Origin of the sequence: Streptomyces sp. NPDC006512 (assembly GCF_040611935.1) — a bacterium.
Lineage (GTDB): Bacteria > Actinomycetota > Actinomycetes > Streptomycetales > Streptomycetaceae > Streptomyces.
Genome location: NZ_JBEXPG010000060.1, coordinates 1 through 54,221, shown reverse-complemented (window position 1 = coordinate 54,221; position 54,221 = coordinate 1). Strand labels below are relative to the sequence as shown.

Below are 54,221 nucleotides of genomic sequence, written 5' to 3'. Positions count from 1 at the left end.
GCCACCCGCTATGACAAAACCGCCCAGTCCTACGAAGCGGCCGTCACCCTCGCATCACTCCTGATGTGGGCGTGACATTTGACGACAGAACCTAGCCGTGCTTGGGCCAGCTGGGCCCCTGGTCGGTCCAGGTGACACCCTTGTTGCGGCAGAGGCAGAAGGGGTGGCCGATGGGGTCGGTGTAGACGCGGAAGCCGTAACCGTCGGGGTCGACGCAGTCGCGCTGCAAGGTCGCGCCGAGGATCAGGATGCGGCGCTGTTCGGCCTCGATGTCGTCGACTTCGAAGTCGAGGTGAAACTGCTTGGGGTGCTCGCTGTCGGGCCACTGCGGGGCCCGGTAGTCCTCCACCTGGATGAAGGCCAGTTCGATCTCGCCGAACTGGATACCGGCCCAGTGCGCGTTGCTGCCCTCCTTGATCGGGAGCCCCGTCACCTCGGAGTAGAAGGCCGCCAGCTTCATCGTGTCCGGGCAATCGACAATGAAATCGGTGAGTCGTAGCATCCCGTGATCTTGCCACAAGATCAAATGAGTGGGACTGCGAGACGAGCCCTGGTGCTGCCACCCGTTGGGCCCACCGGATGGCCGCCCGCTTCCGGCTGCGTGGCGCGCTTCGCTGCTTGGGCGCGTTCGAGACCGACATGGGCGCGGGCCGGAGCGGTGACCCCGGCCCGCGCCCACGTCCGCGCGTCAGGCCACCGCGCCGGCGACTCCGGTGCGGCCGTCGGGGACGCCGATGATCGTCACGATGACCTCCTCGCGGACGGACTCGCCGAGCACGCCGGCCAGCGCGTCGGTGGTGGTGGCGACGAGGCGGGCGGGAGCGTCCGGGACCTCGGGCAGGTGGTATGCGGCCTCGCGCATGCTGAGGGTGACGAGGGGCGCGTCGTTGCCGGTCGGGTTGCCCCCGATGCCCCGGCGGTGCTGCGGGATGCCGATCAGGTCCACCCCGACGAGGCGCCGGAACTCCTTGCCGTAGACGGCTCCGACCGCGTCGGCCAGGGCGCTGATCAGCTTCGGTTCCACCGTCCCGTCGAGGGTCTCTTCGCGGATGTGCACGCTGAAGTGCGGCATGGGGCAACTCCGTTCACGTCGGTACGTATCATGGAGAGCAGCTTGCTTTGAAAGCAAAGCCAAATAGCTTTGAAGCCAAAGGTAACTGTGGAGGGGTGTGCGATGTCAAGGCCCAAGGCGTGCGACGCCGCGGACGGCGGCGAGAACGAGGTCGATGACGCCGTCCGGGCCCTGTTGCTGCTCATGCCGCGGATGGTGGGCCGGGTCAAGAAGATCCCCGTGCCCGAGGCGCTGCACTCCTTCGCGCTGGCGCCGCGCCACCTCTCGCTGCTCTCCTACCTGCTCTTCGACGGTCCGATGACCGTGAACGAGCTGGCGGCCCGACTGCAGGTCGCGCCGACGACGGTGAGCCTGCTGGTCGGCGACCTGAGCCGCAAGGGGATCCTGGAACGGCGCGAGGACGAGGCGGACCGGCGTCGTCGGATCATCGCCATCGCGGCCGACCAGCAACCCGCGATCACTGCCTGGCTCGCCCCGGGTGCGGCCGCATGGCGCAAGGCGTTGGCCCCCCTGACCCCGGACCAGCGGCGGCTGTTCGTCGACACTTTGCTCGCGTACGAAGCCGCGGTCAGCGGCGAGGAACAAGGCTGAGCCGAGCCCCCGACAGCGCCGCCCCCGGACAGCGCCGCCCCCGGACAGCGCCGCCCCCGGACAGCGCCGCCCGCGGGCAGCGGAGGTCCCATGCGGGGACGGGCCGCATGCACCGGGTGTCATGCCGCCGCGCTGTCCGGGCGTTCGCCGGCGGATGGCGGTAGCCGCTGGTCGGCAGGTGCGCGAGGGCGGGAACCGCGGCCGATATCCTGGCTTCTTTTGCTGGGAGGCATGGGCCAGATGGAGTTCCGGTTGCTCGGAGCGGTGGCAGTCGTCACCGAGGCCGGCGGTCTGCCGATGGGTCCCGTCAAACGGCGCAGCCTGCTGGCCGCCTTGCTGTTGCGCGCCAATTGCCCAGTGCCGGTCGGCCACCTGACGGCTGCTCTGTGGGAAGAGGAACCGCCGGCGCGCGCCCGCGGTGTCATCCAGGGTCACGTGTCGCAGCTGCGGGCCTCGCTGAAGGGTGCCGGCGGCGCGGCGCGCGGCGTCGAGTTGGTCACCCAGGGCGGGGCGTACGTGCTGCGGATGCCGAAGGACCTGCTGGACGTGCACCGCTTCGAGGACCTGCTGGCTGGGGCCCGTGAGCAGCGCGGCCCGGCTGAGGCGGTGACGATGTACCGGCAGGCGTTGTCACTGTGGCAGGGGCCCGCACTGGCCGACGTCTGCCCGAGCCAGCCGCTGCTGGCCGCTGCGCGGGCGTTGGAGGAGCGGCGGCTGGCCGCGGTGGAGCAACTGGCGGTCGGATACGCACGGTTGGGCGAGCATGCCGGGGCCGTCACGGTCCTGTGCGCCGAGGCGAGCGCCCATCCACTGCGCGAATCGCTGGTTGCCGCGCTCATGGAGGCGCTTCAGAGGGCGGGCCGCCGCTCGGAGGCGCTCGACTGGTTCCACCGCACCCGGCGGTTGCTCGCCGACGAACTGGGCGTGGACCCGGGCCAGGAACTCGCGGACGCCTACGCCGCGGCCTTGCGCGGGGCTGAAGGCGACGCGACGCGGAACGCCGCACGGGACATGACGAGGGCTGCCGCCGCGGTTCCGGTTCCGTGCCCGGCCACCCCGACAGACGTTCCGCTCCCCGCCGACGTACCGGCTGCCGTGCCGCAGCCTGAGGTGCCCGATCTGCTGCCCCGCGCGCCGCGCGGCTTCCACGGGCGGGCGGCGGAGCTCGCCGCCCTGTCCCGGGCCGCCGTGGGTGAGGCGCCGGTCTGTCTGGTCACCGGGCCCGCCGGGGTCGGCAAGACGGCCCTGGCGCTGCACTGGGCACATCAGGGCCGTGCCGGATTCCCCGACGGGTGGCTCTACGCCGACCTGCGCGGCTTCGGCGACACGGGCGAGCCGTCTCTCGTGGAGGTGTTGCGCGAGTTCCTGCTGGCGCTCGGTGTCGCGCGCCACCGCATTCCGGAGTCGGCGAACGGCGCGGCCGCGTTGTTCCGGTCGCTGGCCGCCGACCGCCGGCTGCTCGTGGTGCTGGACAACGCGCGCGACTCGGAGCAGGTCAGACCGCTGCTGCCGGGCGGTCGCCGGTGCGTCACCGTGGTCACCAGCAGGCACCGGCTGGCGGGGCTGATCGTCACCGACACCGCCCGGCCCGTGGCCGTGGACGTGCTCGGGCCGAAGGACGGCACGATGCTCCTGGCCAAGGTCCTCGGCACGGAACGGGTGCGCGCGGAGCCGGTGGCCGCGCGCGTGCTGGCGGAGCTGTGCGGCGGGCTGCCGCTCGCGCTGCGGGTGGCAGCGGCCAGGCTGGCGCAACGGCCCGCCTGGTCGCTGGAGGCGATGGCCGCCGAGCTGTCCGACGAGACGCGCCGGCTGAGCCTGCTGGACGTCGAGGACACCGGCGTGCGGGCGGCGCTGCACCTGACGCTGCAACAGCTGCCCCGGAACGTCTCGCACCAGTTCGCCCATCTCGGCCGCCATCCCGGGACGCACGTCGACCGGTATGCGGCGGCGGCCCTGGCGGGCACGGATCCGGCAGCCGCCGAGCGCTGCCTGGAGCGGCTGGCCGTCGCGCACCTCGTCACGGAGACGGCGTCCGGCCGCTGGACGCTGCACGATCTCGTGCGGCTCTACGCGCGGAGCCTGGACGCCGGGCCCTCTGCGCTCAAACGCGTGCTCGACCACTACATCGCCACCGCCCTCGCGGCCATGGCGGCGGCCGAGCCCGGCAACGAGCACGACTTCCCGCTGCCGGCGGACTACCTTCCGCCCGCCGCCGTGCGGGAGTTCCGCGACCGGTCCGCCGCCGTGGCCTGGTACGCGGCCGAGAGGGACGACCTCACGCTGGCGGTGGCCGCCGCACACGCCGCCGGACTGCACGCCAGGACCTGGCGGATCGTCCTGCTGCTGTGGCCGCTGATCGTGTGGCGCGTGCGGGACGGCTGGGTCCCCCTCCTGGAGACCGCGCTCGCCGCGGCCAGGGACGACGCCGATGCGCACGGCGAGTCACGGGTACTGAACGTACTCGGCTGGGTGCTGATCGAGGAAGGGCGCACCGCGGAGGCCCTCACCCGGCTGGGAGCCGCCTCCGCGCTCGCCTCCCGGGCGGGCGACCTGGTCGCCGAGGCGAACGCGTTGATCGTCCTGGCCGTCGCGCAATCGGCGCTGGGCAGCCCGGACGAGGCGGCGCGGGGATGCGAGCGGGCGGTGGATCTGGCCCGCACGGCCGGCAACCGGACCACCGAGCGACTGGCCATGCAGCACCTCGCCCGGCACCGGGTCGACGCCGGTCACTGGCGCCAGGCCCTCGACACGGCGAACGAGGCCCTCGCCTTCGACGACCGTTCGGGCACGGCCGACGTGCCCCGGATCCTGCTGCTCATGGCGAGGGGAGAAGCACTGCTGGGGCTCGCGGAGGAGACCGAGGGAATCCGGCAGCTCGAACTGGCGGCCCGGGAGGCGGAGTCGTCCGGCTACGAGGACGGCGCGGTACGGGCGCTCGGAGCACTGCTGCGGGTATCGGCGGATCCGGAACTCCGGACACGCTACGACGCGGCGGTCGCGCGACTCACGACGCGGATCTGAACCGTCGCCCGCGACCCGCATCACCGTTCGAGGGGCCCGGCACTGCCCTGCGTACCGGCGGCGTGGGCGGCGCGTCAGGAATGCGTGAGCGAAGCGTGAGCGGGGAGGGGGAGTCTGGCTCCTCTGCGTCGAATCGCCGGCTCGCACCGGTATCCACCGGCCTCATGCGCGCCGCAAGGGAACGTGGCGACGTCGGCGCTCTAGCGAGGAGTTGTGTTCGGAGTGAAGAGGTTGAGGGCCGCGGTCGTCGCGGCCGCTGTTGCGGCGGGTCTTCTGGTGTCCGCTGCACCGGCTGAAGCCGCACCGTGCAAGAGAGGCGGTGGGGCTCTCTACATCTGTGAGTACGGGGTGACCGAGCACACGCTGTCCCTCGGGGAAGAAGAAGAGTTTCTGATAGGCCTCGACCATGCGGTGTGGACCCGTATGACCAGGGACGGGGAATGGGGGGCGTGGAAGTCGTTGGGCGGAGTCGCCCGGAGCGGGGTGACGTTCACGGGGACCGGCTGGGGCGTGATCTCTGTGACGGGTACGGACGGTGCGACCTGGAGCAGGCAGCGGACCCACGTATTCGGGGGCTGGACCGGCTGGTCGAAGCCTCCGTGGTCGGCCCGCGCAGCGTTGGGGGCCGCTCGGGCGGGCAACGCCGAGTGCGGTGCCACACCCGTGGGCCCCGGCAGGTGGCGCCGGGACTCGCGGGCGCGGGGTGTCAGCGGTGCATCAGGACGAACACGCCCCACCCGAGGTATGCGCGCTGGTACCTGGCGTGCTGGAGAGGTCAGGGCACTGAACTGTTCGAGCGGGTCCGGCAGCGAGAGCAGGTCGTCCTTGCGGGCCAGGTGACAGCCCTCGACGACGGCCCGGCGACGGGCTGATGGCCTGCCCCAGGACGCGTGTCCACCGCGTTTCCCCGGAGCGCATCCGCCGCCCCCGTAGACCCGGCCGACGGGGGCAGGAGGTCACTCGTCCCCGGCGGGCTCGGCCACCCGGGCGGCCTTCCGCTTGCGGCGGACCAGCAGGCCGGCGGCGGACAGGAGCGCGAGAGCTCCCGCGAGGAGCCACGGCACTGTGAGGAAACCGTCGGATCCGGAGGCACGGGTGCTGTCCGCGGTCGCCGTGACGGTGACCTCGCCCCAGCCCGCGAACGGTGCGGCGGACCAGGATTCGGAGAGCCGCACTCGTTGCCCCGGGAGCAGCTCGGCCGGTACGTCCGCCAGCCGGCGCTCTGTGGGCCCTCCCAGGAACACGCCCCCGACACGGAGGGATACCTGGGGGTCGAGCTTCACGTTGCCCGTGTTGCGCAGGGTGTACGAGACGGTCGACGTGCTGTTTCCGGTCCCCGGCAGGTGCGGGGTCCGTGCCGTGAACCGTACGTCCTCGACGGCGAGACCGGGCCTCTGCGGTCCGTCGACGCGTAGGTAGATCCGGGCTCCGACACCGCGCTGGACGCCGAGGTGGGAACCGGCCCCGGCCTGGACGCGGTTGTCGACGGCCACGAGGGCCCCCACGTGGTCGCCGGGGGAGGCGTCACGGGGAATCCGCAGGGTGAGGCCGACCGTCACCGCAGAACGGGCCGGGACCGTGATGACGTCCCGCTCGGGCTTGCCCCAGGAGCCCACGTCCTGCTGGGCTTCGTCGATGCCGCGCACCGCCAGTCCGCCGTCGCGTTCCGTGTTGTGCGCGTCGGCGACGTAGAGGCGGAACGTCAGGTCTCCGTCCGTGGTGTTGGTGACGACCGCGCGGTCGGACAGCGTCGTGCCGGGGTGCGCCGGGAGCTGGAACGCCGTCCGCGGCGTGATCGCGGAGTCCGCGGGTTTGACCGACCATTCGCCGTTGTCCGCTGCTCCCGCCGGTGCGGGGGAGAGGGTCATGAGGGCGAGGAGCAGGAGGGCGGCGAACGCTGTGCGCATGGCTCGTCAGCTTTCTGGGCGTCGCGTGCCGGACACTCGGTGTCCGGCACGCGGGCGCGGTCAGAGGAGGGTGAGGGTGAGGGTCGCGGTGTAGTTCCCGACAGGGGTGTACTTCGGGACGTCGAGGGAGACTGAGGCGTTGGCGGTGAACTCACCGCCGGTCAGGTCACCGTCGGCACCGGATGCCAGGGTCGCGCCGTTCTTTCCGATGGTTCCGGCCGTTCCTGCGGTGCAGGTGGTGGGGCTGTTGGGTGCGGTGGTGCAGGTGGGTGTCCAGGTGAGGTGGTCGGCGTCGATCTTGCCGCGGGGTGTGGTGAAGTCGGTGATTCTGCCGGTGAGTGACCAGCCCGCTGTGCCGCCGCGGAAGTCCTTGACGGTGATGGGGTTGAGGTTGCCGGTGGAGGTGCCGCCGGTGCCGAAGTCGACCGGGGGGAGCTGGACGGGATCCGAGGTGGTGGCCATGGTGAGGACGCCGGGGTTGACGGAGGTGGTGAGCTGCTGCTCGGCCGTCCCGGGGGTCGGCGGGTTGGTGGGATCGGTCGGGTCGGTGGGGGTGGTGGGGGCGCCGATCTTCCAGGCCTGGCCGGCCGATCCGTCGCATTCCGACTGGACGATTCTGGCGCCGGTGGCGGTGGATCCGTTCTGGGTGTCGAGGCACTTGCTGCTGTGTTTGGCGACGATGCGTACGTGGCCGTCGGGGAGGTTCTCGAAGCGCCAGCGCTGGTTGTCTCCCCAGCCGCAGTCGTACTGTTTGACTTCGGCTCCGTCGGCGGTGGAGTTGTCGGCGACGTCGAGGCATTTGCCGCTGTGCTGGGCGAGGACGCGGACGTAGCCGTTGTTGTTGTCGGTGAACCGCCATTGGCTGTTGAGGCCGCCGGTGCAGGTTTCCCGGGTGACGGGCGTCTGGTTGTCGGAGAGGCTGCCGGGGACGGTGACGCAGGCGCCGTTCTTGCCGGTGATCGTGTTGAGGGGGTCACCGGAGCCGGATATCCGGCCGGTCTCCGTGTCGATCGAGACCTGCGAGTACCACGGGAGCACCATGGTCGTGGAGTTGGGGAACTCCAGCGGAAGCCACACGTACGTGGAGTCGTTGACGTGCTTCGGGTCGGACCACACGCCCGCCCAGCGGTCTCCCATGTAGAGGAAGGAAGTGGTGTCGCTGCCTTCCACCGGCAGGACGAACGTCGTCTGCGAATGGTGCCCGATGTGGTCGCCGACGTCCTTCATCGGCGTCCACGGACCGGCCAGGTTGCTCGCGGTGGCGTACTTCTGCTGGTTCGGGTTCCAGTAGCTGGTCCCGGAGGTGAGCATGAAGTACACGTCCCCGCGCTTGAACAGAGCGGGCGACTCCCGGTGCTGACCCGGCCAGGGGTTCGCCACCAGTTCCTTCACCTGCGTGTAGTCGTCGGTGAGTTCGTAGATGTGGAGGTCGGCGTTGTGGTTGGCGGCGGAGATCATGTAGGCCTTGCCGGCGGCCTTGTCCTCGTACACGGTGATGTCGCGGGACATGTGCTCGGTACCGGAGGCGTCCTTCGGACGGAAGGATCCCTTCCAGGTGTAGGGCCCGTCGATCGTGGAGGACACGGCCACGGCGGCGCGGGCCTCCGCGTAGGAGTCGTCGGCCTCCTTGTGCATCCACATGACGAACTGCTTGGTCTTGTCGTTGTAGAGGACCTTGGGCCGCTCGATCACCGCGGAACGGACCTCGGGGTCGGCCTCCTGGGTCAGGACGTGGCCGCGGGGTTCCCAGTTCTTCAGGTCCTTGGACCGGTAGGCGGACACGTAGCGGAACTTGTTGTCGTCGCCCCGGTCCTCGCCGAACCAGTAGTAGTGGTCGCCGACCTTGATCACCCCACCACCATGGGCCTGCACCCTTTCCCCCGTGGTGTCCGGGAACTGGGTGCCCGGTTCGGTGGTGACGGGTGCGGCCAGCGCCGCCGTCGGCGCCCCGCCGAGAACAGGCAGGAGCAGGCTCAGGCCTACCAGGACGGATCTCACTCTTCGCATGCAGATCCCTGACGTCATCGCGCACGCGATGGCACTCGTCGCAAACGTGGCGCGTCCCGCCCCCCGCTTTGCACAGTAACCAACATTTCTGCGCGTGAACCAACATTTGTGCCCAGAGATTGGCCCACGAAGCGCCGCAATGTCAACAGCTCGTAAACACTTATGACATGTCGTGCATGTGGCCCTGGCGGAGCGTTACGAACGGGCGCGTTTCGAGCTTCCGGGCCCGCGCCTGCCGCCCGGCCGACGCGGGCCGGAGCCCGGCGTTCCCTCCCCGTGGGGTGGGTCAGATCCTGGTGGCCAGGGGGACGGAGATCTGCTTCAGCCATTGCCCTGCCGCGAAGTCCCGTGCCTTGATGACGACGCGGTCCCGGTGCACCTCCACCTGGAGACCCTGGTTGAAGACGCCGGGGACCGTGGTCTCGCCGCCCTGCCCGTTGTCGGTGAAACCGGTCTGCACGGCCCCGGTGTTGATCACCGAGAACCCGTCCAGGTTCGCCGTGCCGGGCACGACCCGCCGTACGTACCAGTCCGACAGGGCCAGGTTCCAGTGCGTGTGCCCGCTGAAGAAGAACACGTCGCGGTGGCGCCCCAGCAGGGCGAGGAGCGAGTCGGCCTGGAGGTAGTCACTCATGTAGAGCTTGTTGCGCGTACCCGAGACCGTGTCCGGCAGTGGGTGGTGGGCGATCACCATGACCGGCCTGCGCCGCCGGGACCAGTACCGCAGCCGGTCGTCGAGCCACCGCAACTGGGCCTCGCTCAGCCACACTTCGTCCCACAGCTTGGGGTCGTGGTAGTGCATGTAGCGCTCGGTGCCGATGGTCAGGACGGGTATGCCGCCGAACGTCGTCTCCGCGTACACCGCGTTGCGCCCCGCGAACCGGTGGAAGCTGCGGAACAGCGAGTCCTCCGCGGTGCCGTTCGGCCAGGTGGACAGCGCGAGCGTCTGCGGATCGGAGTACTTGGGGACGTAGAACTCGTGATTGCCGATGGCCCAGGCGACCTGGCGCGGCCGCGGGCCGCGCTCCAGCACCTGCCGCACCGCCGCGTACTCGAAGTCGTAGCCGCGCGGCGTGATGTCGCCGGCGACCGCGACGCCCGAGCCGTGCGGGGCGGTCGCCGCGATGTCCTTCAGGGCGACGGCGAAGTCGCCCAGGTCTCCCTGGATGTCGCTGATGACGTTGAACGTACACAGGGGCGCGGCGCCGAGGCCCGGCTCGCGGGCCTCGGCAGCAGCCGGGAACGCGGCGCCGAGGGCGACGGAACCGGCCGTCGCCGTGATCAGGGACCTGCGCTTCATGGAGGGTCCTCCCGTAGGGCCGGGACTCGGGTGCACGAGACCCGGATCTGGACTAGACCCGTTATGTTTACGCAATCAAAACGGCCCCCGGGTAAATGCACGGCAACGCTTCGCCCCCGGCGGAGGCAGGCGGAGCACGGCGTCCACGGAGCACCCGCGGCCGGTGACGGACCGCACGGGCCCGTCACCGGCCGCGCGCATCACCCGGTCCGGAACTCCTGGTTCACGCCCCCGTTGCAGGTGTACTGGACGGCGGATGCGCCGTCGGCGGCCGATGCACCGCTGACGTCGAGACACCTGCCGCTGTGCCGGGCGACCAGGCGGAAGTACCCTCCGCCCGTCGGACGCACCGACCACTGCTGGTTCGGCCCGTTGCCACAGGTGTACTGGGTGACCGGAGCGCCGTCGGCCGTGGAGCCGCCGGTCACGTCGAGGCACATGCCGCTGTGCCGGACCACGACGCTGACATGGCCGTCCGTGGTCGTGCGCAGCGACCACTGCTGGTGGGTTCCCCCGTTGCAGGTGTACTGGGTGACGGGAGCGCCCTCCGCCGTGGAAGCGCCGGTCACGTCGAGGCACTTGCCGCTGTGCCGCGCGCGCAGCGCCTGCCAGTCGGCCGGGCCCCTGCGGAAGTCCCAGGTCTGGTTGCTCCCCGTGGTGGGCCGGTGGACGCCGACCGGAGCGCCGTCCGCGGTGGACGCGCCCGTGACGTCGAGGAGGGTGCCCGTCGCACTGTTGACCAGCGTGTACTGCCCGTCGCCGGTGGTGGACAGCATCCACCGCAGGGCTATCGACGGCCCGGGAGGGACCAGGGCGAGCGTGCCACCGACGACGCCGAGGACTTTGCCGCTCCCGACGTTCGTCACACGGTACGCAGCGGTGCTGCTCCAGTCCCCGGGCACCGTCCTGGCCAGGACCCACTGCTGCGCGGCGTCACCATGATTCGGCACGTGCTGGACCACGGCCCCTCCGGCCGCGGCGCCGGAGAGCGCCATGCCGCTGTGGGAGTTGACGAGCAGACGGGGAGCGGCGGACGAGACGGCGGCCGCCTCGGCGTTCACACCGGATGCGCCCGGCACGACGAGGGTCGTGACCGAGTTCGGGCCGACGGTCACGGTGAGCCGTTGGCCCGTGGTGGCGAGGTCGGCCTCGCGGTGGACGTTCTTGGTCGCGTCCGTCGTGTACCGCTTGACCGGCTGGGGGGACACCTTCCGGAAGCCGCCGAGATCCAGCGTCACCGTCCGGCCCGCACCGGTGGGGTTGGTGTGGACCACCACCGCGCCCTGACCGCCGGGTCGCACCGCGGCCAGGGTGGTGTCGTCGTCCGTGGAGATGACGCGGGCACCCGGCCGGATGAACCTGCTGTACTGGGCCATCGCCCAGTACTTCTTGTTCTTGCGCAGCGGCTCCTTCGCGGCGTCGGCCGGGGTGAAGTCGGCCTGGATCAGCCCCCAGTTGCTGTTCTCGTGGGCCGGAGTCATGTTCTCGTAGTCCTCGACGGCCTGCCACAGCACCCAGGCCCGGGGTTCCAGCTCCTTGAGGTCGTCGGTGATCCGGCCGGCCAGGTCGAGGGCGGGGCTCATGTCGGTGAAGCTCTGCGGGGCCCGGCCGCCGAGGTCCACCTCCGACATCCGCAGGGGGATGCCCGAGCCCTTGGCGATGTCGCGCGGCCCCGTCCGCCCGTTCGTCCCGTAGGTGTGGGTGTTGAGCGTGCCGACGGCGGAGCGGGCCGAGACGCCGTAGGCATCCCAGTTGGTGCGGAACAGGTCCGGGTTCGTCTCGTCCATCGCCGCGATCGGAGTACGCAGCCCCTTCGCGTCGAGCTCCGCCCGGAGGGCCGTGATCATGCGGGTCTGCGAGTCGATCGCCCAGTGGGATCCTTCCTGGCGTCCGCCGGCGCGCCAGTAGTCGGTGCTCGGCTCGTTGACGGGCGACACGGAACCGAAGGTGACACCGGTGGAGTCCTGGACGCGTCGCAGGGCGCCGGAAAGATAGGCGGCGAAGCGTTCGTACTGGTCGGAGCGGAGGTTGTCGTCGTCGGGGTTGGCCGCGCCGGACACGAGGCCGCTGTTGGTCATGAAGTACGGCGGGGAGTTCGAGAACGCCTCGAAGGTGTCCGCGCCCCGGGCCTTCGCCGCCCTGAGCCACCAGCGCTGGTTGGGGTCGGCGTCGGGGTTCCAGTGGCTCGGGTCCTCGGGGTTCCACCAGTTGGGCGTCTCGGGTCCCGGCCGGTTCCAGTGGCCGGGTACCGCGGCGCCGACGCGCATGTACGGCTCGGTCTCCGGGCTGTCACCGCCGCCGATGTTGTACCGGGCGATGGTGAAGCCCAGCCCGCCCGCGCCGTAGAGGGCGTCGGCCAGCCGGTTGCGCTGGGCTTCGGGCCAGCCGCCGGTCACGTGGCCGAACCAGGCGAGGGAGGTGCCCCAGCCCTCGAACGGCTGCTGCTGGTACCCGGGGTCGAGGCGGACGGTCACACCCGCCGGCTGGTCCGCGTCGGCCGCGGCGGGAGGTGACACCGCCCCGCCGACGAGCAGCGCCGCTGCGGTGAAGGCCGACGTACCGAGGCCGGTGCGCCTTCGGCGGGGCGAGCCGACGGAGGTTCTTCTGATGACGGGCACAGCTGCTCTCCAGTCGTGTGGGGCGGATGGGAGGGGGCGTGGATGGGGGGAGGGTGCTGCCAGGCCGGGGCGTGATCGCGTGCGCCGGGGGAGGGGGAACGAAGGCGATCGGGCATCCCGCCGGTCGCGGGGGAGATGGGCGGAGCCGGGCACCGTTGAGTTACGGCAGCATGTCCTCCCCGTATGTTTGCGTTAACATTGCGAGGTGGGGAGAGTCTTGAAGCGGCGTCGGGCGGTGTCAAGGGAACTGACGGGTAAGGTCGGGGGCGGCCCCTCTGGTCTGGGCCATCCTCGCCGGATTCCTCCCCTGCATCCCCATCTGTCCGATGGTCGCTCGGTGCCCGGCGCTACCATCGGCGAGGAGAACTGCCAGTCTGCTTTGAGAGCCCGGTCGGAGGTCCGGTTCACATGCCGCGCGAAGTCGGAACAAGATCACCAAGGTCCCGTCCGCAACGGCAGTCGCCCTCCATGGCCGATGTCGCCGCGATGGCGGGGGTCTCGTCGCAGACCGTCTCGCGAGTGGCCAACAACCGGGACAACGTGGACGCGTCCACCCGCGAGCGGGTGCTGGCCGCGATGAAGATGCTCGGCTACCGGCCCAATACGGCGGCGCGGGCCCTGGTCACCGGAAGGTTCGGCACGCTGGGCGTCATCAGCTTCGACATCAGCGCCTACGGCAACGCCCGGACCTTCGCCGCCATCTCGGACGCCGCCCGTGAAGCCGACCTGTTCGTGAACTTCATGGGAGCCCACGCGCAGACCGGGGCCGCGGTGCGCCAGGCGTTCCAGCAGCTGATGGTCCAGTCGGTGGACGGCATCATCCTGATCGAGTCGCAGATCCTCGACACCCCCGAGCTGCGGCTGCCGTCCGCCGTCCCCGTGGTGTTCGCCGACGGGGACACCGGCCACCGCTACGCGAACGTCGACATCGACCAGGCCGAGGGGACCCGCAGCGCGGTCGCGCACCTGCTCGGGCTCGGGCACCGCACGGTCTGGCACGTCGCGGGACCCCGCGATTCCTACGCGGCGCGGCGGCGGGCCGAAGCCTGGCACCGCTCGCTCAAGGACGCCGGCGCCGTCGTCCCGCCCCTCCTGTACGGGGATTGGTCCGCGGCCTCGGGGTACGAGGCCGGACGTGCGCTGGCCGCCCGCCCGGAAGTGACGGCGGTGTTCGCCGCCAACGACCAGATGTCCCTCGGCGTGATGCGCGCACTGCACGAGGCGGGGCGGCGCGTTCCCGCCGACGTCAGCGTCATCGGATTCGACGACATCCCCGAGGCCGCGTTCTTCCCCGCCCCCCTCACGACGGTCCGTCAGGACTTCGACGCGGTGGGGAGGCAGTGCGTCGCGCTGCTCCTCGAACAGATCGGCGGGTCCGAGACCACGCGGCAGGCTTTCGTGGAGCCCGTTCTGGTGGTGCGCGAGAGCACGGCGCCACCGGCCGGCTGAACCCGGCCGCACGGCCCGTGGTGCGTCGTGCGGGCACCCGGCTCCCGCCCCGCACCGACGGGCGGCACGGCGGCGCCGCGCCTCAGGACGTCCGCGCCCGGGCCGCCCGCGCCGCGCGGCGCCCCGCCGCCACGGGACCGAAGGTCTCGCGGTCGTCGAGGAAGCCTTCGAGGGCGAACGTGGCGGCGCCGAGGGTCACGGGGTTGTCCGGCACCGTGCTCAGCCGCAGGGTGAGCGCCTCCAGCGTCGCCGGCAGCGCGTGCGCCGCGATGACGTCGCGGGTCTGTCGCAGCAGTGGCTCGCCGAGGCGGTCCGCCACCCATCCGCCCAGGACCAGGGTCTGCGGATTGAAGAGGTTGAGCAGGTCGGCCGCGGCCATGCCCAGGTAGCGGGCGGTCCGTGCCACGGCCTCGCAGGCCACGGCGTCGCCTTCCGCCGCGGCCCGGGCGACCGACGTGACGACGCCCGCCTCGTCGGCGTCCAGGAGTGGGCTGTCCTCGTCCAGTTCCCGTACGGTCCGGACGATGCCGCTCGTGCTGACGTAGGCCTCCACGCAGCCCTGCCTGCCGCACCGGCACTCCCGGCCGTCGCGGATCAGGCAGGTGTGGCCCCACTCTCCGGCGCTGTTGGTGGCGCCCCGGTACAGCGCGCCGTCGACCGCGATGCCCGCGCCGACGCCCGCCCGGAGGGTGACCACGACGAGGTCGTCCACCTCGCGTCCGGCGCCGAACCACATCTCCGCGACGGTGCCGGCCTTGAGGGGGTTGTCCAGGTACAGCGGCATGTCGAGGCGCTCGGCGAGGAGGGCGCGCAGCGGTACGTCACGCCAGGACCAGTACGGCGAGAAGACCGACACGCCGCCTTCGCGCTCGACGAGGCCGGGAACGCTGACACCGGCTCCGAGGACGTGCGGGGGACGTCCTTCCGCGGTGTCCCACAGGCCCTCGACCGCGGCCACGATGGTTTCGACCACCTCGTCCGGCCGTACGTCGGCCCGCGGCAGGGGAAGTCGCACGCTCCGCAGCACCGTCAGCGCCAGGTCGAACAGCTCGACCTGGACGGACGTCTCCGCGACGTCGATCCCGATCAGGGCCCCGCGGTCGGCGTTGACCGCCAGCCGCGCCCGCGGGCGGCCGCCCTTCGAGTCCTCGTGGCCGGCCTCCAGGAGGACTCCGGCCTCCAGCAGCTCCGCGACGAGGTTGGCCACGGTCGCGAAGGACAGTCCCGTGGCCGCCGCGATCTCCTGCCGGCTCACCGGGCCGGGGGCGGCGAAGACGCACCGCAACGCGTCGAATCGGTTGCGGCGGCGGATGTCCTGGGCGGTGCGTTTCGGCATGGGTGCGTCCATTCGCTCGGTCGTGGCAGAGACCGGTGCTTCCGTGTGATCACCCTCGGTGTGATCGCGGCCAGCTTATTCCAGGCGTTGGACGATGCATATTTACATGGGTTAGAAGAAGTCCTAGAGTTTCGCCCCGGACGTAGAGGAGCGACATCATGCAAGTGACCGCAGTGCCGTGCGCACCCGAGCCGGGGCGCCTGTCGGAAGGGCCCCTCTGGCACGCCGAGCGGGGTGAACTGCTGTGGGTGGACATCCCGGCCGGCCTGGTCCACCGGGCTCCGCTGGTGGCCCGCGACGACGGGAGCGGCCTGCCGGATCTCGGGCCCAGGACCACCCTGAGCCTGGACCGGCCCGTCGGAGCGGTCGCGCTCTGCGCGTCCGGCGGGCTCCTCGCCGCCGCAGGTACGACGTTCCTGCGTGTCGACGACACCGGTGCGTGCGGGGAGTTCGCCGCTCCCGCCCTCCCCGAGGGCGGGCCGCCCCGGCGGATGAACGACGCCAAGTGCGACCCCGCCGGGCGGCTGCTCGCCGGAACCATGGCCGAGGACGCAACTCCGGGCGCGGGCGCCCTCTACCGTCTCGACCCCAGCGGCGCCGTGACGGTGCTGCTCGACTCGGTCACCATCTCCAACGGCCTCGGCTGGAGCCCCGACGGCCGGCTGCTGTACTACGCGGACAGCCCGACGCGCCGCGTCGACGTCTTCGACCACGACCCCGTCACCGGTGAGCTCTCCGCCCGCCGCCCCTTCGCCGACACGGGCGACGCCGGAGTGCCCGACGGCCTGGCCGTCGACACCGAGGGCCGCGTCTGGGTCGCGGTGTGGGGCGCCGGCCAGGTCAGGGCGTACACCCCCGGCGGCGCACTCCACGCCGTCGTGACGGTCCCCGCCTCACACGTGTCCAGCTGCGCCTTCGCCGGGCCGGACCTGGACGTCCTGGTGATCACCACCGCGGCCGAGGAACTGTCCCCCGAGCAGCTCGCGAACGAGCCGCTCGCGGGCCGGGTCTTCGTCTGCCGGCCCGGCGCCACCGGTCTGCCGGTTGCGCCCTTCGCCGACGGCCCGGCGCACCCTCCCACCACCGCTCCTCACGACCCCCGAGGTTCCTCGTCATGACGGATCTGACCACCGCCCTCGCCGCCGCGCCGACGATAGCCATCCTGCGCTCGGGAACGCCCCGGCACTTCGCCGCCACCGCCGACGCCCTCCACGAAGCGGGCGTCCGGGCCGTCGAGTTCACGCTCACCACACCGGGCGTCCTGCCCGCGCTGCGCGAGTACGCCCAGTCCAAGCCGGCCGGACTCGCCCTCGGAGCGGGCACCGTCATGACCCCGTTCGACGCGCAGCGCGCCGTGGAGGCCGGTGCCACCTACCTCATCACCCCGGCCACGTGCCCGGACGTCATCAGGGAGGCACGCCGCCTCGGCGTCCCCGTCCTCCCCGGCGCACTGACGCCGAGCGAGATCGCGGCCGCCTGGCGGGACGGCGCCACCATGGTCAAGCTCTTCCCCGCCTCGATCGGCGGCCCGGACTACGTACGGGCCGTACGGGCGCCCCTGCCGGACATCCCGCTGGTCCCGACCGGGGGGATCGGACTCGACCAGGCCCCGGCCTACCTGGCGGCCGGTGCCACGGCCCTGGGCATGGGAAGCCCCCTGGTCGGAGACGCCTGCGAGGGCGGAGACCTGGACGCGCTGCGTGAACGGGCCGCGACCCTGCTGGACGGTCTGCGCTCATGACGGCACTCGTCACCCTCGGAGAGGTCATGGGAGTCCTGGCCGCCACACAGCCCGGCCCGCTGGCCCCCGGCGCACCGCTGCGCCTGGCGTTCGCGGGAGCGGAGGCCACCGTCGCCATCGGCGTCAGCCGCCTCGGACACCGGGCGTCCTGGACCGGACGGGTCGGCGCCGACAGCGCCGGCACGATGATCCTCGACGGACTCCGGGGCGAGGCCGTGGACGTCACCCGCGCACGCGTCGACGACACCGCGCCGACCGGCCTCATGCTGCGCGAACGCCGCACACCGGACCACACCCGCGTCACCTACTACCGACGCGGTCTCGCCGGCTCCCGCCTCGACCCCGAAGACATCGACCCGGAACTCATCGCCCGCGCAAAGGTGTTGCACGTCACCGGCGTCACCCCGGCCCTCGGCGAAGCCCCGCGCGCCGCGGTCCGCAAGGCAGTCGAACTCGCCCGCGCCGCGGGCGTCACCGTCTCCCTGGACCTCAACTACCGGGCGCTGCTGTGGTCCCGGCCGGAGGCCACGGCCGAACTCGCCCACCTCGTCAGCTACGCCGACATCGTCTTCGCCGGCCCCGACGAGGCCACACTCCTCGTCCCCGAGGCCGGACCCGCGACCATGGCGCGCGCCCTGCTCGGGCTCGGTCCGCGCGAGGCGGTCCTCAAACTCGGCGCCCGAGGAGCACTCGCGGTCACGGACGGCGAGGAGGAGGCCGCCCAGGACGTCGTGCCGGTCACGCTCGTGGATCCGATCGGGGCCGGGGACGCCTTCGTCGCCGGATACCTCGCCGGCCTCCTCGACGGCGCCCCCCTCACCGGCCGGCTCCGGCTCGCCGCCACCTGCGGGGCCTTCGCGGTGTCCTCACCCGGCGACTGGGAGGGCCTGCCGCGGCGCCCCGAGCTGGACCTCCTCCAGGGCCAGGACGTCACCCGCTGACCGGCACCCCACCCCACGACAGCACACGAAGGACCGAGCATGAACCGATTCACAGGACGAACCGCCGTCGTCACCGGCGCCTCGTCCGGCATCGGCGCGGCCAGCGCCGTACGCCTGGCCGCCGAAGGAGCCGCGGTCGTCCTCGCCGACATCGCGGAAGAAGCCGGCACCGCACTCGCACACACGATCCGCGGCAACGGCGGACGGGCCGCGTTCGTGCGGTGCGACGTCTCCTCCGAACAGGAGTGGAGCCGTCTGAAGGACCGCACCCACACGCTGTTCGGCCCCGTGGGCATCGTGCACAGCAACGCCTTCGTCCATACCCACGCCGCGGCACACGAGTTGCCGGGCAGCGGCTGGGACCAGCAGATGGCCGTCAACCTCAAGGCGCCCTACCTCGCCGTACGCACGTTCCTCGACGACCTGCGCACCCACCGCGGTTCCTTCGTCGCCACATCCAGCGTGCACGCGCTGTGCAGCCTGCCCGGCTACCCCGCGTACGCGGCGGCCAAGGGCGGCATGTGCGCGCTGATCCGTCAGCTCGCGGTCGAATACGGACCGGAGGTGCGCTTCAACTCCGTGCTGCCCGGCCCCATCCTCACCGAGAACTGGGAGGACGTGGACGAGGAGGGCCGACTGCTCTCCGCGCGGGCCACGGCCCTCGGGCGGCTCGGCCACCCCGACGAAGTGGCGGCCGCCGTCGCCTTCCTCGCGTCCGACGACGCCTCGTACATCACCGGCACCCATCTGACCGTCGACGGCGGCTGGGCCGTGAAGAAGGAGTCCAAGTGAAGATCACCTCCCTGCGGACCTACCTGGTCGCCCCCCGCTGGTGCTTCCTGCGCGTCGACACCGACGAGGGCATCACGGGCTGGGGCGAACCGGTCGTCGAGGGCCGCGCGCACACCGTCGCGGCCGCCGTCGAGGAGCTCTCCGACTACCTCGTCGGCCAGGACCCGATGCGCATCGAGGACCACTGGCAGGTCCTCACGAAGGGCGGCTTCTACCGCGGTGGCCCCGTCCTGTCCAGCGCGGTCGCCGGCATCGACCAGGCGCTGTGGGACATCGCGGGCAAGGCACTGGGCGTGCCGGTGTGGCAGCTGCTCGGCGGAAACGTCCGCGACCGGGCACGGGTGTACAGCTGGATCGGCGGCGACCGCCCGACCGACGTCGCGGAACAGGCCGCCGCCCGCAAGGCCGAGGGTTTCACGGCGATCAAGATGAACGCCTCCCCCCAGCTGGAACTCATCGACACGCCCCGGGCCGTCCACGACATCGTCGACCGGGTGGCGGGCGTCCGTTCCGCGGTCGGCGACGACTTCGACATCGCCGTGGACTTCCACGGCAGGCTCACCCTCCCCATGGCGCGGCGGGTGCTGCCGCTGCTGGAGCCGTACCTGCCGTTCTTCGTCGAGGAACCCGTGGTGCCCGAGATGAGCGCCCACATCGGTGAGGTCGTGCGCTCCACCAGCATCCCCATCGCCACCGGGGAACGGCTCTACTCCCGCTGGGACTTCGAACCGGTGCTCCAGCAGGGGATCGCCGTGGCCCAGCCCGACCTGTCGCACGCCGGCGGGATCTCCGAGGTACGGCGGATAGCGGCGATGGCGGAGACCCACGACGTCTCCCTGGCCCCGCACTGCCCGCTCGGGCCGATCGCGCTCGCCGCCTGCCTCCAGGTGGGCTTCGCCACCCCCAACCTCCTGATCCAGGAGCAGAGTCTGGGCATCCACTACAACGCCGGGTCCGACCTGCTGGACTACCTCACCGACCGTTCCGTCTTCCGGTACGAGGACGGGCACGTCGCCCTGCTCACCGCACCCGGGCTGGGCATCGACGTCGACGAGAAGGCCGTCGAGCGCGCCGCCGAGACCGGTCACCGCTGGCGCAATCCGGTATGGCGGCGGGCAGACGGCTCCCTGGCCGAATGGTGAGAGGGGGGCGGACGGGTGGGTCCCGCCGTCCGCCCCCACCCCGTACCACCGTTCAGCCTCGCAGGGGGCGCCTTCAGGACGTCATGGACTCCAACAGCCGTCGGGTGGCCGGGCCGTAGACCCCCGGCGGGTCGCCCTGGACGCGGTGCGCCGCCTGGAAGTCCTCGACCGCGTTCTGGAGGTGCCTGTCGTAGCGTCCTCGCTGGGGGAGGCTCCACGCCCCGATCTGCGCGAGCCGGTTCTGTAGTTCGGCCACCTCGGGCCCCGCGTCGTGCCGGCGCAACGTCGGGCCCGCGGCGGTGGGCACCGGCCCGGGAGCCGATGGCGTGCTGCTCTGACCGTCAGGAAGCCGCCCGTCCGCCGACGCGGAGCCCACCCCCGGGATCGCCGGCGCGGAAGGCGGCGCGGGCCGGCCGGCCGGTGCCGACGTACCCGCCGGGCCCTGTCCGCCTGCCGGAGCGGTCCGTTGCGCGCCGCCCGGGAGCGGGCCGCGGGGCTGGGACGGCTCGGCGGCCGCGCCCGAGCCGTCGTCCACGTCGAGCACGTCCAGCCGGCTCGCCGGCGGCGGCGACGTCATCTCCCGGGTGTCCCGCTCCCGGGAGAACGCGTACGTGCCCGCGATCGCGGCGCAGCCGATCAGGGTGGCGACGGCCGCGGTGAGGGGGAGGTGCCTCCGCTCCTTCGCGGACCTGCGGGCCCGGCGGCCCGCCCCGGTCACGGCCACGGGCGGGCCGAGCACCTCGGTGTCGGGCGGCAGGTCGCTCGCCCGTACCACCCGGGGTACCACCCATGCCGCAGTGGCGGCCGGCGGCGCTTCTCCGGGTACGGCCTCGTGGAGGGCGAGGTACGGCCGGACCCACTCCTGCTCGAACTGCGCCGGAGCCGCGGGGCGGCCCGCGGCCGAGGTGTGCTGCGTCGCGGCGCAGTCACACCGGAAGTGGTCACCGCATCGGGGGCAGATAGGGCTGCTCACTGGTCTCCAGTCGGCTGTTCCGGGGCATGCCGCAGGGACCGTCGGCGCGCGGCGTCGTACAACGAGGAAAGTGTTGAGCCTGCGTCTGAACGAGCAGCCTCACGGGGTGTTCGCCGCGGGACGACCGCGCGGCGAGCGGGGAGTGACTGAACTTACTGTGTGTGGAGTGTGGAGATCCAGCCCGGCCGGGACGGAATTCGTAACGATCGGCTAAACGCGGCGCTGTACCGTGTGATGACGGCCCGTTGGCCGAGGGCGGACGCGCCACCTTCGGAAAGTACCCTCAGGGGAGTGATAACCCGCCGGGGAAATTACTTCCCATCGGGAAGTAATGGGGTGGAAAGACTGGAAGGCAGGAGAGGACCGATGGTCAAGGGCTGCACGACCCGGCGGCACGATCGGCACGACGTGTACGCGGCGCAATGCCCGTGTCGCGAAGTGCTCGATCTGCTGGCGAACAAGTGGTCCGCACTCGCGATCGGGGCCATGGAGGACGGGCCGCAGCGGTTCGGGGCTCTGGCACGCCGTCTGGAGGGAGTCAGCCCGAAGGTCCTGACCCGTACGCTGCGCCGGCTGGAGGAGAAGGGGCTCGTGGACAGGACCGTCTATCCGGCGGTTCCGCTGCACGTCGAGTACGAGCTCACCCCGCTGGGACGCGGCGTCGCGGAGCCGCTGGCGCGGCTGCGCGACTGGGTGGAGGAGCATGCCGACGAGATGCGCGACGCCCCGCCCGAGTAGGGCTGCCGCGCGTCCTCGGGGCGGACAGGTGCGTCCTGCGGCGTGGCTCCTGGAGCAAGATCGCCAGTGTTGACTTTCTTGCGTGTGTGTCTGATTCTGTTCGGCGTGGGCTGCCGCCTGGAGGCCTTCCGGCGCCCTGACGGGTCACACGGCGAGTCCGGATTCGGCAATGCGCAGTTCCTGCGTGGAAACGTGCGGGCAGACCGATATGCCGTGCTGAATTCCTGGTCGGGAGATCCATCGGCCGCTCTGTTCGGTGCATCTGGTTTGCCGTCAGTAATTGGCGCTCCTCCGCTGGAAACCCATCCGAATTGGCCGCGGAAAGAACTTCCGATGGAGATGTCGTGTCCTGAACAATGGGGGAACTTCATTCCCCCATCCAGAATGTTCCTCACGTGTCGACGAATCATCACTCCGCTGCGAGTCGGATGACCGACCAGCAGCTGTGCGAAGCAATCCGCGTCGGAAATCCCGCCGCACCCGTGGCCGAGACCGAGCTGCGCGGGCGTCACCGCCCGCGCGTCGCCGCCTTCGCGCTGACGGTCGCCAACGACCCCGTACAGGCCCAGCACGCCGCGGACCGCGCCATCGACCAGTTCGTCCTGGGCATGCGCGGCCCCGCGGCGGAAGCCCTCGACCGGCCACCCCGCCCCGCGCTCCTTGCCCTGGTGGCTCCACCCGCACCCCCCGCCCCGCCCGGGTTCGACCCGGCCCTCCATTCGCTCGTCGCCCGGGGCTTCGCCGCCCTCTCCTTCCGCAAGCAGGCGCTCCTGTGGCACTCGGTGGTGGAGCGCGAGCCGGACGACCTCGTCGCGACCGTGACCGGTGACCGACCCGAGGCCGTACCGGTGCTGACCGAACGGGCGCTGGCCGCGTGCCGGGACGCCTGCCTGCGTGCCCATCTGAGTGCCCAGCCCACGCCGGGCTGCCGCGGGTACGCTCGCCTGCTCGACGCCGCCGCCAGTCGCTCGGACGTGCGGAGCAACCCGGATCTGACACGGCACGTCGGCGCATGCCCCGGCTGCGCGGTGGCACTGCGCGGCCTGGTCGCCCTGTGCGACAACCCCCGCCCCGTGCTGGCCGGTTCCCTGCTCGGCCCCTCCGGCGCCGCCTACCTCTCCGCGGTCGTCCCCGCGGCCACGGACAGCGGCGGACGGGCGGGGCCGACGGCCGGTGCCCGGAGTGCCGTCGCACTCCTGAGGAGGCCGGCAGGACGGATCGCCCTCGCAGTGGCCGGCGTCCTCGTCGCCGCGACGCTGGTCGTGGTGGCCGTGCGCCCGGCGGCGGGACCCCCGGTGGCCGGCCGGGCGCCGACAGCGCTGCCGCCGCGCGCCGACGGGGGCTCCCCGGCTCCGGGGCCGGGCCGGACGGGAGCCCGCTCCTCGGCATCCGCCTCACCCTCCGGGACGCGTTCCCCGGGCTCTCCCTCCCCGCAGGGGTCACCCGGCACGTCGCCGTCCCCCGAGGGGTCGGCCAGTGGCCCGACCGCGTCCAGCGGCGCCACGCCGGCGGAACAGGCTTCCGCTGCCGTTCCCGTACGGCCCTTCCGGGCCTCCGACTACGGTCCGGCCGTCAACTCGGCCACCGGCCTGTGCCTGGACGTACACGGCGGTGTCTTCGCGAACGGCGTGGACGTGGTCACCGCGCGTTGCCGGGACGGGGCCTCCGTACAGCAGTGGCGTCTGGACGAGAGGGGGCTCCTGCGCAACGCCGCCAACCCGGGCTACTGCATGGACGCGCGCGGCACCACCGGGGACGGCGTGGGCATCTGGTCCTGTTCGGCGATCGGCACCAAGACGGGGCAGAACCTGGTCTTCTCCACCGATGCCGCGGGACGCATCAAACCGCACATCGCCCCCGGCTTCGCCGTGACCTCCGGCAGCGGTGAACCTGGAGCACCCGTCGCCTTCGGACGCGCGGGCGGGGCTGCCGAGCAGCGCTGGAACGAGTCCGCCGCTCAGCGCTAGGCGACCGGCCGGTCAATCAACACAAACCAACATTGGTTGGGGAGTCAACAGTCCCCGGGCCGCGGTGACGCGTGGGTCCGCCCGGCCGCGGAAGCGGTGCGTCCTGGGGGTCCGGCGATGCCGTCTCGCAGGCAAAGGGCCCCTACGGGCAGGTCCTCCTGCCGGTCGTAGCGGGAAGTCCCTCGCGGCAGGGCGGCCGTTGGGCTGAGCCCGGGGCAGAAGGTCACGGGGGCGCATCGATCGGAAACCTCAGCTTCACCCTGTTGACTTATGGCGGAAACAGCGCTTTTCTCTGTTGCATCAAGTGCGAAAGAGAACGACTGTGGCGGATTCCTCAGGCAGGGGTAATCGGTCGATCGTCCGGTCCGCCGTTGGGTCAGGTCCGAACGCGACGAGGGCCGGCCCACAGCCCCATCACCTCGCGCACCTCACTGCTCGGTCCTGTGTGACCCGTCCAAGCAAAGGGAATGACATGCTCACTCACCACAACCGCCGACCGGTGGCGGCCGCGGCCCTGGGTCTGGCCGCGATGCTCGTCCTGTCCGCGTGCTCCAGCGGCCAGGAGACGACGGCCGGGGGCGCCGAGATCGCGAAGGTCGAAGGGAAGATTTCCCTGACCTACCTTCAGAAGCAGGGCGACCAGGAGTACTTCATCGGCGAAGCCGCGGGCGCCAAGGCGAAGGCGGCCGAACTCGGCGTCGATCTGAAGGTTGTGAACCTGGGCAACGACGCCAACAAGACCGTGAGCGAGGCCCAGGCGGCCATCTCGCAGAAGAGCAACGGGTTGATCGTCGTCGTCCCCGACCCGGCCGTGGGCCCGCAGGTGGTCAAGCTGGCACAGGACGGCAAGGTGGCGCTCCTGACGTCGGACGACCAGATCTGCAGCACCGGACCGGACCCGGCCTCCTGCGGCGCCGACGCCCTCGTGCCGCGCATCGGCTTCAGCGGTGAGCAGATGGGCGGTGAGGTCGGCAAGCGAGCCGCCGAGGAGTTCAAGAAGGCCGGCTGGAACCCCGCCGAGACCCGCACGATCTCGGCCTGGAAGCAGGACGTGACGGTGTGTACCGACCGGGTGAACGCCTCGAAGAAGGCGTTCACCGAGTCCGCCGGCACCCCGGTGCAGAACATCGACGTGCCGACGGACAACTCCCCGACGGGCGCACAGGACAAGATCGCCGCGACGATCACCGGGAACCCCTCGGTGAAGCACTGGGTGGTGTGGGGCTGCAACGACGAGAACGTCCAGGGCGGGGTTACCGCGCTGGAGAACGCCGGCTTCAAGGCCGACGACGTGATCGGCGTGGGCCTCGGCGCCTACCTCGCCTGCAAGAACTGGGGCTCGGGCAAGCCGTCGGGCATGAAGGCCGCGCTCTTCATCAACGGCAAGGACGTCGGTGCGCTCGCCGTGCAGACGATGTTCGACAAGCTGAAGAACGGCAAGGACTTCCCCCAGGAAGCCTTCGCCCCCACCAAGATGGTCGACGCCTCCAACTGGAAGGACGCGGGAGTCACCTGCGGCTGAGCTCCGACCCGCCTCCAGGACGGGTACGGCCGCCGCAGCGGCTCGTACCCGTCCCGACCACCGCCGACCGGCAGCGCTGCCGGGTCGGCACACGCACCCCAGCCTGTGAGGCCCGCATGACCACAGCCGGCACAGAACCACCAGCTGCCGCCGCCCCCGCCGCCCCCGCCCAGGATCCCCGCGAAGAGATCTCCGTGGAGAACGTCACCAAGCGCTTCGGCGCGGTGCAAGCGCTCAGCGGCGTCACGCTCACCTTCCCCCGCGGCCAGGTGACCGCCCTCATGGGCGAGAACGGCGCGGGCAAGTCAACACTCCTGAAGATCCTCACCGGTGACCACCAGCCCACCGAGGGAAGCATCCTGTGGGGCGGACGACCGCACCCGCTGTCGTCGCCCCAGGACGCCCACAAGGCCGGGATCCGGATCATCCCCCAGGAACCCGAGATCATCCCGCACGTCTCGGTCGCCGAGAACGTCTACGCGGGCGCCCTGCCGCGCGGCGCGGGACGCCGCCTCGACCGGGCCGCGCTGCGCCGCCGCATCACCGAGGACCTGACCCGGCTGGGTTTCGAGAAGGTCATCGACCCCGACCAGCTGGGATCGGAACTCACTCCGGCGCAACGCCAGTTGGTGGAGATCCTGCGCGCACTGACCGGTGACGCCAAGGTCATAGCCTTCGACGAGCCCACCTCCTCGCTCTCGGAGAACGAGGTGGAAGCGCTCTTCGCGCTGATCGACCGGCTCCGGGACCAGGGCATCGCCCTCATCTACGTGTCCCACCGCATGAAGGAGATCTTCCGCCTCGCCGACCGCATAGCCGTCCTGCGCGACGGCACGGTCGCCGGTGTCCTCGAAGCCGGCGACACCAACGAGGGGGAAGTGGTCCGCCTGATGGTCGGACGCGACCTGTCCACCCTGTTCGTACGGCAGGACGTCGCCCGCGACGACGTGGTCCTGGAGCTGGAGGACGTCACCACGGACGACGTCTCCGGCATCAACCTCCGCGTCCGCGCCGGAGAGGTGGTCGCCCTCGCCGGGCTCATGGGTGCCGGACGGTCCGAGCTGGCGCTCGCCCTCGCCGGCGACCGGCCGATCCGGTCGGGTCGCGTATCCGTGAACGGCCGTCCCCTGCGCCTGCGCAGCCCCAAGGACGCGATCCGGGCGAGCATCGGACTTGCTCCCGAGGAGCGCAAGGCCCAGGCCCTGTTCCTCCACCGTTCCATCCGGGACAACACCTCACTGGTGAGCCTGGACCGGCTGCGCCGCTGGCGGTTCGTCCAGCGACGTCAGGAGAAGGCGGTGGCGCAGGACTTCTCCGACAGGCTGAGGGTGCGCACGCCCTCCATCGAGCAGGAGGTGCGCAACCTGTCGGGCGGCAACCAGCAGAAGGTCGTGCTCGCCCGATGGCTGCTGCGCAAGCCCAAGGTCCTCATCCTCGACGAACCCACGCGCGGCATCGACATCGGTGCCAAGGCGGAGATCTACCGCATCATCGCCGACCTCGCCCGGGAAGGGGTCGCCCTGCTGGTGATCTCCTCCGAACTGCCCGAGGTCCTGGGCCTCGCCGACCGGATCGTCGTGATGCAGAACGGTCACGTCACCGGCGAACTCAGCCGTTCGGACGCCACCGAGGAAGCCATCCTCAACCTCGCCATGGCCGACGACCTCGCTCCCGTCACCTCCGACCGACCGCACACAGACTCCGCCGATGGAGACGTTCGATGACCACCACGCAGACACCGACGACCACCGAGACGACCCCCGCTCCGGTGCGCACATCCACAGGGGCCCTGCTCGCCTCGCTCGGGGGGCAGAACCTGAGCCTGATCGGTGCCCTGGTGGTGGTCCTGGGCTTGTTCGGGGTGTTGAACGACAACTACCTGAGTTTTTCGAACCTTCAGGTGATCGCGGAGGCGGCGACGATCACGGGTCTGCTGGCGGTGGTCCAGACGGTGGTGATCATCTGCGGGGGGCTGGACATCTCGGTCGGTTCGCAGGCGGGTCTGGCGTCGGTGGTGAGTGCCATGGCGTTCACGTCGGCGGGTTCGAATCCCTACGTGGGGATCGTCGCGGCGGTGGGCGTCGGGGTGCTGGTGGGTGTGGTCAATGGTGTGGCCATCGTCTACGGGCGGGTGAATCCGACGATCGCGACGCTGGCGGGTCTGGCGGCGTACAAGGGTGTGGCGCAGCTGGTGTCGGACGGGCGGGCGCAGGGCTACGTGCTCAATGATCCGTTGTTCGTGTTCCTGGGCCGGGGCAAGATCGCGGGGGTTCCGGTGATGATCTGGATCCTGGTCGTGGTGGCGGTGGGTGTACACGTGCTGTTGAAGTACACGGACATCGGCCGGAACGTGTACGCGATCGGCGGGAACGACACGGCCGCGCGGCTGGCGGGTATCGGTATCAACAAGTATCTCGTGGCCGTGTACGCGTTGATCGGTGTGGTGGCGGCGGTGGCGGGGATCCTGCTGACGGCGCGTACGGGTTCGGGCCAGCCGGTGTCGGGCAGCGAGGGGCTGGAGCTGAAGGCGATCACGGCCGCGGCGTTGGGCGGGTGTGCGCTCAAGGGCGGCAAGGGCGGTATCGGCGGCACCCTGCTGGCGGTCGCGTTGCTCGGGGCGTTGGAGAACGGACTGACCGTCGAAGGCATCAACACGTTCTGGCAGAACGTGGCCCAGGGCGCCCTCCTCGTCGCGGCCGTCGTCATCCAGCAGCGCCGCAGCGGCGAACGCGCCGTCGGACTACCGCACTGACGCATCGAAACGGGGCATCGGACTGAGGCATCGGACCGAGGCATCGGACTGACGCACCGCACGCGACCACACCGGTGGTCCGCCCGACGAGGTCCGTCCCGGGAGGGGACGGGCCTCGTCGGGCCGTGCCCATGAACGCCCGTGGTGGGAAACGACGGTAGGGCGAGGAGTTTTCCGGACTTCAACACAATCAATCGCATTGCGCCGTCTCATGAAGCCGGCAGGTCGCCTACCGTCGCAGCTGCTCAAGCAGGTGCAAATGCAGGAAAAGCGCATTCGCACGCAGGTTTGCCTGTGACTTACTGCGCGACTCTCTTGTCCGATCGTGATGGATGCAGTGTACAATTGATCCTCGTCTGGAATTCGCTGAAGATCACCGGGTGGGATTGTGACGGAGCCGACGCCGCTAGCGGCGCAGCGGAGGGAACTGATCCTCGACATCGTGCGCCGCAAGGGGGCGGTGCGCGTAGCCGCCCTCGTGGAGCAGCTCGGGGTTTCGGACATGACGATCCGCCGTGATCTGGACGTGCTGGCCAGGGCCGGGTCCGTCGAGAAGGTGCACGGCGGGGCGGTGAGCACTTCCGCCACCACGTCCGACGAGCCCGGGTTCGAAACCAAGTTCACCCTCAAGTCGGCAGCCAAGGCGGCGGTCGCCGAAGCGGCCGCCGGCCTGGTGAAGCCCGGCAGTGTCGTGGCGATCTCCGGCGGAACGACGACGTACGCCGTCGCGCACCGGCTGCGGGACATCGCGGGGCTGACCGTGGTGACCAACTCCCTGCCCGTGGCGGAGCTGCTGAGGCCGTCCGGGGCCGAGGGGGCCCCCGCCGGCCCGACGCTGCTGGTCACGGGCGGTGCCCCCACCAAGTCGGCTTCCCTGGTCGGGCCCCTGGCGGATCAGGCGATCCGCTCCCTGCAGGTCGACTTGCTGATCGTCGGCGCCCACGGGGTGTCCGAGCGCGCCGGGGTGACCACCCCGAACCTCGCGGAGGCGGAGACCAACCGCGCGCTCATCGCCGCCGCGACTCAGGTGGCCGTGGTGGCCGACCACAGCAAGTGGGGCATCGTCGGCCTGAGCCGCTTCGCCGGCCTGTCCGAGATCGACTACTTCGTGTCCGACGACGGACTCGGCGTGCAGGCGCGCACCCTCCTCGGCGAGCAGGTGGGTCAACTGATCATCGCGAGCACGCAGGACCACTGAACCTAGCAGGACCACTGAACCAGCCCGGTGCGAGGTCCAGGACCGTCCGGGCGTTCCCGGCGGGGCGGTTGCCGCACCTGACTTCGGCGCCGCGTACCCGCGCCTGCCCGACGGGCCACGGCCAGTGCCGGCCCGATACCGGCGCCACGCAGGCGGGGCATGGTCGACGAGGTCGACCATGCCCCCGCTCTTGCCAATCCCTCGTCCGCGCCGAACGCGCCGTCATCCCACCGTCGTTCCAGGACGGCAAGGGGGACAGACCCTCGCTCAGCGGCTGGAGTGCGGCCCATCTGACCCTGCCTCAGGGTGCGTATCCAGCAAGGTCGCACATCCGATCCGCTCGGCCCACACCCTGACGTTGACTTTAGTTGGTTCCTGTTTACTCTTGTTGGCGTGTGGCTCGATAGCCGCCTACTTCGAGAGACGGGCACGTTCCGTGAAGAGAACCACGACCAAGCTCGCGGACGGCCGCGAGCTGATCTACTACGACCTCGACGACAGCGCCCAGCGCGACACGGTCGACCAGCGCCCGCTGGAGCCCGTCGAGAGCCGGCCGGAGCTGCGGCTGGACCTGGCGACCGGCGACTGGGTCACGATCGCCTCGCACCGGCAGGGGCGCATCCACCATCCGCCCACCGACGCGTGCCCCCTGTGCCCCTCCTGGGACGGACACCAAAGCGAGATCCCGGCGGCGGACTACGACGTGGCCGTGTTCGAGAACCGCTTCCCCTCCCTCGCGGGCCGCGCCGGCCGGTGCGAGGTCGTGTGCTTCACGCCCGAGCACGGAGCGAGCTTCGCCGATCTGACCGAGGACCGGGCCCGCCTCGTACTCGACGCCTGGACGGACCGTACCGAACGGCTGTCGGCCCTGCCCGGTGTCGAGCAGGTGTACTGCTTCGAGAACCGGGGCGCGGAGATCGGCGTCACCCTCGCCCATCCCCACGGGCAGGTCTACGCCTTCCCCTTCGTGCCGCCGCGCACCGCCAAGATGATCGCCGTCGCGGAGACCCACAGGGCCGTCACCGGAGGGAACCTCTTCGAGGACCTGCTGGCCGAGGCGCGTGCCGCCACCTCGCGGGTGGTCCTCGCCGGCGAGCACTGGACCGCCTTCGTCCCGTACGCCGCCCGCTGGCCCTACGAGGTCCACCTCTATCCCCATCGCCGCGTCCCCGACCTCACCCGCCTCACGGAGGCGGAACGCGCCGAGTTCCCCGGCATCTACCTGGAACTGCTGCGCCGGTTCGACCGGCTCTTCCTCCGGGAAGGTCAGGCGGCGCCGACACCCCCCACCCCGTACATCGCCGCCTGGCACCAGGCCCCCAAGTCAGGCGGTCGGGAACTGGCCCTGCACCTGGAGCTGTTCACGGTCCGGCGGTCGGCCGACAAGCTCAAGTTCCTCGCCGGCGTCGAATCGGGCATGGACTCCTTCGTCAACGACGTGGCTCCGGAAACGGCGGCCCTGCGGCTGCGGGAGGTCGCCTCATGAGCAGGTACCTGGTGACCGGCGGCGCCGGATACATCGGCAGCGTGGTGGCGGCCCGCCTTCTGGAAGCCGGCCACCGCGTGACGGTGCTCGACGACTTGACGACGGGAGTGTCCGAAGGCGTCCCGGACGGCGCCGATTTCGTCCGCGGCGGGGTCGCCCAGGCCGCCGCCCTCCTGGACTCCGACTACGCCGGCGTGCTGCACTTCGCCGCTTCCTCACAGGTCGCCGAGTCCGTGCGCGACCCGGAGAAGTACTGGCGCAACAACGTGACCGGTTCGCTGGAGCTGATCACCTCCATGCGCCGGGCCGGCGTACGCACCCTGGTGTTCTCCTCCACCGCGGCCGTGTACGGAGAGCCGGAGCAGGTTCCGATCGCGGAAACCGCGCGGACCGCGCCCACCAGCCCCTACGGCGCCACCAAACTCGCCGTCGACCACCTGATCAGCGGCGAGGCCGCGGCCCACGGACTGGCCGCCGTCTCCCTCCGGTACTTCAACGTCGCCGGCGCCCACGAGCGCCACGGCGAGCGCCACGATCCCGAGTCCCACCTCATCCCGCTCGTCCTCCAAGTGGCCCTGGGGCACCGCCCGCACATCGAGGTCTACGGCGACGACTACCCCACGCGCGACGGCACCTGCGTCCGCGACTACATCCACGTCACCGACCTCGCCGAGGCCCACCTCCGGGCCCTGGACGCGGCCCGTCCCGGCGAGCACCTGATCTGCAACCTGGGCAACGGCGAGGGCTTCACGGTACGGGAGGTCATCGACTCCGTCCGCCGGGTGACCGGCCGCACCATTGCGGCCGTCGTCCGCCCGCGCCGCCCCGGCGATCCGGCGGTGCTCGTCGCTTCCGCCGCCCGCGCCCACGACGTGCTCGGCTGGCGCCCCCGGCACACCGGCCTGGACTCCATCGTGGCCGACGCCTGGGCCTTCGCACGGGGGGAGAGCGCGTGAAGGAGGCCTTCCGGCGCATCTTCGGCGCGGATCCGGACGGGGTCTGGGCGGCGCCCGGCCGGGTCAACCTGATCGGCGAACACACCGACTACAACGACGGCTTCGCCCTGCCCATCGCCATCCCCCACACCACCCTGCTCGCCGTGCGGCGCCGCCGGGACGGACGGCTGAGGCTGCACAGCGCCCAGGGCGACGGCCCCCTCATCGACCTCGACGTCGCCTCCCTCGTACCCGGAGTCGTCACCACCTGGGGCGCCTACCCGGCCGGCGTCGTCTGGGCGCTCCGCGAAGCCGGCCACCGGATCGGGGGCGCCGATCTCCACGTCGACAGCACGGTGCCCACCGGTGCGGGCCTGTCGTCCTCCGCGGCGCTCGAGTGCGCGGTCGCCTTCGCGTACAACGACCTCTTCGAACTGGGCCTGAGCGCACCCGCGCTCGCCCTCGTCGCCCAGCGGGCGGAGAACGGCTTCGCGGGCGTCCCCTGCGGGGTCATGGACCAGATGGCTTCCGCCTGCTGCACCGCCGGCACGGCCCTGCACCTGGACATCCGCGCGGCGGCCCACGAGCACGTTCCCTTCGCCCCGGAGGCACAGGGACTGCGCCTGCTGGTCATCGACACCCGCGTCAAGCACGACCTCGGGGACGGCGCGTACGCCGCCCTGCGGGCCGGGTGCGAGCGGGCGGCCCGCCGGCTCGGCCTCGCGGCGCTGCGGGACCTCGCGCCGGCGGAACTGCCCCGGGCCGGGCGGATGCTCCCCGCGGACCTCGTGCCCCTCGTCCGGCACATCGTGACCGAGAACGCACGCGTCGCCGAGGCCGTCTCCCACCTGCGGGCGGGGCGTATCGCGGCGCTGGGACCCATCCTCACCGCAGGTCACGCGTCACTGCGCGACGACTACCGGATCTCGTGTGCCGAGAGCGACCTCGTGGTGGACACGGCCCTGGACGCGGGAGCGCTGGGGGCTCGCATGACGGGCGGCGGCTTCGGGGGCTCCGTCATCGTGCTGGTGGAGGAGGACCGCGCCGACGCGCTGGCCGCCGCCGTCACCGGCGCCTTCCGTTCGGCCGGGTACCGGGCGCCGCACCTGTTCGCGGTCTCCCCGGCCCCCGGCGCCCGGCGGATCGAATGAGAGGGCGGCGACGCCGGGACCCGCGGACGTAGCGGGCCGGTCCGTACGGGGTTGCCGTGGGCGTCAGATCCCGGCAACCCCGCGGCCGTCCGCTGCCAAGGGCTTGCCATGTCCGGGATGTTTACGTGAACATTCAGGCGAGAGCCCAGCCGCGCATCCCGCGCATCCCGTTCAGCTGAGGAGCACGAGCGCATGCCCCTTCTCCAGATCGACGACGACGGATTCCGGCTCGACGGCGAGCCGTTCCGCATCCTTTCCGGCGGACTCCACTACTTCCGCGTCCACCCCGCCCAGTGGCGGGACCGCCTCCGCAAGGCCCGCCTGATGGGGCTCAACACGGTGGAGACGTACGTACCGTGGAACCTCCACGAACCGCGGCCGGGCGAGTTCCGCATGGACGGTGACCTCGACCTGCCTGCCTTCCTCGACCTCGCCGCGGCCGAGGGCCTGTACGTACTCCTGCGTCCGGGCCCCTACATCTGCGCCGAGTGGGAGGGCGGCGGTCTGCCGTCGTGGCTCCTGGCCGAACCCGGCATGCGGCTGCGCAGCCGGGACCCCCGGTTCCTCGCGGCGGTCGACGACTACTTCGACCGGCTCCTGGCCCCGCTGACGACCCGGCTCGCCACCCGGGGCGGCCCGGTACTCGCGGTACAGGTGGAGAACGAGTACGGCGCGTACGGAGACGACACCGCCTACCTGGAACACCTCGCCGGCACCATCCGCCGCTGCGGCGTCGACGTGCCGCTCTTCACCTGCGACCAGCCCGCCGACCTGGAGCGGGGGGCCCTGCCGGGAGTCCTCGCGACGGCCAACTTCGGCAGCCGGCCCGCACAGAACCTCGCCACCCTGCGGGCCCTGCGGCCGTCCGGCCCACTGCTCTGCACCGAGTTCTGGATCGGCTGGTTCGACCGCTGGGGCGGCCACCACGTCGTCCGCGGCGCGGAGCAAGCCTCCCAGGAACTGGACGAGCTACTGGCCACCGGGGCCTCGGTCAACTTCTACATGTTCCACGGCGGCACGAACTTCGGCTTCACGAACGGCGCCAACGACAAGCACACCTACCGGCCGACCCTCACCTCCTACGACTACGACGCCCCCCTCGACGAGGCCGGTGACCCGACCGAGAAGTTCGGTGCCTTCCGCGCGGTCATCGCCAAATACGCCCCGGTCCCGGCGGAACTCCCGCCCGCACGGGGGGAGAAGTTCAGCCGGGAAGCGGTGGAACTGGCCGAGAGCGCCGGCCTGCTGGACTGCGCGCCGCTCCTCGGCGACGCCGTCGCGTCCCGGCAGCCCCTGACGATGGAACAGCTCGGACAGGACTTCGGCTTCGTGCTGTACGAGACGGACCTGCCGGAGGCCGGTCCGGCACTGCTCGTACTGGAGCGGGTGCGCGACCGAGCCCAGGTCTTCCTCGACGGCCAGCCCGTGGGAGTACTGGAGCGGGAGGCCCACGAGCAGGCCATCACCTTCTCGGTCCCCCACGCGGGCAGTGTCCTGAGCGTCCTCGTGGAGAACCAGGGCCGCGTGAACTACGGCCCCGGCATCCACGACCGCAAGGGGCTGCCGGGCGACGTCCTGCTCAACGGGGCCCGGCTCGGCGGGTGGACCAGCAGGCCGCTGCCGCTGACCTCGCTCGCCGACCTGCCCTTCGCCGCCGCGGCCGCCCCGCCCACCGGGCCCGCCTTCTACCGCGGCACCTTCGACGCGGCCCGGACGGCCGACACCTTCCTCCACCTCGACGGCTGGACGAAGGGCTGCGCGTGGATCAACGGGTTCGCCCTGGGCCGCTTCTGGTCACGCGGCCCGCAGCGGTCTCTGTACGTGCCGGGTCCGGTGCTGCGCCCGGGCGCCAACGAGATCGTCGTACTCGAACTGCACGCTCCCGGCCGCGCCCGGACGGTGGACTTCCGGGACGCACCCGACCTCGGCCCCGTCGAGGAGTGACGGCCCCGGAGCCCGGGGTGGCCGTGGCCCGCGCTCTCGCGGGGCCACGGCCACCCGGCTGTGGGCGGGGGAGTGCGGGGGAGGTCAGGCCGCCGAGCGCCGCCACTTCTGGTTGTCGCCGGCGTTGCACGTCCACTGGATGAGCGGCGCGCCGTCCGTGCGGGACTGGTTGGTGACGTCGAGGCACTTCCCGCTGTGGTGGGCGACCAGCCGCATGCCGTCCGGGCCGGCCTGGGCCGTCCTCCACCGCTGGCCGGACGCGTCGCCGCAGGCGGTCTGGACGACCGCGGCGCCGTCGTCGGCGGAAGCGTCGCGCACCGCGAGGCACTTCCCGCTGTGCCGGAGCACGATCCGTACCGTGCCCGCCCCGGCACCCTGGAACCACACCTGCTGGTTGACGCTTCCGGCCGCGCAGGCCCACTGGACCAGGACGGCACCCTCCGCCACCGACCAGTCGGCCGCGTCGGCGCACTTGCCGCTGTGCGCGGCGGTCAGCGTGACCCAGTCGCCGGTGCCCCGGACGGTGCCCGCCTCCGCCGCGATGGTGATCCGGGGGAAGTAGTCCATGGACAGCGTGGTCCGGGTCGGGAACTTCAGCGGCAGCCAGATGTACTGGGAGTCGTTGACCGTGCCGCCCATCGAGTTGCCCCAGCGGTCGCCCATGTACATGTAGGTCGTGACTCCGGAGGTTCCCTCGACCGGCAGCACGTAGGCCGTCTGGGAGCCGTACGTCCTGCCGTCACCCAGGTCCCGCAGCGAGCTCCAGGTCCCGGTGACGCTGTCGGCCGTGCCGTACTTCTGCTGGTTGGGCGACCATCCGGTGGCGCCCGACGTCACGAGGAAGTAGACGCCGTCGCGCTTGAACAGGGCCGGAGCCTCCCGCCACTGGCCGGCCCACAGCTTCTGCACCTGCGCCTCGACGCCGGTGTAGGCCTCGTCGAGCCGGTAGACGTGGAGGTCGGCGTTCTCGTTGGCGGCCGAGATCATGTATCCGGTGCCGTCGGTGTCGACGAACGTGGTGATGTCCCGGGACATGTGGCCCAGGGGCCGGAAGCTGCCGCGCCAGGAGTAGTCACCGTCCACCGTGGAGGAGACGGCGACGGCGGCCCGGGCCTCGCTGTAGTCGGTGGCGCTGCCTTCCTTGTGCATCCACATGACGAACTGGCCGGTGGCGCGGTTGTACACGACCTTGGGGCGCTCGATGTTGGCGGTCACCAGTTCCGGGTGGGTGGCCTGGGACAGGACGTGGTTGCGGAACTCCCACGTCTTCAAGTCGGTGGAACGGTAGGCGGACACGTACCGGAAGCTGTTGTCCGGGTTGCGGTCCTCGCCGAACCAGTAGTAGTAGCGGTCCACCTTGACGACCCCTCCGCCGTGGGCGTGGACGGGCCTGCCGGCGGGATCGGTGAACTGGGTCGCGTTGACGACGGTGACGGGAGCGGGTGAGGCAGCGGCCGTGCCGTGGCCGCCGAGGAAGCTCATGAGCAGGGCGGCCACGAGGGTGAACAGGGCCGCTGTGCGTGGGGGTTGACGTCGCATGGGTACCTCTCGTCGGCTGACGGAGCGGGTGGGGAGGTGCGTACGCGGGGCGCCGCGGTCCCGTGGCGGCAGCGGAGCCTGATGAATGCGGTGTGGCGCCCTTGTTATGTTTGCGTAAACACGCCTCGCTGGCTGTGAGTGTGGAAGCCGCCCCGGAGCCTGTCAAGCGTGAGGGCGGTAATCGTCGCCCCTCGGTTGGCCGCGGGCGGCTGGGGCTCGGGCTCCCGTCCCCGAATTCCCTTCCGTCGCCCGCACGATGCTTGACGCCCCTCAGTGGGAATGCCACCATCACGTCACGGATGATTACGTAAACATTTCTCATCAGGTCCAGCCCCACGCGGTCGTTTTCCGACCCGGAGGCGTCTCTTCCCTCCTGTGCGGACCTGTCGGTCACCGACACAAGGACCCACCATGACGCTCCTGCCGTCACCGGCAAAAGCAGTGTCCCCGCCCCGAACCCGCCCCCGAACCCGCCCCCGTGCGCGCGCACGCAGGAACGCCCTCGTCGGGTGGGGCTTCGCCGGGCCGTTCGCAGCGGTATTCGGACTCGTCTTCCTGGCGCCCATCGGGTACGCGTTCTACCTCAGCCTGATGCGGGACCGGCTCATCGGCGGGACGTCCCTGGTCGGCGCGGACAATTACGTACAGGCACTGACCGATCCGCAGTTCTGGGAAGGCTCGGCCCGGGTCGGGCTGTTCCTGCTCGTCCAAGTGCCGGTCATGCTGGGCATCGCCCTGCTGGTCGCACTCGCCATCGACAGCGGCCGGCTGTACGGCAAGGCCTTCTTCCGCGTGGCGGTCTTCCTCCCCTACGCCGTCCCCGCCGTGGTGGCGAGCCTGATGTGGGGGTTCATCTACGGCACCAGGTTCGGCCTGGTGGGCAACATCAACGAGGCGCTCGGCGTCTCCCTCCCGGACCCCCTCTCACCGTCACTGGTGCTCGCCTCCATCGGCAACATCGTGACCTGGGAGTTCGTCGGCTACAACACGCTGATCTTCTACTCCGCGCTGAAAGTGGTCCCGCGCTCCCTCTACGAAGCGGCCGCGATCGACGGCGCCGGAGAGTGGCGGATCGTCACGGCGATCAAGCTGCCGGCCATCCGCAGCGCGGTCGTCATCGCGACGATCTTCTCCGTCATCGGCAGCTTCCAGCTCTTCAACGAACCGAACATCCTGCAGAACCTCGCCCCCAACGCCATCACGACCGGCTACACCCCGAACCTCTACACCTACTCGCTGGCCTTCTCCGGGCAGCAGCATAACTACGCGGCGACCGTGGCCATCGTGATGGGCGCCATCACCGCGATCATCGCCTACGCGGTCCAGCTCCGCGGCATGCGGAAGGGCTGAGCACATGATCACGAACCCCACCGGTACCTCCTCGGACACGGTGGAGCGCTCCACCCGCTCCCGCCCGGACCCGGACCCCGCCGCCGCGGTCGCGAGGACGCCGGCCCCCGCACCCCCCGCGCCGCCACGCCGTCGCAAGCGCCCCCACACCCCGCTCGACCCCCGGCCCAGCATCCCGCTGACCCTGGTCACCGGGCTGGTCCTCGTCTACACCCTGCTTCCCCTGGTGTGGCTGCTCATCAACGCGACCAAGGACCAGGGGGACCTCCTCGACTCCTTCGGGCTCTGGTTCGGCCGGGACTTCAACCTCTGGGACAACATCTCCCGCACCCTCACCTACGACGACGGCGCCTTCGTCCGCTGGACGCTGAACACCTTCCTGTACGTGGCCGCCGGAGCGGGCGGCGCGACCCTGCTCGCCGTCCTCGGCGGTTACGCGCTGGCCGTGTACGAGTTCCCCGGGCGCCGCGCCGTGTTCGCCGTCGTCATCGGAGCCGTGGCCGTACCCGGCACCGCCCTCGCCGTGCCCACGTTCCTCATGTTCAGCGGTATGGGCCTGGCCAACACCCCCTGGGCCGTGATCATCCCGTCCCTCGTCTCACCCTTCGGGCTCTACCTGATGTGGGTGTTCACCGCCGAAGCCGTACCCACCGAACTGCTGGAAGCCGCCCGTATCGACGGCGCCGGTGAGCTGCGCATCTTCTTCCGCGTCGCCCTGCCGCTGCTGATGCCGGGAACCGTGACGGTACTGCTCTTCGCGATGGTCGCGACCTGGAACAACTACTTCCTTCCGCTGATCATGATCAAGGACCCGGACTGGTACCCGCTCACCCTGGGACTCAACGCGTGGAGCGCCCAGGCGCGGACCGCGGGCGGCGAGCCCGTCTTCGACCTCATCATCACCGGCTCCGTGCTCACCATCGCGCCGGTCGTCTTGATCTTCCTGCTGCTCCAGCGGTACTGGCAGTCAGGCCTGGCCGCGGGCAGCGTCAAGGAGTGACGCCACCGGCCCCCTCCCTCCCGACCCTCCTCATCCGCACACCGAATCAGGAGCTCCACCGATGAGAACGAACAGCAGCCGCCGGATCGTCGCCGCCGTCGCCGCGATGTGTGCCATGGCGCTCGGCGCCACCGCCTGCGGCTCCTCGGACCCGGCGGCCGACAGTGCCGTGCAGGACGTGGCGTCAGCGCTTGAGGCGGGAGGCAAGTTGACGGTGTGGGCGTGGGAGCCCACGCTGAAGAAGGTGGTCGCCGACTTCGAGAAGAAGTACCCGAAGGTGGACGTCGAGCTCGTCAACGCCGGTACCGGCGACAAGCAGTACACGGCGCTGCAGAACGCCGTGGCCGCCGGCTCGGGCGCCCCCGACGTCGCGCAGGTCGAGTACTACGCGCTCGGCCAGTTCGCCATCGGCAAGTCCCTGGAGGACCTCGCACCCTACGGCGCCTCCGGCCACGACAAGGCCTTCACCCAGGGGCCCTGGAGCGCGGTGCGCCGAGACAAGGCGGTCCACGCCCTTCCCATGGACTCCGGGCCCATGGCGCTGTTCTACAACAAGAAGGTCTTCGACCGGCACGGCGTCGCCGTCCCCACCACCTGGGACGAGTACGTGGAAGCGGCGCGCGCCCTGCACAAGGCGGATCCGAAGCTCTACATCACGAACGACACCGGGGACGCGGGCGCCACTACCAGCCTGATCTGGCAGGCGGGAGGGCGCCCGTACAAGGTCAAGGGCACCGAGGTCGGCATCGACTTCGGCGACGCCGGTACCGCGCAGTACACGAGGACCTGGCAGAAGCTCCTCGACGAGCGGCTGCTCGCCCCGGTCCGTTCGTGGAGCGACGAGTGGTACAAGGGCCTGTCCGACGGCAGCATCGCCACCCTGTCCATAGGTGCCTGGATGCCCGCCAACTTCGTCTCGGGTGCTCCCGCCGCGTCGGGCGACTGGCGGGTGGCGCCGCTGCCGCAGTGGACGAAGGGCGCGAAGGCGGGTGCCGAGAACGGCGGCAGCTCCCTCGCCGTTCCGAAGGCTTCGAAGAACAAGGCCCTGGCCTACGCCTTCATCGAGTACGCGACCACAGGGGAGGGAGCCACGTCCAGGGTCTCCGAGGGAGCCTTTCCCGCCACCCGGGCAGACCTGGAGTCGAAGGCCTTCCTGGAGACCGGCTTCCCCTACTTCGGAGGTCAGCAGGCCAACCAGGTTCTCGCGGACGCGGCCCGTGACGTGGGTGCGGACTGGTCGTACCTGCCGTACCAGGTGTACGCGAACTCGATCTTCAACGACACCGTCGGCAAGGCGTACGTCTCCTCGACGACCCTGACTCAGGGGCTTGAGGCCTGGCAGAAGGCAAGTGCCAAGTACGGGACCGATCAGGGCTTCACCGTCGGCAAGTAGCAACACCCGTGCGGAGGGGGCGCCGGGCACCGGACGGGTGGCGGCGGTGACGGGGGACCGGCCGACGGGCCCGCCGGTCCGGCCGAAGACGGAGGGCAGGAGGACGAGCCCGTGCAGGCCGTACGGGTGGCTCGGCACGCCCCGGGTCACGCCCTCCGGCCGCCGGCCCGGCGCCGATCCGCCCTGACGCGGCTGCGGAAGACGAGGACGAGGCCGGCGGCGAGCAGTGCGCTGCCGGCGGCGAGGACGATCGGAGTGTGGCTGGGGGAACCGGTCTCCGCCAGGGGTCGGGCGTCGTTGTCGGTGTCCTTGTCGGAACCGGTGTCCATGGGGATCGCGTCCGCGGCGTCGGGTGCCGAGCCCGGGGCGACCGGTCCCGTCGCCGGGGCCGACGCGGATGCCTGCGCCGAAGCGGATGCCTGCGCCGACGGGGATGCCGATGCGCCGGACCCGTCGGGTACGGGAGTCGCCGTGGCATTGGCGGGCGGCGTGGCCGGGGGCGGTACGGAGTCCCCGGGCGAGATGGCGGTGATGGAGACGTCGTCGTAGTAGTTCACCACGGCCGGTGTGGCGCCCGCCTTGTGTCCCTTCCAGGCCTGCCAGTTGGGCCGGTACAGACCGATCTTGTGGTAGGGGGCGGTGTCCTGGTGATAGCTGTTCGGACCGCGGTGAGATCCCACCTCGGCCCCGTCGAGCCGGGCGGTGATGGACCCGGTGGTGCTGGCGGTGGACCAGGTGATGTCGAAGGACCACTGGTTCCAGTGTCCGAGCCGTACCGGGCCGAGGTCGTACTTGACCTCGTGCGCCGGCTGGTTGCTCTCGTCCGCCTTGTCCGAACCGGTCTTCCAGTGGACGACCAGCATCCAGCGGTCGCCCTTGACGGCGAGGACGACCGCGGGGTAGGTGCCGGTCCCGCCGTGCCACTGGGAGACGATGGTCTGCGCGTCGTAGCGGATCCAGTCGCCGGGCAGGTAGTTGGCGAAGGTGTACCGGTAACTTCCGTAGGGCACGCGCGCTGTGGCGATCTCGGTGCGGTAGGACTTCCCGTCGTCGGGCATGGCGAACCGGACGGCCTTGCCGCCACGCCCGCCGGGTGCGGTCTTGACGTCCACGGTGCCCGTGCCGTCGATGCCCTTGCGCGGAAACGCGGACGTGGCTCCGGACTCGAACCCGTCCTTGAAGGGGACGGGCGTCAGCGCACGGTCGGCGACGGCCTCGGTCGCCCAGAATCCCACTACCAACACCGCGGCCAATGCTGCGCCGCCCCGACGTCTGCGGCTGTAACGCTGGAACATGAACCATCCTTGAAATGAGGGGAGATGAGGGTGAGCGAGGTGGTGACCCGCAGCGCGGCACTGTGACTGCCGTCGACTTACCGGCTGCGCACGACAGCTCACAAACAATCAGAACCAGACACGTTCGCACGTGTTGGCACATGACATCCTCCTCGGGCGGCGCAGTCAAGTCCGTGCGGAAGGACGAGATCCGCTCGTGATCTTCCGGTGTGCTCGACCTGCGAGGAGGTGTGCGCCGGTACGCCCCCCGAGGGGATGGGGCATCCGCGCCCGACCGCCGTGGCGCACGGGGCATCAGGGGGTTGGTTCCGGCCGATTCGTTGATCAGCGCCGTGATGTTTACGTGAACATGCAAAACTGGGGTCAGTGAGGGCGAGCGGTCGCCCATGCCACCGCAGTGTGTCCCGTGCGGCAGTTCGCTGCCTTCCCTGCACAACCTGCTCCGCCCGGACGGACCGTGCCCGGTCCGCCTGGACCGCTCCGGCCGGCAATCGCCGGCCCCTGCGCATCAGGAGTCACGTTGAGACGTACCTTCCGTCAGGCGGCCATGACCGGCGCCCTGATGTCGAGCGCCGCGCTGATCGCGGTCGGGCTGCCTTCCACCGCCCTTGCCGTCCCGGGCGCCGTCGCCGCCCCTTCCCCCACCCGGCCCGCCACCGACGAAGCCCGTGCGGGCGCCATGAACGTTCGGCTGACCGCGGACCAGAGTGCCGCACTCCTGGCCGATGCCGCCGACTGGGCGGGCACGGCGAAAGCGCTGGGGCTGGGTGAACGCGAGGCGCTCGTACCCAAGTCCGTCTCCAAGGACGCCGACGGTTCCCTGCACACGCGCTACGACCGTACGTTCGCCGGACTGCCCGTACTCGGGGGCGACTTGGTGGTCCACACGACACCGGCCGGCAGTGTCAAGGGCGTCACCAAGGCAAATACCGACGCCGTCACACCCCCCTCCACCACGGCCCGGAAGACAGCCGAGTCCGCACGGTCCCTCGCCGGGAGCCGGGCCGAGGCGGACGGCATCGAAGCCGCGGAAGCCAAGTCCCCCCGCGAGGTCATCTGGGCAGCCTCCGGCCGGCCCACCCTGGCCTGGGAAACCGTCGTCGGCGGGCGTCAGCGGGACGGCGCACCCTCCGAGCTGCACGTCATCACCGACGCGAACACCGGCACCGAGATCTTCGCGTACCAGGCGGTGATGAACGGCACCGGCCACGGACAGTACAACGGGCACGTCACACTCGGTACCTCGGGCTCCAGCGGCAACTACCTCCTCCAGGACCACACCCGAGGGGGCAACAGAACCACCGACCTGGGCCACGCCGACGGGGACGAGGCAACCGGCTCGCTGTTCACCGACGCCGACGACGTCTGGAGCGACGGCAGCCCAGGCAACAACCAGTCGGCCGCGGTGGACGCCCACTACGGCGCCCAGCTGACCTGGGACTACTTCAACGACGTTCACGGCCGCAACGGCATCAGGAACGACGGCGTCGCCGCCTACAGCCGGGTGCACTACGGGAACGCCTACTCCAACGCGTTCTGGTGGGACCACTGCTTCTGCATGACCTATGGAGACGGCGCCTACAACACCAACCCCCTCACCTCGATCGACGTGGCCGCGCACGAGATGTCCCACGGGATCACCTCAGCCACCGCGGGCCTGCGCTACAGCGGGGAGTCCGGCGGGCTCAACGAAGCGACCTCCGACATCTTCGGCGCCGCGGTCGAGTTCTGGGCGAACAACCCCTCCGACCCCGGCGACTACTTCGAAGGCGAGGAGATCAACCTCAACGGCGACGGCACGCCCCTGCGCTACATGGACAAACCCTCCAGAGACGGCGCCTCCGCCGACCACTGGTACCCGGGCATCCACCAGATCGACGTCCACTACTCCTCGGGACCGGCCAACCACTGGTTCTACCTGTCTGCCGAAGGAAGTGGGCGCAAGCTGGTCAACGGCGTGAACTACGACTCGCCGACCCATGACGGCAGGCCGGTCAACCCGATCGGCCGCGAGGCCGCCGCCAAGATCTGGTTCAGAGCCCTGACGACGTACATGACGTCGAGCACCGACTACGCGGGCGCGCGCGCCGCCACACTCGAGGCGGCCGCCGACCTGTACGGGAAGAACGGAGTCGTCTACAACAACGTCGGAAATGCCTGGGCCGCCGTCAACGTCGGACCGCGCATGGTCCAGGGAGTCACCCTGACCAACCCCGGCAACCAGGTGTCCACGACCACGGCGCCGGTCGACCTCCAGATCCAAGCCGTCACCAGCAACCCCGGGGCAACGCTCACCTACAAGGCCACCGCCCTGCCCGTCGGCCTGACCCTCGACGCCGCGACCGGCAAGATCACCGGCACGCCCACCACGGACGGCAACATGACCATCACCCTCACCGTCGAGGACTCCACCAAAGCCCTCGACGTGGTCTCGTTCGCCTGGCTCGTCTACACCCCCGGCAACTGCGCCACCACACAACTGCTCGACAACCCGGGCTTCGAATCGGGCGCGACGGCATGGAACACCAACAGCAACCCGTCCTTGATCACCGATGACAACTCCTGGCTCCCCTCGAGAACCGGCTCGTGGAAGGCCCTGCTCGGCGGCAACGGAAGCAGGACCACGGAAACGATCACGCAGTCCGTCTTCGTTCCCTACGGCTGCCAGGCCACGGTCACCTTCTGGCTACGCGTCCTCACCAACGAGGAGACCAAGACCGTCCCGTACGACCATCTGAACGTCCAGGCCAACGGCGTGCCTCTGGCCACGTACTCGAACCTGAACGCGAGCGCCGACTACGTTCAGGGGACGATCGACCTGGGCTCCGTCGCCGGCCAGTTCGTCACCCTCACCTTCACCGCCGCGGAGGACCTGGCCGCTCCGACCTACTTCCTGCTCGACGACACCGCACTCACCATGCACCCCTGAGCAGGTAAGCGGATTTCTCCGGCGGGTAGGTGAAAGATTGCGGCATCTGGGTGAAACCTGCTCGGGCTGTGCACGCCGCTTCCTTCACACAGCCCGACACTCACTGACAGGGCCCGTTTGATCATCACCGCACGGTGAGCTCCCCGGCCCGGCACGCAAGTCCGTGGCTGTGAGACAGCCCCGAGCCGGAGGTAGACCACCCGTGGCGGTGAACGGAAACCCGACCGTCAGGAGACGTCGACTGGGCGCGGAGCTGCGCTGGCTGCGCCTGGCCCGAGGCCTGACCAGTACGCAGGTGGCCGAGCACCTGTTGATCTCCCAGCCCAAGATGAGTCACCTGGAGAACGGGCGCCGCGCCATCAAGCCCCGTGACGTGCGGGACCTGTGCGCCCTCTATCAAGTGACGGACATGCGGGTCGTCGACGCGCTGATGCGGATGGCCACGGAAGCGGACCGGCAGGGCTGGTGGACGGCCTGCGGCGAAGTCCCGTACGCCGTCTACATCGGCCTGGAGACGGAAGCCGCCTCGATTCGCTCCTACGAGCCCCAGTTGATCCCGGGCCTGCTGCAAACGCCCGCCTACGCGAACGCCGTCTTAGCGGAAACGATCCCTCAGGCCACGGCTGAACTGATCGCCGTGCGCCGCGAGGTACGGCTGCGTCGTCAGCACCGGGCCCACCACCCGGCCCGGCCTCTGCGCTTGTCGGTCGTACTGGACGAATCGGTGCTGCGCCGCGTGGTCGGCAGCCCCGCGATCATGCGCGAACAGCTGGAGTTCCTGAACCACCTCGGCGCGCAGCCGCACGTCACCGTACAGGTTCTCCCGCACGAGGCGGGAGCCCATCCCGGCGTCACGGGACAGTTCTCCGTCCTCGACTTCCCGGACAGAGTGGACGGGACGGTGTACCTGGAACGCTTCACCAGCGACCTCTATCTGGAGAAGCGATCCGACGTGCAGCACTACGGCGTCATGTACGAGAACCTTCAGGCCCAGGCCCTGGACCCGGAGCACACCCGCCGCTTCATCACCCGTGCCGCCGAGCAACTGCCGGCCGCGGCACCACCGCCCGGCCGGCAGTGATCCGGCCTCGGGATCCGCACCTTCCTGTGCGCCGCACTGCGCGACGCCACAGGTGCGGCAGGAAGGTGTAGAAGCGGTCGGGAAGGAACACGGCGTCCGCCACGATCATCGCGCCGGAGAAGAGGGGCAGCCCCAAGAGCACCGCGATGCCGACGTGCATGCCGAGCAGCACGGCCAGAACGGGATACTTGAGCTTGCCGAAGAGGACGAACGGGAAGGCGACCTGCAGGAGCACCGTCAGGTAGCCGGCGATCGCGATCACCATCGGGTACTCGTCCACGAGGTGGGAGAGCGCGGGCCAGGGCTGGAAGAGTTCGAGGTTCAGCGCGTAGTGGAGAGCCGTGCCGCCGCCCCAGGTCAGGCCCTGGACCTTGTACAGGCCGGCTGACCCGTACAGGAAGCAGACCTGTGCCGCGATGATGAGGATGCCGCAGTTGTGCACCACCGTGGTCAAGGTGGCACGGGCATCGTGGAGTTGTCGTGCGTAGAGGCTCCTCACCCGATCCGGCGCGTCGCCCGCACGAGCTGTCCTGCGCCGATCCCGGCGTGCGTCCAGGGACCAGCGCCGACCGCAGGCGGTGAGGACGAGGTAGAAGGCCATCAGCAGGATCAGGTTGTCGCCCCCGTCCGTCATGAAGATCGATCTCGCGTGGAACGAGGCCACCACGACGGCGAAGAGGACGGACACGGCGCGGGTCCGCCAGCCCAGCATGAACAGCGCGGACGCGACGACGGCCATGGCGTAGCAGACTTCGAAGTAGGCACGGCTGCCGGACAGGATCAGGATGCTGTTCCAGCCCGTCTGGTCGAAGAGCTGCTGTGCCAGCGCCGGGGTCCAGGGGGAACCGGGGCCCCAGATCTCGTCGCGGTGCGGGAACTCCCGCAGCAGGAACACCAGGTACAGCAGCCCGTAGCCGATGCGCAGAACCGACGCGGCGTACAGGGAGATCGGCCGGCCGGTGAGAAGCGCCCACAGCGCACCGATGCGTTCGAGCAGCCACCGGTGGGCCGTGGCGGCGATCGAGGTCTCGTGGGCCGCAGGCCCGTTCGGCGTGGCTGCTGTGGAGGCCTGCTGGGTGAGCTGCTCATTTCCCATGGGGGGTCACCTTCCACCAGGGCAGGAGCCGGTCCTCGGTGGGCGCCGGCGGGCGGTTCCCGGCGGCTGCGCCGGGCGCGGCGACGGGCAGTGTGACGACCCGCAGCTGAATGAACTCGAAGGTGCCGCCGTCGTTGTGGGCGGCGACGCGGTCCGCGGCGATGTTGCGCAGGTACTGCTGCAGCATCGCGGCCCGTTCCGAACGTGCCGTGTCGGTACCTCCGTGGGTCTCGACATACGAGGTCCAGGCGCGGCGCAGAAGGTTCTGGGACGTATGGCTCGGAAACACATTGTGGTCGACTGCGGCATTGTCGACGGCAGCCAGGTCGAACCAGGGGGTCACCCGTACCGATCCTTTGGAGTCGGTGTGGGCGGTTCTCGCGAGGACCTTCCGGTTGAAGGAGTCGGGGTCCGGGGCGAAGAGCCGCCAGTTCTGTTCGAAGAGGGGGTACACCCATCCGTTGACCTGTGAGCTGTACCGCTTCGATACGGGGTTGGAGGGGGCCACATGAAGGAATACCAAGACGACATGGACCAGAGCCGTCACCAGACAGAGGGCGACGGCGGTGTGCAACCCCGCTTTCAGCGCACGCACACCCATGGGCGGCTTGCACGGGCTGACCGCTTCGTCATGAAGCGGCTGGGGAACCGGACCGGAATCGGACTGATGAAGTTCCTTCACGCCGGCAGATTCAATTCCGCTCGACACCACCCACCCGGTCCTTCTCATGTCGGTTGTTCGTCTGAGGTCTCTGCGGCTCTCACCGACGGCGCGCGGCGGACTCGATGAGGATTCCGCCGCGCGCCGTCATTCGATGAAGGGGCTTCGTACAGCCTGCTGCCTAGCCCTCGCGGCCTTCGTGGCCCTCGTGGCCCTCGGGCTTGTCGCCGTAGCCGTGGTGCTCGCCGGGCTTCCCGCCGTGGCCGTGGTCCGGCTTACCGGGCCCCTCGCCGGGCCCGTGGTCCGGCCCGCCGTGGTCCGGTCCGCCGTGCTCGTCTCCCGGCCTGCCGCCGTGGTCCGGTCCGCCGTGGTCCGGTCCGCCGGGCTGACCGCCGTGTCCGCCGGTGACGTTCCCGCCCGTGATGGTCCCGCCGGTCGTGTTCCCTCCGGTCGTGGCTCCGCCGGCCGTGTTTCCGGCCGTGTTGCCCGCGGTGTTTCCGGAGGTGTTTCCGGCGATGTTCCCCGAGGTGCCGCCCGATACGAGGTCGACGATCGGTCCGCCCAGGAGGCCGCCACCGATCAGACCCACGGTCGTGCCGGTCGTCGACCCGGCGGTCGGCGTACCGGCGGTCGTGCCGGTCGTCGTGCCGGTCGTCGTTCCGGTGGTGGTGCCGGTGGTCGTTCCGGTGGTCGTCCCGCCGGTGGCGCACCCGCCGAGGAAGATCCTGTTGTTGTTGAGCGTCACCTCGCCGTTACGGGCCAGCGCCCGGCCTTCGATGTTCGCCCCCTGGTTCACGAAGATGGAGGTCAGCGCCATGATGGTGCCCACGAAGGTGGAGGTGGTGCCGAGGGTCGCCGAACTCCCGATCTGCCAGAACACGTTGCACGGCGAAGCGCCGTTCGTGAGGAGGATCCGGCTGTTGGACGCCGTGGTCAGGGCTTCGGGAATCTGGAACACCCAGACCGAATTGGGGTTTCCCCCGGCGTTCAGGATCAGGTCGCCCGTGAGTCCGACACCGGAGGTGGCCCGGTGGACGCCGGGAAGCAGCTCCTGGCCCCCGCCGATTCCGGCCGCGAGGGGGAAGTCCGGTGCCTGGCCGGTCAATTGGCCGGCCGCGTTGTTGTACGCCACAACCAGATCGCTCTTGGCCTGAGCGGCCTCAGCATCCGCGGGATGCACGGCACCGCGCACCTCTCCGGGCGGGAATCCGGTGATGGCCGGGTTCGGGTGCGTACCGAGGTCGTGGTCGAGCACCGAGTTACCGGTGTTGGTGACTCCCTGACCCGCCAGAACGGAGTAGCTGGCGGTGGTACCCAGCGGCACGGGTGTCGCGATGGCCAGTGCCTGCGTCGGCAATCCGGCCACCATCACAGCGGCAACCGTCACGGCGACGGCCGAGCCCAGCCAACCGGACAGAGTGCGGCGTCGAGCCGCCTGGATTCTCAGCTTCATCAAGAGGCCATTTCCTGTTGTGGGGCCGTGGCGTACCGGGTCCTAGCTCGCCCGGGATGCCCTGGTGTATTGCGGCCGTATATTACGCAGGAAATTTCGCGCGCCACCAACGGGTCAGGCTCGGTGGGGGGATTGATACAAACACATTCCGAGAAGAATGTGTGTTGAAAATAGCCAAAATTGCGTTGTCGATTATGCGACATTGCCCCGGATGGGTAGGGCGCGATTACCTCACAAGAGGTAGCGCCGCACACCTGTCCAAATAAGTCCAACCGGCGCACGCGGAGATGTACCGCCAGTCAGGCGATCTCGCGAAACCCGGCGAGACGGGCGTGGCGGCAGTTCGTCGCCACTGGCCTACGTCGAGGTCACTGGCCGGGGGCTTTCCACGGAGCGGATACCCGCAGTCCGCGGCATCAGCGACCAGTCGCACGCCGACGTCGTCCGCGACCGCGTCGCCCAGAAGCAGCGCGAAGCCGTCCTTCTCGCGGTCGGCGATTTCGACCGCTCGGGCAAGGACATCGAGCGGTAGTGGGGGAGCGCACGGGTTGCTGGAGCCCGGGTGACGGCCACGGGGGAGTGGTGGCTCAGGCGCGGACCGCCCGGGAGGCTGGTCCAGTGGCACAGGCGGGCCGGGTCGGTTTAGCTGATGTCGCGTCAGCCCGCGACCCCGGGTACGACCAGGCCGGTTTCGTACGCGATCACCACCGCGTGGGTCCGGTTCTGCGCGCCGAGTTTGGTCAGCACGTTCCCGACGTGCGTCTTCACCGTCTCCAGGCTCACCCTGCACGACTCCGCGATGTCCGGGTTGGACCGGCCGGTGGCCATCAGGCGCAACACCTCCTCCTCCCGGCTCGTCAGCGCCGCCTGCGGCAGCGCCCGGGCGGATCCCAGTGGGCGGGCGGTGACCATCTGCCGCAGGGCCGCCGGGAAGAGGATCGCCTCGCCCGCCGCGACCACGCGCACAGCCTCCGCGATCTTGGGGACGGGGAGCCGCTTGAGCACGAAGCCGCTGGCGCCTGCGCTGAGTGCGGAGGTGACGTAGTCGTCGTTCTCGAAGGTGGTGATCACCACGACCTTCGGCGGGTCGGCCTGCCCGGCGAGGAGCTGCCGGGTGGCCTCAATGCCGTTGCGGCGCGGCATCCGTACGTCCATCAAGACGACGTCCGGCCGCAACTGCCGGGCCCGCTCGACTGCTTCGATGCCGTCGGCGGCCTCCCCGATGACGGCAATCCCGGGCTGCATGGCGAGCAGCGTGCGCAGACCGCTGCGGGTCACCGCGTCGTCGTCCGCGATGAGGAGGGTGGTGCAGCTGGAGGTGCCGACGGTGTCCGTTGTGACGGCTGTGCCCGTGTCGGGGCCGGTCGCGGCTGCTGCGCTCGTTCGTGAGCCGATCATGCCGGCAAGCGTACTGGCAGCCGTACCGCGAGCCGCCAGTGCTCCGGTCCGTCCGGACCGGCCTCGATCTCGCCGTGCAGGAGCCGCACGCGCTCCAAGAGGCCGGGCAGGCCGTGCCCGGACGTCGGGAAGGCACCCGTGCTCATTCCGCTCCCGGCTCCGGTCCGGTTGACCACGTCGAGCACCAACGAGTCCGGCGTCGCCGCCACCTTGACCCGGATCGGACCGACCGCTCCGTGCCGCAGCGCGTTCGTCAGCCCTTCCTGCAGGATCCGGTACGCCGCCCGGGACAGCGTCCCCTGGACCGCCGCATGGTCACCCGACAGCTCCGGCTCCACCACGGCACCCGCGTGCCGCAGCCGGTCGAGCAGCTCGGGCAGGTCGGCCAGGTTCCGGGCCGGTGCCGTCCCCGCCTTCTCCGCGCGCAGCATGCCCAGCACGTAGTCCAGGTCTTCCAGGGCGGCCCGGGTCGATTCCTCGATGCTGCGCAGGGCGGCCCGCGCCGCTACCGGATCGGCACAGAGCATTTCGCCCGCCACCGCTGCCTGGATCGTGGCGGCCGTCAGGGTGTGCCCGATCGAGTCGTGCAACTCGTGGGCCAGCCGGTTGCGTTCGGCCAGTGCTCGCTCCCGCTCGGCCGCCAGCGCGAGCCGCTCGGCCGGCGACGGACCCAGCAGCCTGGGCGCCAGCCACCGCAGAGCGGCCGTCACCGCCAGGCACAGAGCCGACGCCAGCAGCAGGCAGCAGAGCGCCGCTGCCCAGCTCTGCCAGCCGCTGTCGGCCCGCAGTGACCAGCCGTTCACACTCAGCCCGGCCTCGGCGCCGGCCCAACCGCCGGGAAGGAGCAGGCCCGCGACGAACAGCAGGATGCTCAGCTGCGCCCCCGCCCACCCCAGTACCACGTGCGACAGCAGCCACAGCGGGGTTCGCAGGCGGTCGGCGCCCGATGCCGTCGAAGGTACCGCCCCGTCACCGGGCAGGTCCGCACGCCGACGCTCGCCCACCGGGTCCGGCAACGGAACCGCCAGCATCCGCCGGGCGCAAGCGATCAGCACCCGCCGCGTGGTGCCGGCCAGCCCGATCACGCCGATCAGTACGGACCAGACCAGCACGGTCAGAGCGAACTGCACTCCGAAGGGGGCGGATGGCCACGCCACCGCCGGTAGTGCTGCGACGGGCAGCAGGGGAAGGCTCGCCAACGCGCCGCAATAGGCGAACAGCGCACCCGAATACGTGGAGCCGCGCAGCAGCGGCCGGATTCCTCTGAACATGGCCAGGTCAGTATGACCGGACGGCCCACCGGCGGCCTCCCCCGATCGGGGGAGCGAACTCTCCCGCCTTCCCGTGATGTGTCCGTGGGTCCCCGAAACCAGAATCGGAGCCTCACCAGTTGACGGGACGGAAGGACGGGCTGATGAACGCGCAGGAAATCGAGACACCGCTGGATCACACGGTGCAGGACCAGGCGGTGCAGGACCGCACGGTGTCCGCTCATCCCCAGGCCGTACGGAGTCACACGGCACCGCACGGAATGGAGCCGGGGCTGACAGCGCCGAAGAACAGCCTGGCCACAGCCGCCATGACATTGGGCATCATCGGCCTGTGCACCTCGGCCGTCTTCGTCGGCGGCCCGCTTGCCGTGGTGGGCCTGATCCTGGGCATCGCCGCGCTGATGGCAGCCAAGCGGACCGGTGTGGGCCGGGGCAGGGCCGTCACCGCCGTCGTGACGTCGTCTGTCGCGATCGTGGTGTCCGGGCTGGTCGCCGTGTTCATGGTCTGGTACGCGAACAAGACACAGGAGTGCTACCAGCCCGACGGCTTCCACCAGTACGCGCAGTGCGTCCGCGAGCACCTGAACGGAAACTGAGCGGCCTTCCCGTTCCCTCACCGGCCAACCGGCTGCCCACTCTCCCCGACAAGGACGAGCATCACCGTGCGAAGCAGAAACACCTGCAAGGCCCGCCTACTCGCCGCCGGCCTCGCGGCGGCCACCCTCTCGGCGCTGACGCCCGCAACGGCCTTCGCCGCGTCCGTGGCCTCCGACTCCTCCGCGGCATCCGACGCCTCCACAGCCAAGGACCCCCTGCGGCGGTACACGCAGCAACAGCTCCAGTGGAAACGCTGCGACGCGAAGGGCCCCGACACCTTCCAGTGCGCGACGCTCAAGGTGCCGCTGGACTACGGCGATCCCGCCGGCAAGACGATCGGCCTCGCGATGTCCAGGCTGAAGGCGGGCAGCGCGAAGGCACGTCACGGCGTTCTGCTGCTCAACCCGGGCGGCCCCGGCGCACCGGGACTGCAGCTGCCTGTCGATCCGCTCATGAAGTTCCCCGCGGAGGTGAAGCGGCGGTACGACCTCGTCGGCTTCGACATGAGGGGTGTGGGGCAGAGCTCACCCGTCAGCTGCGGGCTGACCGCGGAGGAACAGGCCGACCGGCCCTACAAGACGGAGACCTTCGCGAAGGACGTGGATCGGGCCCGTACCGTCGCCGGGAAGTGCCGGGCCCGGGCCGGTGACATGCTGCCGCACCTCACCACCCGCAACAGCGCCCGTGACATGGACATCATCCGCGCCGCCCTGGGCGAGAAGAGGATCTCCTACCTGGGGAGCTCCTACGGCACCTACCTCGGCGCCGTCTACATGCAGCTGTTCCCGCAGCGGGCCGACCGATTCGTACTGGACAGCGCAACCGACCCGAACCGGATCTACCGGGGGATGTTCGAGGACATGGCGAAGGCGGCCGAGCAGGCGTTCACGCGCTGGACCGCATGGACCGCCCGCCGGCACGCGACCTACGGACTGGGCGACACTCCGGCCGAGGTCCGCGCGACCTACTGGGACCTGATCGCGCGGGCGTACCGCAAGCCCGTCTTCTTCGAGGGACAGACCCTCACCGGCGACGGCATCCGGGCCGACAACCGCACGTTCTTCCACGTCCGGAAGGCCGCCGAACGGGTCGCCGGGCTGAAGGACGCGGCCGAGGGCAGGAACCCGGCTCCGTCCGGCACGCCCGGCCAGGCCCAGGAGCCCGACGACAGCTACTTCTCCATCGCCTGGTCCTTCATGTGCGCCGACACCCGCACCTGGTCGCACGACCCCGAGCGGTACCGCCGCGAGGCGATCCGCGACAAGGCCCGGTATCCGCTGTACGGCGACTACGCGGCCGCCATCACACCCTGCGCCTTCTGGCAGCAGGGCAGCGAGCCGCAGACCAGGATCGACAACACGGTCGGTGCGCTGATCACGCAGAACGAGTGGGACTCCCAGACGCCCCTGTTCTCCGGCCTGGCCATGCACCGGGCCCTGCGCGGCTCCCGGATGCTCACCGTCGCCGGTGGTGAGGGACACGGCGTCCTTTACGCACGCGACGGCAATCCCTGCGCGGACAAGGCCGCAACGACCTACCTGACCACGGGCAGGCTCCCCGCCAAGAACCTGACCTGCCTGGCCACGACCGGCCAGAAGTAGCGGCGGGCGGGCACGGCACGACATGAACTTCGCCGAACGGCTCTACCGCTACCCCACCGGCGAAGACACGACCGGCCCCAACAGCTCCGCCTTCTACCCCGGTCACGTCGATGCCTTCGATCCGGCAGCCCCGTCGTCGACATGTCGGTGGGCTCTGGCAGCATCGCCGTCATGACCGACATCGATGACCTCGTGAAACGCGTTGCCATCCGGGCCGCATCGGACAATGCGGACCTTCCCGCGTCCGTCGACGATGCCCGGATCGCGGAGGCCGAGGCACAGCTGGGCTTCGCGCTGCATCCCCTCCTCGCGCGCCTGTATCGCGAGGTCGCTGACGGCGGATTCGGCCCGGACTACCGTCTGCTGCCCCTGCTTGGTCCGGGCTCCAGCGTCGCCGGCGAATACCTGACGCGACGCGAGACGTCCGCGGGAGCGGAGCACCCGAACTGGCCCGAAGGCGTCGTACCGATCCTGACCTGGGGCTGTGCCATGTACGCAGGCGTTGACTGTCTCAGTGAAGACGGCCAGGTCCTGCTCTACGAGCCGAACCCGTATCAGGGCGGATCGTGGGAGCAGTGCTGGTTCCTCGACTCCGCCAGCCTCGCAGCGTGGCTGGAGACATGGCTCGCGGGGACGGGCTGGTTCGAGGAAGACGCCTTCGACAGGGACGACCTGGTCGAGCCTCAGCCATGGGACCAGGCCGCGAGCCGACTGTCCTCCGGCACATAGCGAAACACCAACGTTCCGTCCCGTTGCCTTCGGCGGGGGAGCGGCGGGCTTCCTGCACCAAGATCCGGATTACGGTAGGACTCCTCCTCGCCCGTCGCGGGAGCATCGCACGGCCCGTCCGGGTCGGCCGGGAGGCTCAGCGGTGGTTACTAGGCAGTGTCTTCAAAGGGGCTTTAGCCAGAGGAACAGGGATGCGATGGTGACGGCTGCCTGGTAGGACTCGCGGGTTTTGTCGTAGCGAGTGG

The 54,221-nt window shown here is 70.5% G+C and carries 41 protein-coding genes; 26 read left to right on the top strand and 15 right to left on the bottom strand.

The features are described from left to right. Positions 1-91 precede the first annotated feature (91 nt). Positions 92-502 (bottom strand): VOC family protein, encoded by a 411-nt coding sequence (locus ABZZ17_RS31870; RefSeq protein WP_356881274.1) that lies wholly within the window; start codon positions 500-502, stop codon positions 92-94. 186 nt (positions 503-688) lie between these two features. Then, positions 689-1,072 carry a hypothetical protein gene (locus ABZZ17_RS31865; protein WP_356881272.1) on the bottom strand — a complete coding sequence of 128 codons (384 nt, stop codon included), beginning with the start codon at positions 1,070-1,072 and terminating at the stop codon, positions 689-691. Between the two features lie 102 nt (positions 1,073-1,174). Here ABZZ17_RS31865 and ABZZ17_RS31860 point away from each other — a divergent pair, with 102 nt between their 5' ends. Next, positions 1,175-1,663 carry a MarR family winged helix-turn-helix transcriptional regulator gene (locus tag ABZZ17_RS31860; protein WP_356881270.1) on the top strand — a complete coding sequence of 163 codons (489 nt, stop codon included), beginning with the start codon at positions 1,175-1,177 and terminating at the stop codon, positions 1,661-1,663. A gap of 240 nt (positions 1,664-1,903) precedes the next feature. Then, a complete protein-coding gene (locus ABZZ17_RS31855) occupies positions 1,904-4,684 on the top strand; it encodes a BTAD domain-containing putative transcriptional regulator (protein ID WP_356881276.1) in 2,781 nt (926 codons plus the stop codon). A gap of 956 nt (positions 4,685-5,640) precedes the next feature. Here the strand turns inward: ABZZ17_RS31855 and ABZZ17_RS31850 are convergent. The 4 genes from ABZZ17_RS31850 to ABZZ17_RS31835 form a co-directional block, all read right to left on the bottom strand. Further along, positions 5,641-6,591, bottom strand: a complete 951-nt coding sequence (locus tag ABZZ17_RS31850) for an LPXTG cell wall anchor domain-containing protein (RefSeq protein WP_356881268.1) — start codon at positions 6,589-6,591, stop codon at positions 5,641-5,643. Between the two features lie 60 nt (positions 6,592-6,651). Then, positions 6,652-8,598, bottom strand: a complete 1,947-nt coding sequence (locus ABZZ17_RS31845) for an RICIN domain-containing protein (protein ID WP_356881266.1) — start codon at positions 8,596-8,598, stop codon at positions 6,652-6,654. Between the two features lie 286 nt (positions 8,599-8,884). Continuing rightward, positions 8,885-9,898: a DUF4073 domain-containing protein gene (locus tag ABZZ17_RS31840; RefSeq protein WP_356881264.1), complete on the bottom strand. Its 1,014-nt coding sequence runs from the start codon at positions 9,896-9,898 to the stop codon at positions 8,885-8,887. 200 nt (positions 9,899-10,098) lie between these two features. After that, positions 10,099-12,516: an RICIN domain-containing protein gene (locus ABZZ17_RS31835; protein ID WP_356881262.1), complete on the bottom strand. Its 2,418-nt coding sequence runs from the start codon at positions 12,514-12,516 to the stop codon at positions 10,099-10,101. Between the two features lie 468 nt (positions 12,517-12,984). Between ABZZ17_RS31835 and ABZZ17_RS31830 the strand changes: the two genes are divergently transcribed. Further along, complete coding sequence (locus ABZZ17_RS31830) at positions 12,985-13,965, top strand: LacI family DNA-binding transcriptional regulator (RefSeq protein WP_356881260.1); 981 nt, start codon at positions 12,985-12,987, stop codon at positions 13,963-13,965. An 82-nt stretch (positions 13,966-14,047) separates the two neighbouring features. Here ABZZ17_RS31830 and ABZZ17_RS31825 read toward each other — a convergent pair whose 3' ends face one another. Beyond that, complete coding sequence (locus ABZZ17_RS31825) at positions 14,048-15,301, bottom strand: ROK family transcriptional regulator (RefSeq protein WP_356881258.1); 1,254 nt, start codon at positions 15,299-15,301, stop codon at positions 14,048-14,050. Between the two features lie 158 nt (positions 15,302-15,459). On the opposite strand from ABZZ17_RS31825, the gene ABZZ17_RS31820 reads away from it, so the two are divergent. Genes ABZZ17_RS31820 through dgoD form a run of 5 tightly spaced genes read left to right on the top strand, consistent with a single transcriptional unit; the run spans position 15,460 to position 19,917 of the window. After that, positions 15,460-16,419: an SMP-30/gluconolactonase/LRE family protein gene (locus ABZZ17_RS31820; RefSeq protein ID WP_356881256.1), complete on the top strand. Its 960-nt coding sequence runs from the start codon at positions 15,460-15,462 to the stop codon at positions 16,417-16,419. Continuing rightward, the gene (locus ABZZ17_RS31815) at positions 16,416-17,042 is read left to right on the top strand and encodes a bifunctional 4-hydroxy-2-oxoglutarate aldolase/2-dehydro-3-deoxy-phosphogluconate aldolase (RefSeq protein WP_356881254.1); all 627 of its coding nucleotides are present in this window, start codon (positions 16,416-16,418) and stop codon (positions 17,040-17,042) included. Before ABZZ17_RS31820 ends, ABZZ17_RS31815 begins: the two co-directional genes overlap by 4 nt. Continuing rightward, the gene (locus ABZZ17_RS31810) at positions 17,039-17,983 is read left to right on the top strand and encodes a sugar kinase (RefSeq protein WP_356881252.1); all 945 of its coding nucleotides are present in this window, start codon (positions 17,039-17,041) and stop codon (positions 17,981-17,983) included. Before ABZZ17_RS31815 ends, ABZZ17_RS31810 begins: the two co-directional genes overlap by 4 nt. Before the next feature lie 39 nt (positions 17,984-18,022). Continuing rightward, positions 18,023-18,775: an SDR family NAD(P)-dependent oxidoreductase gene (locus tag ABZZ17_RS31805; protein ID WP_356881250.1), complete on the top strand. Its 753-nt coding sequence runs from the start codon at positions 18,023-18,025 to the stop codon at positions 18,773-18,775. After that, the gene (gene dgoD / locus ABZZ17_RS31800) at positions 18,772-19,917 is read left to right on the top strand and encodes a galactonate dehydratase (protein WP_356881248.1); all 1,146 of its coding nucleotides are present in this window, start codon (positions 18,772-18,774) and stop codon (positions 19,915-19,917) included. Before ABZZ17_RS31805 ends, dgoD begins: the two co-directional genes overlap by 4 nt. Positions 19,918-19,990: 73 nt before the next feature. On the opposite strand, the gene ABZZ17_RS31795 is transcribed toward dgoD, so the two are convergent. Further along, a complete protein-coding gene (locus ABZZ17_RS31795; RefSeq protein ID WP_356881246.1) occupies positions 19,991-20,890 on the bottom strand; it encodes a peptidoglycan-binding protein in 900 nt (299 codons plus the stop codon). A 438-nt stretch (positions 20,891-21,328) separates the two neighbouring features. Between ABZZ17_RS31795 and ABZZ17_RS31790 the strand changes: the two genes are divergently transcribed. The 10 genes from ABZZ17_RS31790 (at position 21,329) to ABZZ17_RS31745 (ending at position 34,583) form a co-directional block, all read left to right on the top strand. Further along, positions 21,329-21,628, top strand: a complete 300-nt coding sequence (locus ABZZ17_RS31790; protein WP_356881244.1) for a helix-turn-helix domain-containing protein — start codon at positions 21,329-21,331, stop codon at positions 21,626-21,628. A 428-nt stretch (positions 21,629-22,056) separates the two neighbouring features. Further along, complete coding sequence (locus ABZZ17_RS31785) at positions 22,057-23,595, top strand: ricin-type beta-trefoil lectin domain protein (RefSeq protein WP_356881242.1); 1,539 nt, start codon at positions 22,057-22,059, stop codon at positions 23,593-23,595. A gap of 472 nt (positions 23,596-24,067) precedes the next feature. Next, positions 24,068-25,117 carry a substrate-binding domain-containing protein gene (locus ABZZ17_RS31780; RefSeq protein WP_356881240.1) on the top strand — a complete coding sequence of 350 codons (1,050 nt, stop codon included), beginning with the start codon at positions 24,068-24,070 and terminating at the stop codon, positions 25,115-25,117. A 116-nt stretch (positions 25,118-25,233) separates the two neighbouring features. After that, positions 25,234-26,841: a sugar ABC transporter ATP-binding protein gene (locus ABZZ17_RS31775; RefSeq protein WP_356881238.1), complete on the top strand. Its 1,608-nt coding sequence runs from the start codon at positions 25,234-25,236 to the stop codon at positions 26,839-26,841. Next, positions 26,838-27,869, top strand: a complete 1,032-nt coding sequence (locus ABZZ17_RS31770) for an ABC transporter permease (RefSeq protein ID WP_356881236.1) — start codon at positions 26,838-26,840, stop codon at positions 27,867-27,869. The genes ABZZ17_RS31775 and ABZZ17_RS31770 overlap by 4 nt, the downstream gene beginning before the upstream one ends. A gap of 388 nt (positions 27,870-28,257) precedes the next feature. Then, a complete protein-coding gene (locus ABZZ17_RS31765) occupies positions 28,258-29,067 on the top strand; it encodes a DeoR/GlpR family DNA-binding transcription regulator (RefSeq protein WP_356881234.1) in 810 nt (269 codons plus the stop codon). A gap of 436 nt (positions 29,068-29,503) precedes the next feature. Continuing rightward, positions 29,504-30,553, top strand: coding sequence for a galactose-1-phosphate uridylyltransferase (gene galT, locus ABZZ17_RS31760; protein ID WP_356881232.1), 1,050 nt, complete (start codon positions 29,504-29,506; stop codon positions 30,551-30,553). After that, positions 30,550-31,509, top strand: coding sequence for a UDP-glucose 4-epimerase GalE (galE, locus tag ABZZ17_RS31755; RefSeq protein WP_356881230.1), 960 nt, complete (start codon positions 30,550-30,552; stop codon positions 31,507-31,509). The genes galT and galE overlap by 4 nt, the downstream gene beginning before the upstream one ends. Further along, a complete protein-coding gene (gene galK, locus ABZZ17_RS31750; RefSeq protein WP_356881228.1) occupies positions 31,506-32,639 on the top strand; it encodes a galactokinase in 1,134 nt (377 codons plus the stop codon). Before galE ends, galK begins: the two co-directional genes overlap by 4 nt. Before the next feature lie 192 nt (positions 32,640-32,831). Further along, positions 32,832-34,583 carry a beta-galactosidase family protein gene (locus tag ABZZ17_RS31745; protein WP_356881226.1) on the top strand — a complete coding sequence of 584 codons (1,752 nt, stop codon included), beginning with the start codon at positions 32,832-32,834 and terminating at the stop codon, positions 34,581-34,583. Between the two features lie 84 nt (positions 34,584-34,667). Here the strand turns inward: ABZZ17_RS31745 and ABZZ17_RS31740 are convergent, their stop codons facing one another. After that, positions 34,668-36,122 (bottom strand): RICIN domain-containing protein, encoded by a 1,455-nt coding sequence (locus ABZZ17_RS31740; protein ID WP_356881224.1) that lies wholly within the window; start codon positions 36,120-36,122, stop codon positions 34,668-34,670. A 411-nt stretch (positions 36,123-36,533) separates the two neighbouring features. Here ABZZ17_RS31740 and ABZZ17_RS31735 point away from each other — a divergent pair, with 411 nt between their 5' ends. The 3 genes from ABZZ17_RS31735 (at position 36,534) to ABZZ17_RS31725 (ending at position 39,865) form a co-directional block, all read left to right on the top strand. Continuing rightward, positions 36,534-37,472: a sugar ABC transporter permease gene (locus ABZZ17_RS31735; protein WP_356881222.1), complete on the top strand. Its 939-nt coding sequence runs from the start codon at positions 36,534-36,536 to the stop codon at positions 37,470-37,472. Positions 37,473-37,476: 4 nt separating this feature from the next. Continuing rightward, positions 37,477-38,472: a carbohydrate ABC transporter permease gene (locus ABZZ17_RS31730; RefSeq protein ID WP_356881220.1), complete on the top strand. Its 996-nt coding sequence runs from the start codon at positions 37,477-37,479 to the stop codon at positions 38,470-38,472. Positions 38,473-38,533: 61 nt separating this feature from the next. Then, positions 38,534-39,865, top strand: a complete 1,332-nt coding sequence (locus tag ABZZ17_RS31725) for a sugar ABC transporter substrate-binding protein (protein WP_356881218.1) — start codon at positions 38,534-38,536, stop codon at positions 39,863-39,865. Between the two features lie 146 nt (positions 39,866-40,011). On the opposite strand, the gene ABZZ17_RS31720 is transcribed toward ABZZ17_RS31725, so the two are convergent. Then, complete coding sequence (locus ABZZ17_RS31720; RefSeq protein ID WP_356881216.1) at positions 40,012-41,109, bottom strand: polysaccharide lyase; 1,098 nt, start codon at positions 41,107-41,109, stop codon at positions 40,012-40,014. A 571-nt stretch (positions 41,110-41,680) separates the two neighbouring features. Between ABZZ17_RS31720 and ABZZ17_RS31715 the strand changes: the two genes are divergently transcribed. After that, entirely contained in the window at positions 41,681-44,089 is a 2,409-nt protein-coding gene (locus tag ABZZ17_RS31715; RefSeq protein WP_356881215.1) for a M4 family metallopeptidase, read from the top strand. Between the two features lie 202 nt (positions 44,090-44,291). Further along, on the top strand, positions 44,292-45,170 hold the full coding sequence (locus ABZZ17_RS31710) for a helix-turn-helix transcriptional regulator (protein ID WP_356881213.1): 879 nt from the start codon (positions 44,292-44,294) through the stop codon (positions 45,168-45,170). Here ABZZ17_RS31710 and ABZZ17_RS31705 read toward each other — a convergent pair. The 5 genes from ABZZ17_RS31705 to ABZZ17_RS31685 form a co-directional block, all read right to left on the bottom strand. Further along, positions 45,115-46,266, bottom strand: coding sequence for an HTTM domain-containing protein (locus ABZZ17_RS31705; RefSeq protein ID WP_356881211.1), 1,152 nt, complete (start codon positions 46,264-46,266; stop codon positions 45,115-45,117). The two genes, ABZZ17_RS31710 and ABZZ17_RS31705, sit on opposite strands and share 56 nt — an antisense overlap. Further along, positions 46,256-46,996, bottom strand: coding sequence for a DUF5819 family protein (locus ABZZ17_RS31700; protein ID WP_356881209.1), 741 nt, complete (start codon positions 46,994-46,996; stop codon positions 46,256-46,258). The genes ABZZ17_RS31705 and ABZZ17_RS31700 overlap by 11 nt, the downstream gene beginning before the upstream one ends. A gap of 112 nt (positions 46,997-47,108) precedes the next feature. Continuing rightward, positions 47,109-48,380 (bottom strand): ice-binding family protein, encoded by a 1,272-nt coding sequence (locus ABZZ17_RS31695; RefSeq protein ID WP_356881207.1) that lies wholly within the window; start codon positions 48,378-48,380, stop codon positions 47,109-47,111. A gap of 657 nt (positions 48,381-49,037) precedes the next feature. Next, a complete protein-coding gene (locus tag ABZZ17_RS31690) occupies positions 49,038-49,778 on the bottom strand; it encodes a response regulator transcription factor (RefSeq protein ID WP_356881205.1) in 741 nt (246 codons plus the stop codon). Next, a complete protein-coding gene (locus ABZZ17_RS31685) occupies positions 49,775-51,049 on the bottom strand; it encodes a histidine kinase (protein ID WP_356881203.1) in 1,275 nt (424 codons plus the stop codon). Before ABZZ17_RS31685 ends, ABZZ17_RS31690 begins: the two co-directional genes overlap by 4 nt. A gap of 143 nt (positions 51,050-51,192) precedes the next feature. Here ABZZ17_RS31685 and ABZZ17_RS31680 point away from each other — a divergent pair, with 143 nt between their 5' ends. From ABZZ17_RS31680 to ABZZ17_RS31670, 3 genes are all read left to right on the top strand, one after another. Next, positions 51,193-51,645: a DUF4190 domain-containing protein gene (locus ABZZ17_RS31680; RefSeq protein WP_356881201.1), complete on the top strand. Its 453-nt coding sequence runs from the start codon at positions 51,193-51,195 to the stop codon at positions 51,643-51,645. A gap of 66 nt (positions 51,646-51,711) precedes the next feature. Beyond that, positions 51,712-53,247: an alpha/beta hydrolase gene (locus ABZZ17_RS31675; RefSeq protein WP_356881199.1), complete on the top strand. Its 1,536-nt coding sequence runs from the start codon at positions 51,712-51,714 to the stop codon at positions 53,245-53,247. 171 nt (positions 53,248-53,418) lie between these two features. Further along, positions 53,419-53,976: an SMI1/KNR4 family protein gene (locus tag ABZZ17_RS31670; RefSeq protein ID WP_356881197.1), complete on the top strand. Its 558-nt coding sequence runs from the start codon at positions 53,419-53,421 to the stop codon at positions 53,974-53,976. Positions 53,977-54,221 lie beyond the last annotated feature (245 nt).

Coding starts and splice junctions, on each gene's coding strand:
- ABZZ17_RS31810 (WP_356881252.1), top strand. CDS start 17,039: ATGACGGCACTCGTCACCCTCGGAGAGGTCATGGGAGTCCTGGCCGCC.
- ABZZ17_RS31805 (WP_356881250.1), top strand. CDS start 18,023: ATGAACCGATTCACAGGACGAACCGCCGTCGTCACCGGCGCCTCGTCC.
- ABZZ17_RS31705 (WP_356881211.1), bottom strand. CDS start 46,266: ATGGGAAATGAGCAGCTCACCCAGCAGGCCTCCACAGCAGCCACGCCG.
- ABZZ17_RS31735 (WP_356881222.1), top strand. CDS start 36,534: ATGACGCTCCTGCCGTCACCGGCAAAAGCAGTGTCCCCGCCCCGAACC.
- ABZZ17_RS31815 (WP_356881254.1), top strand. CDS start 16,416: ATGACGGATCTGACCACCGCCCTCGCCGCCGCGCCGACGATAGCCATC.
- ABZZ17_RS31820 (WP_356881256.1), top strand. CDS start 15,460: ATGCAAGTGACCGCAGTGCCGTGCGCACCCGAGCCGGGGCGCCTGTCG.
- ABZZ17_RS31695 (WP_356881207.1), bottom strand. CDS start 48,380: ATGAAGCTGAGAATCCAGGCGGCTCGACGCCGCACTCTGTCCGGTTGG.
- ABZZ17_RS31830 (WP_356881260.1), top strand. CDS start 12,985: ATGGCCGATGTCGCCGCGATGGCGGGGGTCTCGTCGCAGACCGTCTCG.
- ABZZ17_RS31855 (WP_356881276.1), top strand. CDS start 1,904: ATGGAGTTCCGGTTGCTCGGAGCGGTGGCAGTCGTCACCGAGGCCGGC.
- ABZZ17_RS31730 (WP_356881220.1), top strand. CDS start 37,477: ATGATCACGAACCCCACCGGTACCTCCTCGGACACGGTGGAGCGCTCC.
- ABZZ17_RS31740 (WP_356881224.1), bottom strand. CDS start 36,122: ATGCGACGTCAACCCCCACGCACAGCGGCCCTGTTCACCCTCGTGGCC.
- ABZZ17_RS31770 (WP_356881236.1), top strand. CDS start 26,838: ATGACCACCACGCAGACACCGACGACCACCGAGACGACCCCCGCTCCG.
- ABZZ17_RS31850 (WP_356881268.1), bottom strand. CDS start 6,591: ATGCGCACAGCGTTCGCCGCCCTCCTGCTCCTCGCCCTCATGACCCTC.
- ABZZ17_RS31670 (WP_356881197.1), top strand. CDS start 53,419: ATGACCGACATCGATGACCTCGTGAAACGCGTTGCCATCCGGGCCGCA.
- ABZZ17_RS31690 (WP_356881205.1), bottom strand. CDS start 49,778: ATGATCGGCTCACGAACGAGCGCAGCAGCCGCGACCGGCCCCGACACG.
- ABZZ17_RS31685 (WP_356881203.1), bottom strand. CDS start 51,049: ATGTTCAGAGGAATCCGGCCGCTGCTGCGCGGCTCCACGTATTCGGGT.
- ABZZ17_RS31825 (WP_356881258.1), bottom strand. CDS start 15,301: ATGCCGAAACGCACCGCCCAGGACATCCGCCGCCGCAACCGATTCGAC.
- galE (WP_356881230.1), top strand. CDS start 30,550: ATGAGCAGGTACCTGGTGACCGGCGGCGCCGGATACATCGGCAGCGTG.
- ABZZ17_RS31840 (WP_356881264.1), bottom strand. CDS start 9,898: ATGAAGCGCAGGTCCCTGATCACGGCGACGGCCGGTTCCGTCGCCCTC.
- ABZZ17_RS31700 (WP_356881209.1), bottom strand. CDS start 46,996: ATGAGAAGGACCGGGTGGGTGGTGTCGAGCGGAATTGAATCTGCCGGC.
- ABZZ17_RS31680 (WP_356881201.1), top strand. CDS start 51,193: ATGAACGCGCAGGAAATCGAGACACCGCTGGATCACACGGTGCAGGAC.
- ABZZ17_RS31775 (WP_356881238.1), top strand. CDS start 25,234: ATGACCACAGCCGGCACAGAACCACCAGCTGCCGCCGCCCCCGCCGCC.
- ABZZ17_RS31865 (WP_356881272.1), bottom strand. CDS start 1,072: ATGCCGCACTTCAGCGTGCACATCCGCGAAGAGACCCTCGACGGGACG.
- ABZZ17_RS31870 (WP_356881274.1), bottom strand. CDS start 502: ATGCTACGACTCACCGATTTCATTGTCGATTGCCCGGACACGATGAAG.
- ABZZ17_RS31780 (WP_356881240.1), top strand. CDS start 24,068: ATGCTCACTCACCACAACCGCCGACCGGTGGCGGCCGCGGCCCTGGGT.
- ABZZ17_RS31860 (WP_356881270.1), top strand. CDS start 1,175: ATGTCAAGGCCCAAGGCGTGCGACGCCGCGGACGGCGGCGAGAACGAG.
- ABZZ17_RS31725 (WP_356881218.1), top strand. CDS start 38,534: ATGAGAACGAACAGCAGCCGCCGGATCGTCGCCGCCGTCGCCGCGATG.
- ABZZ17_RS31745 (WP_356881226.1), top strand. CDS start 32,832: ATGCCCCTTCTCCAGATCGACGACGACGGATTCCGGCTCGACGGCGAG.
- ABZZ17_RS31845 (WP_356881266.1), bottom strand. CDS start 8,598: ATGCGAAGAGTGAGATCCGTCCTGGTAGGCCTGAGCCTGCTCCTGCCT.
- ABZZ17_RS31785 (WP_356881242.1), top strand. CDS start 22,057: ATGACCGACCAGCAGCTGTGCGAAGCAATCCGCGTCGGAAATCCCGCC.